Origin of the sequence: Sporosarcina beigongshangi, assembly GCF_033485195.1 — a bacterium.
GTDB classification, from domain to species: Bacteria; Bacillota; Bacilli; order Bacillales_A; family Planococcaceae; genus Sporosarcina; species Sporosarcina beigongshangi.
Window position 1 is genome coordinate 229,326 of record NZ_JAWLIR010000006.1, and the last position, 47,837, is coordinate 277,162.

38 protein-coding genes and 1 tRNA gene (1 of these 39 only partly in view) are annotated in these 47,837 nt (G+C 43.2%); 24 read left to right on the forward strand and 15 right to left on the reverse strand.

The window, feature by feature from the left end:
* Positions 1-1,072: the 5' portion of a sodium/glutamate symporter gene (gene gltS / locus R2B77_RS05580; RefSeq protein WP_203247533.1), read on the reverse strand. 119 nt of this gene lie to the left of the window's left edge; 1,072 of the gene's 1,191 nt are visible here — the first part of the coding sequence; its start codon is at positions 1,070-1,072; its stop codon lies beyond the left edge, outside the window.
* Positions 1,056-2,039, reverse strand: a complete 984-nt coding sequence (gene hutG / locus R2B77_RS05585) for a formimidoylglutamase (protein WP_212391462.1) — start codon at positions 2,037-2,039, stop codon at positions 1,056-1,058. Before hutG ends, gltS begins: the two co-directional genes overlap by 17 nt.
* Before the next feature lie 121 nt (positions 2,040-2,160).
* On the opposite strand from hutG, the gene R2B77_RS05590 reads away from it, so the two are divergent.
* Both R2B77_RS05590 and R2B77_RS05595 read left to right on the forward strand, forming a co-directional pair.
* Entirely contained in the window at positions 2,161-3,042 is an 882-nt protein-coding gene (locus R2B77_RS05590; RefSeq protein WP_203247535.1) for a LysR family transcriptional regulator, read from the forward strand.
* A 387-nt stretch (positions 3,043-3,429) separates the two neighbouring features.
* Positions 3,430-5,256 (forward strand): SEC-C metal-binding domain-containing protein, encoded by a 1,827-nt coding sequence (locus R2B77_RS05595; protein WP_203247536.1) that lies wholly within the window; start codon positions 3,430-3,432, stop codon positions 5,254-5,256.
* 148 nt (positions 5,257-5,404) lie between these two features.
* On the opposite strand, the gene R2B77_RS05600 is transcribed toward R2B77_RS05595, so the two are convergent.
* Together R2B77_RS05600 and R2B77_RS05605 are read right to left on the reverse strand one after the other, a co-directional pair.
* The gene (locus R2B77_RS05600; RefSeq protein WP_203247537.1) at positions 5,405-6,205 is read right to left on the reverse strand and encodes a TIGR00266 family protein; all 801 of its coding nucleotides are present in this window, start codon (positions 6,203-6,205) and stop codon (positions 5,405-5,407) included.
* A gap of 66 nt (positions 6,206-6,271) precedes the next feature.
* Positions 6,272-7,171 (reverse strand): TetR/AcrR family transcriptional regulator, encoded by a 900-nt coding sequence (locus R2B77_RS05605; protein WP_203247538.1) that lies wholly within the window; start codon positions 7,169-7,171, stop codon positions 6,272-6,274.
* A 213-nt stretch (positions 7,172-7,384) separates the two neighbouring features.
* Between R2B77_RS05605 and R2B77_RS05610 the strand changes: the two genes are divergently transcribed.
* From R2B77_RS05610 to R2B77_RS05635, 6 genes are all read left to right on the forward strand, one after another.
* Positions 7,385-8,893 (forward strand): DHA2 family efflux MFS transporter permease subunit, encoded by a 1,509-nt coding sequence (locus R2B77_RS05610; protein WP_203247539.1) that lies wholly within the window; start codon positions 7,385-7,387, stop codon positions 8,891-8,893.
* Positions 8,894-9,054: 161 nt separating this feature from the next.
* Positions 9,055-10,533 (forward strand): aldehyde dehydrogenase family protein, encoded by a 1,479-nt coding sequence (locus R2B77_RS05615; RefSeq protein ID WP_203247540.1) that lies wholly within the window; start codon positions 9,055-9,057, stop codon positions 10,531-10,533.
* A 24-nt stretch (positions 10,534-10,557) separates the two neighbouring features.
* Positions 10,558-11,724: a saccharopine dehydrogenase family protein gene (locus R2B77_RS05620; RefSeq protein WP_203247541.1), complete on the forward strand. Its 1,167-nt coding sequence runs from the start codon at positions 10,558-10,560 to the stop codon at positions 11,722-11,724.
* 12 nt (positions 11,725-11,736) lie between these two features.
* Entirely contained in the window at positions 11,737-12,927 is a 1,191-nt protein-coding gene (locus R2B77_RS05625; RefSeq protein ID WP_203247542.1) for an acyl-CoA dehydrogenase family protein, read from the forward strand.
* Between the two features lie 161 nt (positions 12,928-13,088).
* Entirely contained in the window at positions 13,089-13,787 is a 699-nt protein-coding gene (locus R2B77_RS05630; protein WP_203247543.1) for an AIM24 family protein, read from the forward strand.
* Positions 13,788-13,908: 121 nt separating this feature from the next.
* On the forward strand, positions 13,909-15,072 hold the full coding sequence (locus R2B77_RS05635; RefSeq protein ID WP_203247544.1) for an aminotransferase class I/II-fold pyridoxal phosphate-dependent enzyme: 1,164 nt from the start codon (positions 13,909-13,911) through the stop codon (positions 15,070-15,072).
* Positions 15,073-15,154: 82 nt separating this feature from the next.
* Here R2B77_RS05635 and R2B77_RS05640 read toward each other — a convergent pair whose 3' ends face one another.
* The gene (locus R2B77_RS05640; protein ID WP_203247545.1) at positions 15,155-15,853 is read right to left on the reverse strand and encodes a MerR family transcriptional regulator; all 699 of its coding nucleotides are present in this window, start codon (positions 15,851-15,853) and stop codon (positions 15,155-15,157) included.
* Between the two features lie 204 nt (positions 15,854-16,057).
* Here R2B77_RS05640 and R2B77_RS05645 point away from each other — a divergent pair, with 204 nt between their 5' ends.
* Positions 16,058-17,791: an ABC transporter ATP-binding protein gene (locus R2B77_RS05645; RefSeq protein WP_203247546.1), complete on the forward strand. Its 1,734-nt coding sequence runs from the start codon at positions 16,058-16,060 to the stop codon at positions 17,789-17,791.
* Positions 17,792-17,844: 53 nt separating this feature from the next.
* Here R2B77_RS05645 and uvrA read toward each other — a convergent pair whose 3' ends face one another.
* A complete protein-coding gene (uvrA, locus tag R2B77_RS05650) occupies positions 17,845-20,307 on the reverse strand; it encodes an excinuclease ABC subunit UvrA (protein WP_203247547.1) in 2,463 nt (820 codons plus the stop codon).
* Positions 20,308-20,520: 213 nt separating this feature from the next.
* On the opposite strand from uvrA, the gene R2B77_RS05655 reads away from it, so the two are divergent.
* The 8 genes from R2B77_RS05655 (at position 20,521) to R2B77_RS05690 (ending at position 29,985) form a co-directional block, all read left to right on the forward strand.
* Positions 20,521-20,658: an RAxF-45 family protein gene (locus R2B77_RS05655; RefSeq protein WP_322555659.1), complete on the forward strand. Its 138-nt coding sequence runs from the start codon at positions 20,521-20,523 to the stop codon at positions 20,656-20,658.
* Positions 20,659-20,790: 132 nt separating this feature from the next.
* Entirely contained in the window at positions 20,791-22,653 is a 1,863-nt protein-coding gene (gene abc-f, locus R2B77_RS05660; protein WP_203247548.1) for a ribosomal protection-like ABC-F family protein, read from the forward strand.
* Positions 22,654-22,943: 290 nt separating this feature from the next.
* On the forward strand, positions 22,944-23,258 hold the full coding sequence (locus R2B77_RS05665) for a hypothetical protein (protein WP_212391464.1): 315 nt from the start codon (positions 22,944-22,946) through the stop codon (positions 23,256-23,258).
* A gap of 160 nt (positions 23,259-23,418) precedes the next feature.
* Complete coding sequence (locus R2B77_RS05670) at positions 23,419-23,988, forward strand: TetR/AcrR family transcriptional regulator (protein ID WP_203247550.1); 570 nt, start codon at positions 23,419-23,421, stop codon at positions 23,986-23,988.
* A gap of 69 nt (positions 23,989-24,057) precedes the next feature.
* The gene (locus tag R2B77_RS05675) at positions 24,058-26,259 is read left to right on the forward strand and encodes a YhgE/Pip family protein (protein WP_203247551.1); all 2,202 of its coding nucleotides are present in this window, start codon (positions 24,058-24,060) and stop codon (positions 26,257-26,259) included.
* A gap of 144 nt (positions 26,260-26,403) precedes the next feature.
* Positions 26,404-28,545: a beta-propeller domain-containing protein gene (locus R2B77_RS05680; RefSeq protein WP_203247552.1), complete on the forward strand. Its 2,142-nt coding sequence runs from the start codon at positions 26,404-26,406 to the stop codon at positions 28,543-28,545.
* Between the two features lie 237 nt (positions 28,546-28,782).
* Entirely contained in the window at positions 28,783-29,508 is a 726-nt protein-coding gene (locus R2B77_RS05685) for a threonine/serine exporter family protein (protein ID WP_212391509.1), read from the forward strand.
* Positions 29,509-29,529: 21 nt separating this feature from the next.
* Positions 29,530-29,985 carry a threonine/serine exporter family protein gene (locus tag R2B77_RS05690; protein ID WP_203247554.1) on the forward strand — a complete coding sequence of 152 codons (456 nt, stop codon included), beginning with the start codon at positions 29,530-29,532 and terminating at the stop codon, positions 29,983-29,985.
* A 26-nt stretch (positions 29,986-30,011) separates the two neighbouring features.
* Here R2B77_RS05690 and R2B77_RS05695 read toward each other — a convergent pair whose 3' ends face one another.
* Positions 30,012-31,673, reverse strand: coding sequence for an EAL domain-containing protein (locus R2B77_RS05695; protein ID WP_203247555.1), 1,662 nt, complete (start codon positions 31,671-31,673; stop codon positions 30,012-30,014).
* A 133-nt stretch (positions 31,674-31,806) separates the two neighbouring features.
* Here R2B77_RS05695 and R2B77_RS05700 point away from each other — a divergent pair, with 133 nt between their 5' ends.
* Positions 31,807-32,706, forward strand: coding sequence for a DMT family transporter (locus R2B77_RS05700; protein ID WP_203247556.1), 900 nt, complete (start codon positions 31,807-31,809; stop codon positions 32,704-32,706).
* A gap of 42 nt (positions 32,707-32,748) precedes the next feature.
* On the opposite strand, the gene R2B77_RS05705 is transcribed toward R2B77_RS05700, so the two are convergent.
* The 4 genes from R2B77_RS05705 to R2B77_RS05720 are packed head-to-tail and all read right to left on the reverse strand — an operon-like array spanning position 32,749 to position 35,399.
* Positions 32,749-33,411 carry a hypothetical protein gene (locus R2B77_RS05705; RefSeq protein WP_203247557.1) on the reverse strand — a complete coding sequence of 221 codons (663 nt, stop codon included), beginning with the start codon at positions 33,409-33,411 and terminating at the stop codon, positions 32,749-32,751.
* Positions 33,408-34,139: a hypothetical protein gene (locus tag R2B77_RS05710; RefSeq protein WP_203247558.1), complete on the reverse strand. Its 732-nt coding sequence runs from the start codon at positions 34,137-34,139 to the stop codon at positions 33,408-33,410. Before R2B77_RS05710 ends, R2B77_RS05705 begins: the two co-directional genes overlap by 4 nt.
* Entirely contained in the window at positions 34,126-35,019 is an 894-nt protein-coding gene (locus R2B77_RS05715; RefSeq protein WP_203247559.1) for an ABC transporter ATP-binding protein, read from the reverse strand. Before R2B77_RS05715 ends, R2B77_RS05710 begins: the two co-directional genes overlap by 14 nt.
* Entirely contained in the window at positions 35,016-35,399 is a 384-nt protein-coding gene (locus tag R2B77_RS05720) for a GntR family transcriptional regulator (RefSeq protein WP_203247560.1), read from the reverse strand. The genes R2B77_RS05715 and R2B77_RS05720 overlap by 4 nt, the downstream gene beginning before the upstream one ends.
* A gap of 562 nt (positions 35,400-35,961) precedes the next feature.
* Here R2B77_RS05720 and R2B77_RS05725 point away from each other — a divergent pair.
* Positions 35,962-37,704 carry an ABC transporter ATP-binding protein gene (locus R2B77_RS05725; RefSeq protein WP_203247561.1) on the forward strand — a complete coding sequence of 581 codons (1,743 nt, stop codon included), beginning with the start codon at positions 35,962-35,964 and terminating at the stop codon, positions 37,702-37,704.
* A complete protein-coding gene (locus R2B77_RS05730) occupies positions 37,685-39,514 on the forward strand; it encodes an ABC transporter ATP-binding protein (RefSeq protein WP_203247562.1) in 1,830 nt (609 codons plus the stop codon). Before R2B77_RS05725 ends, R2B77_RS05730 begins: the two co-directional genes overlap by 20 nt.
* Positions 39,515-39,592: 78 nt before the next feature.
* On the opposite strand, the gene R2B77_RS05735 is transcribed toward R2B77_RS05730, so the two are convergent.
* The gene (locus tag R2B77_RS05735) at positions 39,593-40,063 is read right to left on the reverse strand and encodes a YusW family protein (protein WP_203247563.1); all 471 of its coding nucleotides are present in this window, start codon (positions 40,061-40,063) and stop codon (positions 39,593-39,595) included.
* A gap of 238 nt (positions 40,064-40,301) precedes the next feature.
* Positions 40,302-41,321, reverse strand: a complete 1,020-nt coding sequence (locus tag R2B77_RS05740) for a DUF2804 domain-containing protein (protein ID WP_203247564.1) — start codon at positions 41,319-41,321, stop codon at positions 40,302-40,304.
* A gap of 69 nt (positions 41,322-41,390) precedes the next feature.
* On the opposite strand from R2B77_RS05740, the gene R2B77_RS05745 reads away from it, so the two are divergent.
* The 3 genes from R2B77_RS05745 to R2B77_RS05755 all read left to right on the forward strand — a co-directional run bounded on the left by R2B77_RS05745 (position 41,391) and on the right by R2B77_RS05755 (position 43,539).
* Positions 41,391-41,463: transfer RNA gene (locus R2B77_RS05745), tRNA-Ala, on the forward strand.
* Positions 41,464-41,660: 197 nt separating this feature from the next.
* Positions 41,661-42,962, forward strand: coding sequence for a diguanylate cyclase domain-containing protein (locus R2B77_RS05750; RefSeq protein ID WP_203247565.1), 1,302 nt, complete (start codon positions 41,661-41,663; stop codon positions 42,960-42,962).
* Between the two features lie 91 nt (positions 42,963-43,053).
* A complete protein-coding gene (locus tag R2B77_RS05755) occupies positions 43,054-43,539 on the forward strand; it encodes an amidase domain-containing protein (protein WP_203247566.1) in 486 nt (161 codons plus the stop codon).
* A gap of 75 nt (positions 43,540-43,614) precedes the next feature.
* Here the strand turns inward: R2B77_RS05755 and R2B77_RS05760 are convergent, their stop codons facing one another.
* Both R2B77_RS05760 and R2B77_RS05765 read right to left on the reverse strand, forming a co-directional pair.
* Positions 43,615-44,460 (reverse strand): DegV family protein, encoded by an 846-nt coding sequence (locus R2B77_RS05760; RefSeq protein ID WP_203247567.1) that lies wholly within the window; start codon positions 44,458-44,460, stop codon positions 43,615-43,617.
* Positions 44,461-44,675: 215 nt separating this feature from the next.
* Positions 44,676-46,073 carry a dipeptidase gene (locus R2B77_RS05765; protein WP_203247568.1) on the reverse strand — a complete coding sequence of 466 codons (1,398 nt, stop codon included), beginning with the start codon at positions 46,071-46,073 and terminating at the stop codon, positions 44,676-44,678.
* 153 nt (positions 46,074-46,226) lie between these two features.
* Between R2B77_RS05765 and R2B77_RS05770 the strand changes: the two genes are divergently transcribed.
* Complete coding sequence (locus R2B77_RS05770; protein ID WP_203247569.1) at positions 46,227-47,459, forward strand: hemolysin family protein; 1,233 nt, start codon at positions 46,227-46,229, stop codon at positions 47,457-47,459.
* The last annotated feature ends 378 nt before the right edge of the window (positions 47,460-47,837 follow it).

The following is a 47,837-nucleotide window of genomic DNA, read 5'->3' on the forward strand; positions in this document are numbered from 1 at the left end:
CAGCTGCCATATTGGCCATAGCATTTGGAGTGGCACCCAAACCGTGTCCAGTGAAACCGGCAACCATGATGGCTGCGTCGTAGTCTTTCCCGAGTAGACGGAACAGGACAAAAATGCTGAATAGAACAATGAAAACAACTTGGATGAACACAATAACAAGTAATGGAAGGGCTAAGCCAGCAACTTCCCAAAGCTTAATACTCATCAATGCCATTGACAGGAAAATACCTAAAGACACATCACCGATTAGGCTAATGCCTTTCATGTCGATAAGATTAGGATTCATCCGATCGACAATATTTCTGACGAGGACAGCAACGAACATAGCGCCCACGTAACCGGGAAGAACGAATCCTGTTGCAGTTGAAAAGAGTTCACCTAAATACGTTCCGACGGCCATACAGAATGTGATGAGTAGGATTTGCATGAAGAAGGAATCGGTTTGAATTGCTTTTTTCTTTTCCTCAAAATGTCCTCCAACCCCATCGTCTTTTTCTGTTGGCTTCAGATTGTGTTTCGTAATAAGGTATTTGACAGTAGGACCTCCGACAAGACCGCCGGCTACAAGACCGAACGTGGCAGCTGCAACTCCGATAGAAAGTGCGGAATTGATGCCGAGGTCTTCAAGCGTCTGTCCGAAGGCAGTTGCAGCTCCGTGACCCCCTTCCATCGATACAGCTCCTCCCATCATTCCGATTAGCGGATGTAAATCGAATAAATAAGCCATGGAAACACCAATTGCGTTTTGCGCAAGTGCTAGGAATCCGCAGGCAAGCCAGTAAATGACAAGGAGTTTGCCTCCCAGTTTAATGAGTTTAAAGCTTGCTCCTAAACCGATTGTTGTAAAGAATGTTAGCATAAATAAGCTTTGTAGTGATGTATCAAGTGTAATTTCGAGCCATCCAAGTGACTTGAAAAGGGTCGCGAATAATGCAAATAATAAACCTCCGACGACAGGAGCAGGAATACAAAATTTCTGTAAAATCCCGACCTTTTTAACTAAGATCATTCCTAGAGCAAGTAGCGCGACGGAAAGAAAGATTGTTGTGACTTGATTAAGTTCGAGCGTCATGAATGTTCCCTCCTAAAAATGTTGTAATGGCTTCATTTACCAAATAAGCGCCGAGTTTGACGGTGCGGTTGTTTTCATCTAAAACTGGATTTACTTCGGATATATCAAACGATAGTGTTTTTTCATGTGACGTGACGGTTCGAATGATTGAACGGACGACGGAAGGATCTAAGCCGAATGGCGAAGGGGCGCTAACACCTGGCGCGAAGGCAGCGTTTAGAACGTCTGTGCATAATGTGAGAAAGATTACATCGTGTTGGCCGATAAACTTTTCAAGAGCTATCGTCAGTTTGTCCATATTGCCGATAGACATATTCTCTTCATACTCATAGGTAACGCCGAGCACATCGGCACGATCAAACAGTTCTTGTGTATTGCCATACCGCTGAATTCCTGCAACGAAATAACTGCAATTGGTATCTTGTTCAAGAATCTGCTTGAACATTGTACCGGATGAAGGCTGTTCGTCGTAAGGGCGCAGGTCGAAATGTGCATCAATGTTGATGATTCCGAGAGAAGCCGCTTTGCCTATATGTTTTCGGACACCAAGATAGTGTCCGAAAGCGGTTTCATGTCCGCCGCCAAGAATAATCGGTGTCATTTTATTGTGTAAGATGTTAGCAACAGTATCACCTAATTGCTGTTGAGCATTTTCAAGTTCATCGCTTTGGCATTCGACATTGCCTATATCGATAATTTTTTGCCCCGCTGTCATTTTCCAAGGTAGTTTCGCAAGTTCGCTTCGTAATGCGTCAGGAGCCTGCGCTGCACCAAGTCGTCCATTGTTGCGACGGACGCCTTCTTCGCATTCAAAGCCGACGATAGCACAAGTATTAGGGGAAATCGGTGCTTCATGTATCTCCGCTAATTTCACAACTTGGTGATAACGAAAACTTGCTCTATTTTCAAGATGATCCGTACGTCCAACCCATACGGCAGAATTAATTTTTTTTATCAATTTCCTCATCCTTTCCAAACTTTCAGAAAAAGTAATATTCGTCAATTATATATGGCTTGATTTATAAACTCTAATATATAATTAGTATAAATGAATAGCCTGTGGTTATAAATGTTGCGGAGGGATAACTTTGGAACTAAAAAAACTGAATTACTTCGTTACAATTGTTGATCAAATGAGTTTTTCAAAAGCAGCAGAGAAACTTCATATTTCTCAACCATCATTGAGTAAGATGATGAAAAATATGGAGAGTGAATTAGGATTTCAGCTGATTGAACGGAATACAAGGAATATTAAATTGACTGAAGCGGGAGAAATTTTATACAACAGGGCGCTCCATCTTTTATTAGAAATGGAGATTGTGAACAAAGAAATGCAGGAAGTGAAGCTTGTTGGTAAAGGGGAAATTCGACTAGGGATGATCGAGTCAGTGAAGCATTGGATTCCAAAAGTGCTTTCTCGGTACAATAAAAAATTTCCTGAAGTCAATATTACATTAACAGAAATATTGAGTGGCAACGATGTGAAAACGTCGTTGAGAAGGTATGAAACACATGCAATCATTACGAATCAGCTTGTTAAAGAAAGCGATATTGAAACCATTCCTTTGTATAATGAAAAGCTCGTTTTGGTACTTCACGAGAGTCATCCGTTAGTAGAAAGTGAAGTCATATCCCTAAACATGCTGGAGAAGGAGCCGTTTATTATTAGTACGAAGGGGTTTCAAACTAGAGAAGATATTTTTCAGGCGTTTGATTTAGAAGGAGCTACACCAACCATTAAATATGAAATTGAACGGTTTGAAACGGTCTTAAGCCTCGTGCGTGAAAACTTGGGAATAGCGATTATCCCAGAAAATTACTTGCAAGGGCCTCGTGATTATACAATTAGGAGTAGAACAATCACTTCATCCGCGCTAGAGAGGACTGTGTACTTAACATTTATGAAAAATCGTTATATATCACCGTCTATCCAAGCTTTTATAACAGAGACAAAGGGGTTTTTCAGTTGAAAAATAAAAAAGACAGCCATGCAAACTGTCTTTTTGGAAACTAAATCTCTAGTTGTTCGAAAATCAATTCTAAACGCCCAATGCATCCCAAAGCCAATAATAATCGCGAATGGTGTCAGGTATTTCGATAAATAATACGAGCAATTGAAAAAATGCCGATGCTAGCTAGACCTATGTTTTATTTCAGCAAGTAATTCTTTTTAGATAACTTTGATGGAATTCAAATGATGATTTCAATCCTTTCGATACAAACACCTAAATAGTAGCGCAAAATGGCAAGACTGTCACTCAAATGAGCGATGTATGAGACAACAGGGAGCCTCTTGTCTGCTATGATAGAGGTATAGATATAGCGATTATATAAGTTAACATAGGGAGGGAAATAACATGATTGGAAGAAATGATCCGTGTTCTTGCGGAAGCGGGAAGAAATATAAGAAGTGCTGCGGCTCAAAAGGAACAGACCTCGTTGAAATGCTTGTCAATGAAGAGCTAGATCGTGTGCTAAATGATTATTTTGCAGACTACCCAAAAGGTGACAATCGCAGTGAAATGATGCGTTTAATGCGCGAGTGGGTCATTCGTCTGAAAGATAGTTGGGAAGAAGAGCACATCGAAGAAGCGGCGAGTGAGTTTTATTTATTCATTCACAATAAAGAAGCTTGGCGTACATATGTAAGTGAGCAACTAAAGCAAGCGAAGCGTGAATCGGTGGCGGCAGTGTTGCAAGTATGGGATGAGCCGTTTATGTTGTTGGCGGAAATTACAGATGTCGAGCCGGACATGTTGAAGGTGCAGGAGCTATTCGGCGATAACACCTATCATGTGACGCGCAACGAAGGGATGCCGGCGGATGTCGGAACGTTGCTGTTTGGTACAGTGCTACGCGATCCGCGGAAAGTGGCGGATGCGATTGCACCAGTGTCGTCGATGATGTTTTTAGCGAAGTGGAGTAAGCAAACAAAGGCGTCGCTGATAGAACTAAGAGAAGCGGTAGCAGATAAGACGCAGGAGCAATTCATAGTGGACCATACGCTCGATATTTATGAGTTATTCATCAAACGAAGTATGGCATCGATGAATGAAATTGTGGAAGAGGTACTTGCGCCGACGCAATTAAGTGCATTACAAGCGATGGAAGCTGTGTTACGTGACTTGGAGCAGACGACGGAGTCACGCGAAATCATGCATAAATTAGCTGTTGCGTATTTCATGAATGAAAACAAGGATGTACCGGTAGAAGCAGATTTTCTTGCGGCGACGGTGAAGACAGGGATTTTAATTGGCATTGTCCATGGCACTGGCCTAGAAGATGAAGCTATTGTACAAAAGTATAGTGCTTCTTCTGAAGGAATGGCTGTCTATGTTAATGAACTTGAAGCGCTTTACGCAGAGATGATGAATAGCGGGGACGAGCCAATGGCAGCACAATTATACGACATTGGAACAGATCCGAAGCCAACAGAAAAAGCATTATGGGAAACGTCGATGACGACAGCGGGTGTTGTGCAACCTGAACGAAAACCGAGTGTCGCAGAAGGGCGTGCACAGCTGTTAGCGTATGAGGCTTATGCGGCAGAAACGGAAGAGGAGCGCCGGAAATTAGCAGCAAGTGCGTTAGAGATCGGGCCGAATAATCCAGATGCGTTATTACTGCAAGCGGAAGTGGAGCGAGATTCCGAAGTAGCAGCGGAGTTATACGAAAAAGCCATTCACTATGCGAGCAAGACATTTGAGCCAGGCGAGAATCCGTGGCAAAATATCCCGAATCGTCCATTCATGCGTGCGGCATTTGCTTATGGCGCTCATTTGTTTAGTGAAGGGGATTATCATGAGGCAGCAGGCGTATTTTTGGATCTTATCAAGCTGAATTGGAACGATAATCAAGGCGCGAGATATGAAGCGGTAGCCTCGCTAATTCACGCGGGACGTTATAATGAAGCAGCAGAAATTATGGTGCGCTATGAAAAAGGATCTCAGCATGATGCAACTTATTTGTATTTGGATTGGAAGCTTGATTTGGAAGCATCGAAGGGTGAATCGGCGGAAGCGGATGGTATGCTGAAGTTGGCGGCCAAAGCGAATAGTCATGTCATCAATCTACAAACGTTTAAGTCGAAAACGATTGCTTATCCAAGATACCAAGAGATTCATCCGGGCAGCGAGGCTGAAGCAAGGTATATTTGGTTGTTAGTGAATGGTTTGAATGTGTAAGTAAAAGCGTGTCATCAGTCGAAAAGTCGGCTGGTGGCATGTTTTTTTGTAAGACGGTGATAACTATACACTGACGGTGATAAACCACTAATTGAGTAAAATCGCATGAAAAAGGTGGCATTCTACTGAATAGAATGCCACCTGAATTTTATTTTCCACCGAGTAAATTAAACAGCCCACCCGCGATACTGCCTTCATCGCGCGAGCCTCCGCCAGGTGTTTGTGGTGCAGCAGCAAACACGCGACTAGCAAGTCTAGAGAATGGCAATGACTGAACCCAAACGGTTCCTGGTCCTTTTAGTGTAGCGAAAAAGAGTCCTTCACCGCCGAATAATGCTGTTTTTACGCCTTTGACCATTTCGATATCGTAATTGACATCTTGCGTCATCGCAACGAGACAGCCTGTATCGACGCGCAATATTTCACCGGGATCGAGTTTGTACTCAATGATGGTCCCGCCAGCATGGACAAATGCCATGCCATCGCCTTCAAGTTTCTGCATGATGAAGCCCTCTCCACCGAAAAAGCCAGCACCGAGCTTACGCTGAAATTCAATGCCAATGGAAACGCCCTTTGCAGCAGCAAGGAAAGCATCTTTCTGACAGATAATTTTGCCGTTGTATTGGCTTAAATCCATCGGAATGATCTTACCAGGGTAAGGTGATGCAAAATAGACATGCTTTTTCCCGACGCCATCGTTGGTGAATGTCGTCATGAATAAACTTTCTCCTGTTAACACCCGTTTTCCAGCACCCATTAATTTACCCATGAGTCCGCCGGCGCCAGATGATTTAGAACCATCGCCGAAAATCGTTTCCATCTTGATGCCGTCCTCCATCATCATGAGGGAGCCGGCTTCTGCTACAACTGTTTCCTGTGGATCGAGCTCGACTTCAACGAATTGCATGTCATCCCCATATAGCTTGTAATCAATTTCGTGATTGTTCATGGGACCTGATTCCTCCTAATCAATTTTTATTGATAAGTAACCATACGTTTGATAATCAAAAAAGTTTCAGCGGACCTCTTCTTTTTTTAACGTATCCACATAGCTCCATAAGTATGTAACGATTTCACGTACTTCCGATTCAAAGTGCGTATCGCTGAATGTCTCATGGAAAGAACGAGTGACGGTTTCTAAAATGAATACACGAGGTTGTGCTGAATGAATTTCATCCAATAAAAATTGTGTGTACTGAACATCACTTGGCTTGGAATCGTTTTTTAACTGTTCAAGAAATCGAGTCAATTGCATGATTAGTATAGTCTTTACATCTGGCTTTGTTTCATCAGCGGACTGTAAATTTTCGAACAAATTTTCCCCGAGTAATCTGTCATTTGTTGCCATCATATCACTAATAATGGCGTCAATGCGTCTTGTCGTAAATTGCGCAAGTTGTAGGATATCGATTTTCACTTTTGTACTAGCATTCCAAAAATGAATGAGGTGCTGCATCATGCCCATGAGGATCACGGCACAGTCGGGTGCATACGATTGTGCCCCTTCCCCGTAAACATCCACCAATCTTTCAGTCAACCAGGAAATCTCCATGAAATGATGCCTGATGATGAAGGATTTCAAATCTTTGTCGCCCGAGTTGAAAACGGACTCGTAAATCGGTAGCAGATTGTGCTCGCGATTGATATGCATGCGAACGACAATTTGTTCAGCTAAAATATTTTTATCCCGAATGTCTTGGCCAATTAACAGTTCTCTTCTTTTAATCGTCGCTTCTTCGTGAGCGTATTCTAACATTGCCATGAGACATTCATTTTTTGATGTGAAATAATTATAAAAAGTTCCCTTGGAAATTTGAGATTCGTCTAAAATATCTTGTACAGATGTAGCAGTAAATCCTTTTTCTGCAAAAAGACGTCGAGCAACTAATAACACTTGGCGTTTACGATTATTCATAAAATCACCTTTTCTTTATGATTGACTGTCTAAACTATACTGTCAGTATAGTTATATCGTAGCGTACAAAGGCGATTATATCAATGAAATAAAGTTTATTTAAATGAAAGCGATTACCAAGGTTGCTAATTTTGGACTGACGGTATAAACTGTTCAACAGGGTGTACCAAGAGTACAAATTCTATACGTTAAGTAATAAATGGGGGAAGTTAGATGGACATTAAAAAAATGCACGACAAACCGCCTTATGGCATGATAGCGATTTTGTTTATAGGGGCATTCGTCGCTTTATTAAATAACACATTGTTGAACATTGCGTTGCCAACAATTATGGTTGAGTTCGATGTCAAACCATCTGTCGTCCAATGGTTGACGACGGGGTATATGCTTATCAACGGAATCTTAATACCGGCAAGTGCGTTCTTCATTCAGAAATTTACGAATCGTAGCCTATTTTTAACGGCTATGATGTCGTTCACATTAGGAACACTACTTGCTATGCTTGCACCGTCATTTGGGGTGTTGGTGGTTGCACGAATGATTCAAGCTGCAGGATCGGCGATGATGATGCCGTTGCTTATGAACGTAATGCTGACGGCATTCCCAATTGAACGTCGAGGAACAGCAATGGGGATTTTTGGTCTGGTCATGATTACTGCACCGGCAATTGGACCGACATTGTCCGGTTGGATCATTGAACATTACACATGGCGTACGCTTTTCGGTATTGTTTTGCCGTTTGCTATCCTGACTCTCCTTTACGCATTCTTTAAATTACGTAATATTACACCAAATCGTGATGTGAAACTAGATGTCTTTTCACTTGTTTTGTCGAGTGTTGGTTTTGGTGGTCTCCTTTACGGATTCAGCTCAGCAGGGGATAAAGGATGGGATGCGCCGATAGTTTATGGAACAATTATTATTGGTACAATCGCACTTGTAACCTTTATTGTGCGTCAGCTACGGATGGATGACCCAATGTTGGATTTCAAAATTTACAAACATCCGATGTTTGCTCTATCTTCCGCGATTTCGATTGTTTTATCGATTGCGATGTTTTCAGGTATGATTCTGACTCCGCTTTATGTTCAGACGATACGTGGTATTTCACCATTCCACTCTGGTATTCTTATGCTTCCAGGCGCGGTTGTTATGGGGCTTATGTCACCGATTACGGGTCGCTTATTTGATAAATATGGACCGAAGATTTTAGCGGTTGTCGGTCTTGTCATTACAACTGTTTCAACATACTATTTAAGTAAACTGGGTATGGAATCGGGTTATTACTATCTTATGATGATTTACACAGTCCGCATGTTCGGGATTTCTATGGTTATGATGCCGATTATGACGAATGGATTGAATCAGCTACCTATGATTTCAAATCCACATGGAACAGCTATGAATAATACGTTACAGCAAGTGTCGGGCGCTATCGGATCCGCAATTTTGTTAACGATTATGACGAAGCGGATGGAGTCAACGGGAGCTGGACTATTTGCTGAAGCTCAAGCATCTGGAAATGCTCCAACTACTGCCGAAGGGCTTGCGCTATTAAAAGAACAGATTGAAGCACAAGCAATGTTGGATGGCATTAACTTCTCGTTCTTTATATCAACAATCGTTGCAATTATTGCCTTGGTTTTAACATTCTTTGTGAAACGGGTCACACCGCCGAAGAATGATATGTCATTAGATAAATCACATGAAAGTAAAGCGTAAGCAATAGATAAGTGAGTGTGAACTCCGCATGGGTATTTTTAACCCGATGCGGAGTTTTATTGTGCATAAAATAAAGGGATATCGTGGGATATGTCGAAGTGGTTAAGTGAGTTTGTAAGCGTTTTCAATTTAGATGCAGAGTAGAGAGGGGAAATGAAGTAATGCGATTGAACAATTATATCGGTGGGGCATGGCAAGGCGTAGAGGGGGCGGATTATACGGCCGTTACCAACCCGGCAAATGGTGTAGAATTGGCACAAGTAAGGCTGTCGACGAAGGAAGATGTGGATCAGGCGGTGAAGGCAGCGAAAGAGGCACAGAAAAAATGGGCGCTTGTTCCGGCACCGAAGCGAGCAGATTATTTATATGAAATTGGGCGTTTAATGAAAGGCAAGAAAGAGCATCTAGCGCAGGTATTAACGAAAGAAATGGGCAAGGTCATCGAAGAGGCGCGAGGCGAAGTTCAAGAGGGCATCGATATGGCGCTTTATATGGCTGGCGAAGGACGTCGCTTGTTCGGAGAAACTGTGCCGTCCGAGCTACAGGATAAGTTCGCAATGAGCGTGCGTGCACCGATTGGAGTTGTCGGACTGATTACACCATGGAATTTCCCAGTGGCCATTGCAACGTGGAAGTCATTCCCAGCAATCGTTGCAGGCAATACATTTGTTTGGAAGCCGGCGACAGAAACGCCGATGATGGCGTATGAAATGGCCCTTATTTTTGAACAAGCGGGGCTGCCTGCTGGCGTTGCGAATATTGTCTTCGGTGCAGGTTCGACAGTGGGGACTGCAATGATTGAACACCCTGATGTGCGTGTGATTTCATTCACGGGGTCAACGGAAACGGGACGTCATGTGGCTGAAACAGGTGGACGTCATTTGAAAAAGGTATCGCTTGAAATGGGTGGGAAAAATGCAGTAATCGTGATGGATGATGCGGATATCGATTTGGCAGTGGAAGGAATTTTATGGAGTGCATTTGGGACTGCGGGCCAGCGTTGTACGGCATGTAGCCGCGTCATTGTGCATAAAGATGTTAAGAAGGAACTAGAGGAAAAACTTGTGGCTGCGATGCAAGGCTTGTCGATTGGTGATGGACTAGACGAATCGGTGAAGATTGGTCCGGTTATTAATCACAAGGCACTTGAGAAAATTCATAGTTATGTAGGCATTGGTCAACAAGAAGGTGCAAGGCTACTTGCGGGAGGCAATGTACTGATAGATGGAGTACTTGCTGCGGGGCATTATTATGAGCCAACATTATTTACGGATGTGAAATGGGATAGTCGATTAGCGCAGGAAGAGATTTTTGGACCTGTCGTGTCGTTGATTGAGATTAGTAGTTTAGATGAAGCGATAGAAGTGAATAACAGCGTAAAATATGGACTTTCAAGCTCGATTTTTTCGCGGGATGTCAATCAGGTGTTTCGGGCACAGCGTGATTTAGATACGGGGATAGTCTACGTTAATGCAGGAACGACGGGGGCTGAAATCCATTTGCCTTTTGGCGGAACGAAAGGGACGGGAAATGGTCATCGGGATTCGGGCGTAGCTGCACTCGACGTTTTTACAGAGTGGAAGAGTATTTATGTAGACTTCAGTGGAAAGTTGCAACGGGCGCAGATTGACACGGAATAATATCCTAGGTAGGGAGATGGGTGCATGAAAGTCGTTATACTTGGTGCGGGTTTGATGGGGAAAGAGGCGGCGCGTGATCTGGTGAAAAGTGATGAGGTGACGAAGGTCTATTTAGCAGACTTGAATGTCAGGACGGCAGAGGATTTTGCAGAAGAACTAATGTCCGACAAGCTCGATATTCTTCTTTTGGATGCGACAAATGATGTGCAATTGCGTGACGTTATGGCACTTGGCGATGTCGTTATCAATGCACTGTTTTATACATTCAATGAAAAAGTAGCGCGACTGGCAGTGGATATAGGTGTCCATTCCATTGATCTTGGCGGTCATATTGGTGGCGCAACGGACGCAGTACTAGGTCTTGCGGAGCAGGCGGCAGCGAAGGGTGTAACAATCATCCCCGATTTAGGGGTAGCGCCAGGAATGATCAATATTCTAACGGGTTATGGGGCTGAAAAGCTCGATAAAGTCGAGTCGATTAAATTATATGTGGGTGGCATTCCAGTGAAACCGGAGCCCCCTCTTAATTATAATGTTGTTTTTTCATTGGAGGGCGTGTTTGATCATTATACGGATTCCTCTCATGTTATTCGTGGCGGTCAGCTGTTGGAGGTCCCTTCCTTGTCCGAAATTGAACCAATTTTTTTTGATAAATATGGTGAGCTGGAGGCGTTCCATACATCAGGCGGTACTTCGACATTAACGAAATCCTTCCCGGATGTGGAGACGCTCGAATATAAGACGATTCGTTATAAAGGACACGCAGAAAAGTTTCAGTTGCTTGTCGATCTTGGATTATTGGCGCGTGATAGTGAGGTTGTTATTGCGGGGCAAACGGTCAAAGTGCGTGATGTGATGCGAGAGCATTTGTCGCCACAGCTACGACTTGGCGATAAGTCGGATGCTGTGCTACTGCGAGTCGTTGTCAGTGGTCAGAAGGGGGGCTCCCCTGTGACGTATGAATACGATTTAATTACGGAAAAAGATACGACTGTCAATGAAACCGCGATGGCACGTGCGACAGCAAATACGGTTTCAATCGTTGCACAGATGATTGGAAACGGTGTGATTACAAAGCGTGGGGTTCATCCGCCAGAAAGTATTGTACCAGGTGCGTTATATATGGAAGAATTGAAAAAGCGTGGCGTAGTCATTGTAGAAAAAGTGGAAACGAATAATGTCTCTGCTTGAGGGGGGAAAACAATGGAGTTCGGATTCACAGAAGAACAGATCATGCTGAGGAAAACAGCCCGTCAGTTTGTAGATGAAGAAATTATGCCGCATATTCAGAGATGGGATGCGGAAGGTGGGTTTGACCCTGCCATTTGGAAAAAGCTTGCGGATCTTGGTTTCATGGGTGTTTGTGTACCTGAACAATACGGTGGTAGTGGCATGGATTATAATTCGCTGGCCATTTTATGTGAGGAGTTAGAGCGTGGAGATACGGCGTTTCGGACTGCGGTATCCGTTCATATCGGGCTAAATTCGATGACGCTTATGCAGTGGGGGTCAGAAGCACAGAAACAGAAATACTTAATTCCACAGGCAAAGGGCGAGAAAATTGGCGCCTTTGGATTAACGGAACCGGGCGCAGGATCGGACGTTGCGGCGATGGCAACGACTGCTGTACGCGACGGAGATGAGTATGTGTTGAATGGTCAAAAAACATGGATTTCTCTTTGTGATGTGGCCGATCATTTTCTTGTTTTTGCCTATACGGATAAAACGAAAAAACATCATGGCATTAGTGCATTCATTGTGGAGCGAACGATGCCGGGCTTTTCATCAAAAGCGATTAAGGGCAAGTATGGCATTCGTGCGGGCAACACGGGCGAGCTGTTTTTTGAAGATATGCGTGTGCCGGCTGCGAATTTGTTAGGTGCAGAAGGGGAAGGCTTTAAAATTGCGATGGCGGCACTTGATAACGGTCGCTTCACGGTTGCTGCGGGTGCAGTCGGACTCATTATGGGCTGTCTTGAAGAAAGTGTGAAATACTGTCATGCACGCGAAACATTCGGTAAATCGATTGGTAGACATCAGCTTGTTCAGCAAATGATTGCTAACATGGAAGCTGGTTATCAAATGAGCCGTTTGCTTGTCTACAGGGCTGGCGACATGAAAAATAAAGGATTGCGCAATACGCGCGAGACGTCACTGGCCAAATGGCAGGCTTGTGACTTTGCTAATAAAGCAGCAGACGATGCCTTCCAAATTCACGGTGCTTACGGTTATTCTGATGACTATCCAGTTGCCAGGTTTTTGCGCAATTCGAAAGCACCCGTTATTTACGAAGGAACGCGTGAGATTCATACGATTATGCAGGCGGAGTATGTGCTTGGGTATCGAGAGGATAAGAAGTTGAGTAATATGTTGCCGGAATGGCCGTTTGAGTGAGTATGATGCCCTGATGGATGCTTCTATCGGGGTTTTTCTTTGTGAAAGGATGTAACAAAGGTTCTGATTCACCAATGGTTTTTAGAAACATCCAATTGAATCTTTCTTTACATGCCAACGTATGTATAGTCAGTATGATTTAACTGAAAGGGGAGAGTTAGATGGGCAAGTATACGATTAGTGAATTCATTAAACAGACAAAACAGGATGAGCAGGTGAGGGAGAATTTTGATCTTGAAACACCGCGTATTTTGGAGGTCAATTTAACGGACCTTGTGTGGGCTAAAACGGGCTCTATGATTTCCTATACAGGGCAAATTAAATTTGAGCGTGAGAAAATGCTGGAGCATGGCGTGGGGATGATGTTCAAAAAAGCCTTTACAGGTGAAGGCACTTCATTGATGAAGGCAACGGGAAATGGGCGTCTGTACTTGGCGGATCAGGGTAAAAAGATCACTATTTTTGACTTGAATAATGAGTCAATTACAGTCAATGGAAATGACCTTCTGGCATTCGAACCAAGTATTGATTGGGATATTAAACTCATGCGTAAAGTAGCGGGAATGATGTCAGGTGGATTATTTAACGTGACGTTACAGGGCAAAGGGAAGGTTGCTATTACGACTCATTTTGAGCCATTAACATTACTTGTTCGTCCGGGAGAGTCTGTCATTACTGATCCCAATGCAACAGTTGCTTGGTCAGGTCATTTGACACCGGAATTCCGCACAGATGTTAGTTTTCGGACATTCATTGGCCGAGGGAGTGGGGAATCGATTCAAATGGAATTTAAAGGTGAAGGTTTCGTCATTATTCAACCGTTTGAAGAAGTGTATATGACTGGCAATAGTTCTTCCTAAGAGGAGCAAGGGCGGCTTCAATGGAATCATTCTGGATGCCCTATACTTTTTAACATTAATCAATCAATTTGTGATAAACTATTCCATAAAACAATTTTCCACACACAAGGAGTGTTTTTCATTGAAGATTGAACCATCGTTAAAAATGTCCATCTTTGAACCGGCTATTTTTGGTGATTTAAAAGCGGCTGCTGAAGCGAAAAAAGCGACTGGCGCTGAAGTGGTTGATTTAAGCTTGGGAAGTCCAGATCTTCCACCGGATGAAAAGGTGAGGCAGGCTTTATCCGAACAAAGCGCCTTGGCGACTACATATGGCTATACACTCAGCGGCACAAAACGTTTTAATGAGGCTGTGGCGAATTATTATCAACGGCGCTCAGGTGTTACACTCAACCCAGATACTGAAATCATTCAAACAATGGGGTCGCAAGAAGGACTTGTCCATTTACCTTTTGCTCTTTGTAATGAAGGAGATATCGTACTGACAACAAATCCAGCCTACGTCGCATACGATGCAGGCATTAAACTCGCAGGTGCTGTTCCTTATTATATGCCGTTGCGTGCGGAAAACGGATTTTTACCTAATTTAGATGACATACCGGAAGACATTGCACGAAAAGCGAAATTGCTCATTTTGAATTTGCCGGGCAATCCTGTTCCCGCTTTACCGGATGCAACGTTTTTTGATAAAGTCGTTGCATTTGCGAAGGAGTATAATGTTCCTGTCCTCCATGACGCAGCTTATTCGGAATATTACTTTACAGGTGATTCTCCAAGTAGTTTCCTTTCGACACCGGGGGCAATGGAAGTCGGCATGGAAATCAATTCTTTGTCAAAAAGCTTTAGCCTAGCGGGTGCTCGCATCGCTTATATTGTTGGGAATGCAGAGATGATTAGTATTATTAGGCAGCTGAAATCGAATTTGGATTACGGTATATTTGGACCGATTCAAGAAGCGGCGGCAACTGCGTTAGACCATGCAGAAGAAATTACAGATCGTTTGCGCAAGGAGTTTTCTCAGCGTCATAAGGTATTGATGAACGGGTTAGCCGAAATTGGCTGGTCCGTAACGCCTTCGAATGGGGGCATGTTCGTCTGGGCAAAATATCCGTTTGAGTTGGATGATAAAGAATTTGTTTTCAAAGCTATCGAACAATGTGGTGTTGTCATGGTTCCGGGAAGTATCTTTGGCACGGAAGGTGCTGGATTCGTGCGTTTAGCGCTTGTGCAAAAAGTTGAAGAACTGGAAAAAGCAGTTGCTCAATTGAGCACGCTAGATATGTAAGTAATGAAGTGAAAAAAGGCAGAAAGGATAGTCTTAACAGTCCTTTCTGCCCTTTTTATTCGTCAATAGCAACAAATATCTGTCAGTCGAGTAACCCAGATAATTTGCACACGGTGTATAAGTGATGAACACCCCGAAATTGATTGCTATTGAGCTGGTTCAAATAATGAAGGGAATCCTGTGCAACTTTTCTCGCATTTTCAACGTTATGATGATCTAATTCTATCAGTACTTCTTTAATGGTATCGAGAGAATAATCTGCTGAACGAAGTGTACGTATCATCAAAACTTTACGGACAAGGGAGCGGTTAAATTTTCGATAGCCGTTATCTGAATCTCGTTCAGGCGACAGTAACCCCATCATCTCCCAGTGGCGAATAGCAGAGCTTGGAATATCTGTTTCGATGGATACTTCGCCGATTGTCATCCACTTTCTTTTGCGGCTATTGTCCAACTCCTCAAGCTCTTCTGTCTCAAGAATTCGAATGGTTTTCTCAGCGGTCTTTTTGTCATAGTGAAGGGAAGATTGAGCTTCGTTTACGAGCCAAAGTGCATCGTCCACTTCCTTCACGAGAACCTTTTTCAATGCCTTTGAGGTTAATTCGAAGCCAAACCCGGGCGCCATAGCACGAATACATTCGAAATACGCCAAATGTAGCTCTGTGTACATTCGATAACCATTCTGCGCGCGCTCAACGGGTGGGATGATTCCCCAACTTTCATAATGTCGTAATGCACTTGTACTAATATTGAGTTTTCTTGCGATTTCGATAGGCTTCATTTTGCAGGCTCCTTTGGATGAAAAGCTTGTAGAAAAAGCTTAAACTACCATGACGGATTAATCCAATAAAATGGTGCTTTAATGAATTGAACCTTGCTGTTTGCATCTATGTTGTAAGATGGGGATATAGGTTGATTGGTGAAAGGGTTGTATTGTATACTTACCTCCCACTAAAAAAGAGTCAATAGACTGGAGTTGTACATAATGGACAAGAAACAAGTCAGCTTAAAGCCGTTTTTCTCTCTTATTTTATCCACAGGGATCCCGAAGCTTGCTCTAGCTGTCGGTTTAACAGCAGGTGTACTGACAACGTTAGCAGGTCTGGTCGTACCGTTGTTAACGAAAAATCTAGTAGATGGTTTTTCGGTAGCATCACTAAGTGTACCGATTATGATTGCGATTGGGGTAGCATTTATTCTCCAGGCAGTGATAGACGGGGTATCTATTTATTTACTCAGCTATGTAGGGCAAAAAGTAGTAGCTAGTTTGCGTGAAAAAATGTGGACGAAGCTCATTCGTTTGCCTGTTAGCCATTTCGATAAAGAATCGAGCGGTGAAACGGTGAGTCGTGTTGTCAATGACACGGGAATCGTTAAAGAATTAATTACGCAACATTTTCCGCAATTCATTACCGGTATCATCTCAATCATTGGTGCAGTCATTATTTTACTCGTGATGGACTGGAAGATGACACTTATTATGTTAATTTCGGTGCCGATTACAGTTGCCATCATGGTTCCATTGGGCGCTAGAATGGCAAAAATCTCTCGCGGCTTGCAGGATGAAACAGCTGTATTTACAGGTCACATTCAACAAACACTTGGTGAAATTCGTTTAATGAAAGCTTCTAATGCGGAATTGAATGAAGAGGCGAGTGGCAAAGCCGGAATTCAAAAATTATTCAAATTTGGTTTGAAGGAAGCACGTATTTTTGCATTGATTGCTCCTTTTATGTATTTGGTTGTCATGGTCGTGATTGTCATGATTATCGGCTACGGGGGGATGCGTGTGGCAAGTGGCACGATGTCAACAGGTGAACTTGTTGCCTTCCTACTCTATCTATTCCAAATTATTTTCCCGATTACATCCTTTGCGATGTTCTTTACCCAGCTACAAAAAGCGAAAGGTGCAACAGAGCGTATTATCGACATTTTAGAGCTGCCATTGGAAGAAGGGCAGGATGGTTTGGCGATGGATATTGCGGGCAAACCCGTTCAAGTTGTGGATGTATCATTTGCTTATGAGGAAGATGAGCCGGTTATCGGTAATGTGTCCTTCGAAGCACAGCCTGGCGAAATGATTGCTTTTGCTGGGCCGAGTGGCGGAGGGAAAACGACGATGTTCGGCTTGCTTGAGCGTTTCTATGAACCAACAGCTGGTGAAATCCGGATTGGCGATACACCTATCAAAGAATTGTCGATGGCATCATGGCGTAGTCAAATCGGTTATGTTTCACAAGAAAGTGCCATGATGGCTGGGACGATTCGTGAAAACTTATGCTACGGTTTAGAGGACGGCGCAAGTATTTCGGATGAACGGCTGTGGGAAGTGACTGAAATGGCCTATGCTGATGAATTTATTAAGAGCTTTACGAAAGGTTTGGACACTGAAGTTGGCGAGCGTGGTGTAAAACTTTCGGGTGGGCAAAGGCAACGTATCGCTATTGCACGAGCTTTTTTACGGGACCCGAAAATATTAATGATGGACGAAGCAACCGCCAGTCTCGACAGCCAATCAGAGGGCGTTGTCCAAGATGCGCTGACACGCTTAATGGAAGGGCGCACTACATTTGTCATTGCCCATAGGCTATCAACAATTGTCGATGCGGATAAAATTATTTTCATCGAGAACGGGCAAGTGACAGGTAGTGGAACACATCAGGAATTGACACAATCACATGCGTTGTATCGCGAGTTTGCAGAGCAGCAATTGGCGTAGGAATTGAAAAGAGTGCTGAATCATTACGATTCGGCACTCTTTTTTTGATTATATCAAACCTGCAAATAAGCCCCTGTGAAGGAGTTTTCATTTGCTGCAATTTCTTCCGGTGTCCCTTCAGCAACAACCGTCCCGCCAGCTGCTCCACCCTCAGGCCCAATATCAATGACCCAATCGGAATCTAGGATAATATCACTGTTATGCTCGACGACAATGACGGTATTGCCAGCATCGACGAGTTTATTTAATAGGACTAAAAGTTTTTTCACGTCAATTGGATGCAACCCGGTGGATGGCTCGTCCAATATGTAAAGCGTGTGCCCTGTCGCAGGCTTACTTAATTCACGAGCTAATTTCAGCCGTTGTCCTTCGCCACCAGATAGTGTTGTAACGGATTGTCCCCATTGCAAGTAGCCAAGCCCGACATCGGACAATAGCTCGATAATCGTTGCAATCTTTTTATTCTCTTGGAATAAAGGTAAGCTTTCCTCGATGCTTAAGTCAAGAATACTCGAGATGGTATAGCCTTTGTACGTCACTTCTAACACTTCGTCTTTGAAGCGTTTACCATGACAAACAGGGCAGGGGACTTCTAGGTCGGGCAGGAAATGCATATTGACTAGCACATGTCCGAGTCCCTCGCATGTTTCACAGCGTCCACCGGCCGTGTTGAAGGAGAAGTGTTTGGATGTTAATTTATTGTTCTTCGCTTGCGGTAACTTGGCAAATAAGTTGCGTAGCAGCGTAAAGACTTCGGTGTACGTTCCGATATTGGAGCGCTTCATGCGTCCCATTGGAGATTGTCCCACTGTAATCATTTTCGTAATGGCTTCAAATCCTGTAATGCTATCACAGCCTTCAATATGTTTTACATCTGCTTCACCAGAAGATAGTACGTCGAATAGCAGCGTAGATTTACCAGATCCCGACACACCTGTTACGGTAATAAAACACCCGAGTGGAAATGACACAGTAATATTTTTCAGATTATGTTTGTGAGCATTATGAACGGTTAACTGTTGTCCCGTCCCTCTCCTACGATTTTTAATGATTGCTGAATCTTCACGTAAAAATGCGCCTGTTATAGAATCAGACTGCTCTTTTAATTCATCTAGTAGACCTTGCCCGACAACTTGTCCACCTAATCGGCCCGCACCTGGCCCCATATCAATAACGTGGTCGGCCTCTTGCATAACGGCAACATCATGTTCAATCACGAGCACGGTATTATCTAAATCACGAAGTTGTTTCATTACTTTAATCAAACCTTGCGTATCTTTTGGATGTAAGCCTGTCGTAGGTTCGTCGAGAATATAGAGAACACCCGTCAGTCCGGAGCCAAGAATCGAAGCTAATCGTAGGCGTTGGGATTCACCGCCAGATAATGTAATCGCTTGTCGATCGAGTGACAAATAGCCAAGACCCACGTCGATGATACGCTGCAATTTGATCGTTAAATCATGGAGGAAAGTTTCGACGAGTGGTCTACTATCAGCTGTCAGCTCGTGGTCCACCTTGTGAAGCCATGTCAGCATGTCTTCAAGGGCATACTGTGACACATCAGAAATGGAAACACCGGATACTAAAACTTGTCGGCTTACGGTTTTTAATCGTTTACCAAGGCAATCGGGGCAAGTGTGCTCGTAGAAAAACTCGGCTTCTCCTGAATTACCCTCTTTCTCCTTATATCTTCTCCACATGCCCGTAATAACGCCCTCGAATTTTCCTTTACTGACGCTTTTAGGTGGTTTGACATCTGGGAAGTGTGCAGCGAAGACGTCGCTTTCAGCTCCGTAATACAACAAATCACGCTGGATGGCTGTGTACTCTTTTAAAGGAGTTTGAATGTCGTAGTTAAAGCCATAATGCTTAGCGGCAGCCTCTAGTATATTACCTTGGTACGTGTTGTACGCCTCGAACCAAAATGTCACAGCGCCATCCATGATGCTAAGTTCTTCATTAAAGACCGCTTCCATGTTGATATCCGCAACCGTCCCCATACCATCGCATGTCCCGCAAGCTCCTTCAGGTGTATTGAATGAAAAATGTGAGCGCATTAGTTTCAGTTGTCGATGTCCACAGCTTGGGCAATCGATAAACTGATCATAGCTTCCCTCATTCGTGATCACTTCGTTGGTTGGCGGAATGATGGCTAAACAGTGCTCACATGGACGCTCACCTATTTTTTCATAGACAAGTCGCAAAAAGGTATACATATCAGTGACGGTTCCAACTGTTGAACGAGGATTGCGATTCGTGACGTGTTGTCCAATACTAATAGATGGGGAAAGTCCGATGATGGAATCTACGTTGGGTTTGCTGATGGCATCTGTCACTAAGCCGCTCGATTCCATGTATTGGCGCTGGCATTCCCGTTGTAAAATGTCCATTGCAAGTGTAGATTTACCCGAGCCTGACGGACCCGTTAATACTACAAATTGATGCTTCGGAATAGCTAGTGAGATATTTTTTAGGTTATGCTCGCGTGCGCCGTTAATAAGAATATGATTGTTCAAAATAAAAATCACTCCAATTCTTTTGATACCATTAGTATAATACATGAATGCAAATGATAAGGTTGTGCAAATGGTATACGACATTACTGCGTTCGTTGACGAAAAGTCCGTCAAGGGGCTTGAATGTTTTCTTGTAGGATATCTAGTGAAAAGTTGTTGCGACAATCATTTTGTGTTAAACTATTCTCACTAGTAGTGAAACGGAGGTGAGGAATGATGTTAGATACTGTGTATGCACGTGAAAGCTTATTGGAATACTTAGCCACTTCATGTGCGATTACGCATGAAATTTCGCCTAACGGGATAAGTCTGTCCTTTTTAGCCAATTTCAGTAATCACACAGCTGTTTAGCATTGATTCCTTACAAGAATTTTTAAGGGGAAAAGATCGCTTACACAGGGTCTTTTTTGCGTTGTCTAGGTACCCTGCGCTTTTCGTAAGTTGCTTCCAGCTGTGACCATAGAACGAGGGGAAGCGGAAAATATGATCTGTACAATTCAACAAATTAGCAAAATGCTTGGTGGCAATACGATATTTGAAAATCTTTCATTGGACATAAAAACAGGAGATAAGTTAGGTGTTGTCGGACGCAATGGTAGTGGGAAAACAACATTATTTAAGCACATTGCAGGAGTGGAGCGTCCGGATAGCGGCGCACTACATTTTAAAAAAGGGACTAAAATTGGCTATTTAGCGCAAATCCCTTCATTTGATAAAGAAATTACTGGACACGACGTACTAAATAGCGCATTTGAAGAGTTAAAGGCTATGCAGGCGAAGATGGCGCAATTGGAAGTGGAGCTTGCCGATCCTCAGCAGGATGACATGGAAAAGTATCTTCAACTCTACGGAAATTTGCAGGAAGAGTTTGCCCGTCGTGACGGCTATACGATCGATTCAGAAATTGATAAGGTCATTAATGGCTTGCAATTACAAGCATTTGTAGGACGCTCTTTTTCACAATTAAGTGGCGGCGAACAAACGAAGATTATGCTCGGCAAGCTGTTATTGACGAAGCCCGATTTACTGCTATTGGATGAACCGACGAATCACTTGGATTTATTTGCAGTGGAGTGGCTGGAAGGCTATTTAACAGATTATCAGGGAACAATTGTTATCGTTTCGCATGATCGTTACTTTTTAGATTGTGTCGTGACAAAGGTTGCGGATTTGGAAGAGGGAGAGCTCCATCTATATTACGGAAACTATTCTTCCTTTATTCACGAAAAAGAACAGCGTCTGATGCGAGAATTCCAAGATTACGAAGAGCAGCAAAAGAAGATTAAGAAGATGAGGGAAGCCATTAAGCGGCTGCGTCTGTGGGCGAATGAGGCGAATCCGCCGAATGCGGCATTGCACCGGCGAGCGCGTAATATGGAGCGGGCGTTGGAACGAATGGAAAAGGTTCGAAAACCGCTTATTGATCCGAAGAAAATGGCACTGTCGTTTGAAGCTGCACCGCGTAGTGGCAAGGAAGTGGTTGTTATGGAAGGGATCACCAAATCGTTCGGGCAGCAGCCATTGCTGAGGGCAGCAGATTTTCATGTGTACTGGAAGGATCGGACGGCGATTGTTGGTCGCAATGGTAGTGGTAAATCGACAATCTTGAAGATTTTATTAGGAGAATTAGCAGTAGATAGTGGACTCAGCAAATTGGGGAGCAATGTGAAAGTTGGCTTCTTGTCGCAGCATTTTGAAATTGCCGATCCGAAAGCTCGTCTTATCGATGTTTTTCGGGCAGACGTCCAAGTAGAAGAAGGAGCGTCACGTCATTTATTAGCAAAATTCATGTTTTACGGACCGGATGTGTTTAAGCGCATAGGTGATTTAAGTGGTGGGGAGCGGATGCGGCTTCGTTTGGCCCAGCTCATGCACCAGGATATCAATTGCCTTGTGTTGGATGAACCGACAAACCATCTAGACATTGAATCACGCGAGGTGCTTGAAGAAGCGTTGGAGGATTTTACAGGTACGATCATTGCGGTTTCGCATGATCGTTACTTTTTGAATAAATTATTCACACGCACGGCGTGGTTGGAAGACGGCGCCATTATGACGTTTGACGGGCCGTATAATTGGGCGCGTGACAAATGGCAGGAGCTTCAAAGTCGGAAGATAGTTGAAGAAGTGGCACCTGTAGCGGTGGCGAAGCTTGTGAAAGAAGTGAAGGCTGTTGTTAATGTAGAAGAAGAAATTGCAAGGCTAGAACTAGCCATCACTTCATTAGAAACAGATATGGAATGTGAAACGGATTGGGAGAAATATGAATCGTTAACAGCGGAAGTGGCTAGTTTGAAAGAGCAATTGTCGTCTTATTATGAGCAGTGGATGAGTGAAGTAGAGTAAATGTAGTGCCTGGTGAGGAAGAGATTCCTTGCTGGGCATTTTTAACGAGTCAAAGGTCCTGGAATGACGATAACTCTACCCAATTGATCGATAACCCTTCGCAATTGAACGATAACTTTGTTGAATTGATCGATAACGCCTTCGAATTGATTGATAACTTGCCGCAATTGAACGATAACTTTTTTCTGGCTAGCCTTTGTGAAGCTGTTTCCAATTAATGAAACTTATACCCCATGCATAACGTTTCAATAGTAGGACTGTTTAATGGAAAGCATAAAGGGGGAGTAAATATGATGGGGTGGCTGAATGTCGGTAGTCTCGTGCTCGGACTAATTGCGTGGATACTTCCTATTGTAAGCCTCATGCGATATAAACAAGGTAGGCATAAGAAGTGGGCTGCATTTTCTATTATGAGCGTCGGCGCTTGTGCAGTTTCGTTATATTTCCAGATTGTTTATAACCACCACCTAGTCACGATTAATGATTGGAGCGCACTTATGGATACAACGGGCGCCCTGGTGAAAGTCGGTGCAGTTCTTCTTATTGTTACGCTTGTATTAAATACAGCGACGCTGATTGTGTATCGTGATAGAACAGTAAAGTAATTTTACTACCGTTCAACGAAATTTATAGCATTTTCGTCTATAATATTTCATTCCAAAGAAAAAAACTTGCATAATTCCACCTCCAGGAGTAATATAATGACTGGATGACTGAAAAGGTATTTCGGTCACTTTTCTAATCCCTTCAAAGTGAGGTGGAGAAATGGATCGCAGGCAGGAAATTTTAGAGGCGGCAGCTAAATCATTTTCGCTTTTCGGCTACAAGGCGACAACGATGGATCAAGTGGCCAAAATTGCGAACGTTGGTAAAGGAACCATCTATACGTTTTTTGCCAACAAGGAAGAGTTATTCAATGCGATTGTGGTGAAAATGATCCATGAGATGAGGGCGGAAGCAGATTCAGTTTCTGTCGAGGGCGCACCTTTTGAACAAAATGCCCATGCGAGGCTGATGCGCATGCTCAAATTCCGTGAAACACACCAATTGTATGCCATGCTTGTCGATGAAGAGAAAGAACTTCGAACACCAGCAGTCATTGAAGTGTTGGAAACGATCGAAAAAGAAATCGTTTCTTATATAAAAACGAAGATTGAAAAAGCGGTTGCTAAGGGCGAGCTGAAGCCTTGCGATAGCGAGCTTGTCGCTTATTTATTATTCAAAGCGTATATGGCACTTGTTGCTGACTGGGGGAAAACCCATGATATGGAGCTCGAAGAACAGCGCATTGTTGCGTTGTTGAGTGGGACAATATTTAAAAGTCTCTTAGTCTGAGACTTGTTTTTTTATTCTAAATTGACCATTTGAGGAAAACGGTCAATTAGTTCTGAAGGAGTGTGTATCATGAAGAAAACGATGACTTGGGCGGAGTGGAAACAACTGCTGCGCACACGAAAAATGCTTGTCCCGATGATTGCAATTTTATTCATCCCTGTGTTGTATGCAGGAATGTTTCTGTGGGCGTTTTGGAATCCTTATGCCAATATGGATGATTTGCCCGTCGCGATTGTCGATTTAGATAAAGGGGCGGAAATGGATGGTGAGCAGCTGGCCTTAGGTCAGGAGCTAGCCGATCAATTAATAGATAGTAAGCAGTTTGATTTCCAAAGGGTTGAGAAAGCAGATGCAGAAAAAGGACTCAAAAATCAGGATTATTACGTAGTCATTGAAATACCGGAAAACTTTTCGGAGCATGCAACAACGCTACTGGATGATGAACCGGAAAAATTGACAATTATTTATAAACCAAACGAAGGATTCAACTTCTTATCTGGACAAATTGGTGAGACAGCAATGGACCGGATTCGTGCGGAAGTGAATGAGAAAGTTGCTTCGACGTATGCAGAAAAGTTATTTGATTCTATCATGGAATTGGGTGATGGTTTTGGCGAAGCAGCAGACGGTGCAGGTGAATTGCATAACGGAGCTACAAAATTAGTAAACGGCGCCGACGACTTGAAAGGTTATCTTGAAACATTGGCTGGTAGCACCATTACACTGGCAGATGGGTCCGATAAAATCGCTAAAGGAGCGAGTGATGCGGCTACAGGTGCGGCTGAGTTGGATAAAGGACTTGGTACTTTATCGCAAGGTTCACAGGAACTGTTGGCTGGAGCGCAAAAAGCTTCAGCCGGTGCAGGTGGATTGAAAGAAGGTCTCACAAACTATACAGCTGGTGTTGGTCAGTTGGCAGCAAGTTACGGACAAATTGGTCAGAAGGAACAGGAATTTAACACCGCTATAGGCACGTTGAATGAAAAATCGCAGCAACTTAATGGAGCCGTAGGTCAACTAACAGGAGCAGCGGCTAATGTAGCAACTGGAATTGAGGGGTTATCAAAACAGCTAGGCCATGTTTTAGAAGGACTTCCCGCGGAGCAACAAAAAGCCATAGGAGAAGTACTTGGTCAATTGAAGCAAGGGAGTGCTCAGCTGTCAGGTGGTATGCAGGAGCTATCTACTGGGACTTCATCGCTAACAGAAGGTACTGCTAATCTAAACGATGCTGCTGGGCAACTCGCTGGCGCACATAGTGAAGCACTTGCAGGACTCGTTAAATTGAACGGCTCTTCTGCACAACTGCTTGAAGGAGCGAACGCTCTTGCTATAGGGAATAAAGACCTAGCGTCTGGCGTTACAAAATTTGCAGAAGGTGTGACAGCGGCGCAGCAGGGTTCATCAGATTTGGCATCCGGTCTTGCTGCATTGACACAAGGAACTGGTACGCTAAAAGAGGGAACTGATACACTCGCGTCAAAATCACAGGAACTCGCTGAAGGCTCTGTTACACTGGCAGATGGGCTGGTGGAGTTGGAGGAAGGAACAGTAACACTGCAAGAAAAACTAGCGGAAGCGAATGAAACCGCAAGTGAAGTGAACCCAACGGACAAAACGTATGGCATGGTAGGAGCCCCCGTGAATGTCGAGAAGGAGGGGATTAACCTTGTGCCGAACTATGGTACAGGATTTGCACCCTACTTCTTGTCGATGGGATTATTTATCGGAGCATTATTGCTGTCTATCGTCTTCCCACTTGTCGAACCGGCAATGAAACCAACAGGTGCATTCAGATGGTTCACGAGTAAAGTGTCTGTGCTCACCATTGTGGGCTTATTGCAGGCACTTATTGCGGTGGGGGTCGTGAAATTCGTCCTTAGAATGGAAATAATCAACACGCCGCTGTTCGTTCTAACGGCAATTATTACAAGCTATACATTCATCGCGATTGTTCAAATGTGCGTATCCATCTTAGGTGATACAGGGCGTTTTGTTGCGATAATCATCCTCATTTTGCAGTTAACAACGAGTGCAGGGACATTCCCACTTGAGTTGATCCCGGCACCACTGCAAATCTTCAACAAATTCTTGCCGATGACGTATTCCGTCCAGGCGTTCAAAGGAGCTATTTCCACTGGTGATTTTTCGGCTCTTTGGATGAACAACGGAATTCTCGTAGGGTTCACAGTTGCATGTTTGGCCGTCACATTCGGTTACTTTGCACTGTTGTATACGAAAAGATATTCGAAGAAGATAGTGGAAGCTTAACAGAAAGATCCTCCAACAGTACGCTATTGGGGGATTTTTTAAATGAAATCAAACCTTTCAGAAAATAATTCCTTATTTCGTGTAACCAAATCGATCGAGTACAGTCTAATGAGGTGACAAGCGAAAAGGAAAGGGGTGGTCAATTTGAAAAAATCGACAATAGGGTTCATTGTGGCTATTTTGATTGTCGCATGTGCGATTACTTCTTCTACCTTCATTCAACAAGGGGAAGTAGTAGCGGCGAATGACACGGCTACGAATCCAGGATGGAGCAAGGTATTTTTCAAGAATGTTAAGAAGAGCGATCTTTTCGTCACCAATGATCAAGGGAAGAGAGTGACGGCGGAAATCACGCTGAGTAACAAAGGAAAGACGGCTCATATAAAAGGAATAGAACCAGGTTTTTACACACTTAACGTCAAGCCTAGGGCGGTAGATGGTAAACAGTACGGAGCGCATACGTTCAAGTTTACAATCGATGAAGTACTGCCGAGGGTTGCGACAGAGAAGGAGTTAGTCGCCTATTTTGAGCGTGTGAAAAAACAGCAGTCTACTTTGTTTAGTGCACCGCAGGAAGCGGTTAAAGAGGAATCGGAAATGGCGGATTCTGCAACAGAAAACGCTGCAGGCTCTTCTGACCATTCGACGACGAACAACCAAGTCGCTGGTGTCGATGAAGCTGACATAGTCAAAACGGATGGAGACTATATTTACGCTGTTGTTGGGGATGGAAAGGTGTCAATTACAGATATCCGCGATTCGAAAAAAATCCAACAGGCTGCCGTTATTAAAATGGAGGAAGGCTTTTACCCTTCTCAATTATTTCTTCATGACAAAACGCTAGTCGTTCTTGGAGAGAGATATGAGCCTTATCGAGAGGAGAAACAGGCAGCCTCAAGTGACAGAATAATGCCAGTCAATAGTATGACGACAGTACGTTTGTATGATGTGTCGAATCCAAAAAGTCCATCGTTACTCCGAGAATTTGGGGCGGAAGGTTATATGAACGGCGCACGGAAATCAGGAGATATGTTGTACTTTGTCACAAATGTGCATCCGTATTTCTGGGCGTTGGACCATTTTGATGGCGATGTATTGCGTCCAAGTATGTATGATTCTAAAGAAAGCTCGGATATCCAGCTAGTTGATTATAAAAATATTACGATTTTGCCAGGTGCAACGGATCCTTCCTATTCCGTCATCACAGCCATAGATCTATCCTCACCGACTACGAACAAAGTCGTGACAAAAGGCTATTTAGGTAGTAGCGAACAACTGTATATGTCAAAAGACAATCTTTATCTGACTGCCACAACTTACGATCAACAGCAGACTTCGAATGCGGGTACTTCGAATATGACGATGATGTGGAATCCAGGTGTGGCGAATACTGAGCTATTCAAGTTTGCGCTGAAAGGAACGGATGTGACATTCCACAGTTCGACTGAGCTCAAGGGGCGATTGCTCAATCAGTTTTCAATGGATGAGTATAAAGGGAATTTCCGGGTTGTTATGACGGAAGGAACTATGTGGGATGACAAAAATCCGTCTAAAAATCATCTATTCATTTTGGATCAAAACATGAAATTGACGGGCTCTGTTGAAGGGCTTGCGAAGGGGGAGCGCATCTATTCCGCACGTTTCATGGGGGATAAGGCATACATGGTGACGTTCCGTGAAACGGATCCACTGTTTGTCATTGATGTGGAGAACCCGAAGGCACCAAAAGTACTTGGAGAGCTGAAAATTCCAGGCTTCAGTAATTACTTGCATCCACTGGATGAGAATCATCTCATCGGATTTGGTTATGAAACAGTTGCGGAGAAGAATCCAAACGGTGGTGAGCCATTCATTTTGACGATGGGCATGAAAATTTCACTATTTGACATCACTGATTTTGCCAATCCAAAAGAACAGGACACCGAAATTATTGGTGGCCGTGGAACGTATTCGCCTATCCAATATGACCATAAGGCGTTATTCCAGCATAAGGATCGTAACCTGTATGGTTTCCCGGTTATGGTGTACGATGAAATTGGAAAAGAACATTATGTTGAACTCCAAAGTATGGGAGCGCTCGTTTATGAAATTACACCTGAAAATGGAATTGTGTTGAAGGGGGATCTATTAACCAAAAATACACGCGGTGAACAGTATACGGAGTGGGATGAACAAATTCACCGCATGCTTTACAGCAAAGATGATTTGTATACGATTTCGATGAAGGAAATTAACAATTATTCATTGGATACATTTGCTCCAATTGGTAGCATGAAAATTGATTGAGTTGAAAAGGTAGTTTGTCTGCAGCCTAGCGTAAATGCTAGGCTGTTTTTAATGTCTTACCCTATGGTTTTGTACCTTTGAAATATGGCATTTTGGTGATAACTACGTTGTTATGCATATTGACATTGTCATTTGTGGTTTGCTTCGTTAAGATTATTCAAAAGGACTAAAGAGGAATTGATCTTCATTCCTCTCTGTATCAAGGGGGGACAGGGGTTGTCGATAGTAGATAAAGAAATGGCAATAGATTGCTGCCTACTTGCGGGTCGATTGATGATGGAGGCCGGGGCTGAAACGTATCGTGTAGAGGATACGATGGAGCGGATAGCCGTTACACAGAAACTATCTGCAACGCATAGTTTTGTAACGCCGACGGGCATTATTTTTACGCCAGGTAGTCCGTATCATACAAAACTAATTCGTATCAAGAGCCGATCGACGGATCTTGAAAAAGTCGCGCTTGTCAATGATGTTTCGCGCAAGTTATCTGCGGATGAATATACACTCGAAGAGGCTTATGCCAAGCTACAAGAAATCGAACAAGCAAATGTCATGTTCCCATTGTGGCTACAGATCATTGCAGCGGCCGTTGCGAGCGGCTGTTTTCTTATTTTATATGAAGGTGTTTGGTCAGATGTGCCTGCGGCCGTTTTCGCAGGTGGGGTTGGATTCATCATTGCTACAAAAATCCAAGAGCTAACGAAAGTTAGTTTTTTCGCAGAATTTGTTGCAGCATTGTTTATCGGTCTCATTGGTTTCGGCGCTATTTCTGTTGGGCTTGGTACAGAGTTGGATAAAATCATTATTGGGTCAGTCATGCCGCTCGTTCCTGGTCTGCTCATTACAAACGCAGTGCGGGATTTGATGGCTGGTCATTTTGTATCTGGATTATCGAAAGGTGCAGAGGCATTTCTGACGGCTTTTGCAATTGGTGCTGGTGTAGCACTTGTGTTATCTTTTTGAACGGAAATGAGGTGAAGAAAGTTGACGTGGATTATACAGGCGGTATTTAGTTTTCTGGCAGCGGCGGGGTTCGGAATAATCTTTAATGCGCCACGTAGGATGTTATTCTATTGTGGTTTTGTAGGGATGACGGGATGGCTCATTTACAGTGTATTTAATGCGTACTCGGGAGATCCGATGCAAGCATCCTTTCTGGGTGCCTTTGCTGTAGCTATCGTTGCACATCTTTTCGCAAAACGCTTCAAAATGCCGATGATTATCTTTAGTGTGGCTGGCATCATTCCACTTGTACCAGGAGGGTCTGCGTATAACGCAATGCGCCATATTGTTGAAAATGATTTTTTAACATCCATTTCTTTTGCTTCACGTGCTTTCATGGTTTCGGGTGCGATTGCAATGGGGCTTGTATTTGCGGAAGTCATTATTCAGTTGTTTTTCCAATCAATGACGAAAAGGAAGAAAGGGAGTGCCCTTTGAATTTCAAGGCACTCCCTCTTTCTTGATTAATCCAATACAATCATATCTGCGCTAATCGGGGCACTTATATAGTAGCCCTGGACAGCATCTATACCCATTGCTTTGAGCAGCTCGAATTGTTCTGCGGTTTCGACACCTTCTGCCACAACATATAAGCCCAATGATTTTCCTAGTTTAATCATTCCTTCGACAAGTTGCTGCGTCTTGGAATGTGTCAGCAAAGAACGGATGAATAGCTTATCGATTTTAATCTTTGAAATTGGTAAACTTTGAAGGAAACGGAATGATGCATAGCCCGTTCCAAAATCATCCAGTGCAAACTGGATACCTTCGTCCTGTAATTCCTTCATCTGAAGAATGATGGACTGCTCCTCTTCGGCTTGGAGCGCGAATTTCTCAGTAATTTCAAGCTGAATGCTACTTGCAGGGCAGCCTGTTTCTTCAAGGATTTTGGTGATTTTTTCTTTCATATGAGAGTTGTTAAACTCACGCACAGATGAGTTGACTGCGATGCTTATCGTTTGTCCTTCGGCTTTCCATTTGGTTGCTAAATTAGCAGATTCCTCAAGTACAAACGCTCCGATTTCATTGATCAGCCCGTTTTCCTCCGCGATGGGAATGAGTTCGTCCGGTGAAATGTAGCCGAGTTCAGCATCTTCCCATCTGACAAGTGCTTCGTACATAGTTACTTTGTTTGTAGCAATATCAAATTGGGGCTGATAGACAACTTGTATATTATTATGGTTAAGTGCAGTGAGTAATTTCCGGTCAATGATAGCTCGTCTATTCAAACCTTGGTGTGACGCTGCGGATAGTGAAGCGATTTTCTTCCCGCCATGGTCTAGTACCTCTTTCGTTGCGACGAGCGCCGCTTTCATCAAATGATTGTACGTCGATTGGTCTTCAGGATAACGAACGATACCTCCGCTAACAGACAGTGGCAATGCGCTATTTTCGATATAAATCGGTTGTTGCTCTAAAAATTGTAGGAACCCTTGTACATACCAATCACCAAACGGTGTAAGAACAACAAATTCATTGACGCCAATTCGAGCAATCGGGTTATCTTGAAAAAATCGTTTCAGTCGATTGGTAAATGATTTGATAAGCTCTTTCTCCGATTCGGAGGATTGCAAATCTTTTAATGTGTAAAAGTGATCAATCATTATGTAAACGAATGAGAAATGCTTATCTTCTGCAATTGCTTCATTGACAGCTGTTTCAAGCTTATAGCGACTCATCAATCCCGTTTCGTAGTCAATAAACGCAATTTGCTGAAGCTGCTCACGTAAATGAACTTCGTCTGTATTGTCTAATTCAAGAAAGGTGACAGAAATCAGTTTCCCATCCGATTGCATAGACGGGATGGCTATTAGCGTGACAAAATAAGGTTCAGCTAAGCGTGTTATTTTTTCAGCAGTTCCGAACCACGTTTTGCCGTTTGTGACGGTGTTCCAAATAGCATGAGCCTGATTTTGACCGGCGTCCGTTTCAGGGAACATTTGCCATAATGTCTTTCCGAGGATACGCTTAGGTGTCCATTTGCTTGTGTCTAAAAAATTTTTGTTTGTATAAGTGATGGAGCCTTCACTATCCGTTCGGTTCACCATATAAAATTGTTCAAGACTCTTCATGATGTCCGGTAATTCGGGGGAGTCCGGTACGAGTTGCTCATTTTGTGGTTTCATAATAATGTCTCCTCCTGGATGTACTATACTCCTATTATAGAGAAGTTTTTCCGTCTGTACATCATAAAATGAAGAAACGGATGACATTTTACTTATATTGATAATAAATTGCTGCTGTAGAGGGGGTAAAAAGGTGGAGAGGCTAAAAGGGATTATCATGATTATTTCGGGTGCAATGCTGTGGGGTGCCACAGGACCTATGATGGAGTGGATTCTGTTAAACAGCGACATGACGGTCTCTTACATGCTGACAGTCCGCCTACTTATTGCGGGATCATGTCTGCTTGCGATGTTGAAAATACAAGGCAAACAAATAAGTCTTCCGTGGAAGCATAAGGTTTGGGCACGGCAGTTATTGATTTTTGGTGTTTTCGGTATGCTCGGTGTCCAATACACGTTTGTAGCCTCTATTGAATCAAGTAATGCAGTCATTGCAACATTATTTCAATTTCTTGCACCGATTTTTATTATTGTTTTTGTAACGTTTAGGCAAAAAACATGGCCGCCTGTCGTACAGGTCTTAGGTATGTTCGTCACATTGATTGGTCTATTTCTACTACTGACAAACGGCTCGTTTTCTGGATTTGCTTTAAGCAAAGTAGCGGTGGTTTGGGGAATTGCACTTGGGTTCGCTTTTTCATTTTACACATTGCACCCAGTTCGGCTCATGCAAGAATGGGGTGTTTTACTAGTCGTTGGTTGGGCAATGATTATTGGCGGCGCGACACTTTTTCTAACGAACCCTTTGCAAATCATCAGGCATCTCGACTATCTGAAAGATTGGAATATAACAGCGATGCTCTTTCTCGTCATTATCGTTGGGACTCTTGCATTCGTCTTATTCTTGAGTAGTATGAAATACATAACTCCAGTCGAAACGAGTATATTATCGAGCTTTGAGCCACTGACAGCAATGGTTATTTCGGTGTTGTGGTTTGGCCAAGTGCTCGGTGTGTGGCAATTAACGGGAGGGATCGTCATGCTAATTGGCGTGACGTGGTTGTCGATTGCGGGGAGTAAGGTGAAGACGTAAAAATAGAGAAGGACCGACTCCCATTGGGGCTCGGTCCTTTTGTTATTCTTCAATGTATTGGATAGAACTTTTGGAAGACACTTCGATTTCAACATCTTCTGGAACGATTAAATAGATAATGAAATGTCCCGCGGTGTAGCTACCACTACCACTCGATGAATATCGCGAACTGGTCAGCTGATTAAGGAAAACAGTGTCATAGGAATGAGCGTATTGGATTTTAGTCATCGGCTGTTGAGGGATAGTGATGAGACTATCCTGCCAAACGGGTTTCTTCACATTGATTTTATCGGAGAAATCACGTTTATTGATCAGTAGCATCGGCTTAAAAATGAATTCCTCAATAATGCCCTCCAAATTACTTCTGCGCTCAACAAAGAGTGAGGCACCGTCATACTCATTTTGAATGGTAAGTGTGTCATCTGCTTGATGTGTTCTTTTTTCTAAGAACTGTGAAGAATGGACGGCTTCCTCGATATCACCAATGCTTAGATCATAATTGAACTCGTTAGGATCGGCTATTGATGCATGTGGTTGATAGAGTCGTTCAACGATTTCAGTAGTCACTAGCACAGCGAACAGAAATACAATATAGCCAATGATGAGGGCGAAATGTCTTCTGCTATTAAAGCTAGTCGGTTTATATTTCTGAAAGAGGACGTAAAACGCGATGGCGATAAGGACCATGAGTAATAAAGAAATCATTTTTTTACCTCCAAGCGATTGGTAATAGCGGTGGCGATAGCAAACAACCCAAGGATAGTACCACTTACTTTCAATAAAAAGATAGTGATGGAATGTTCATTCCAAAAAAAATCAAAAATAGGTTGAATAATAGAGAAACCACCTATAATAGATAGGGTGATCCATCCTACGATGAAAAGTAAAAGGAAAGCTTTATTCCGTTGGATAAACATACCGATAGCATAGCTCACCATAAAGAACAGCATCGTATAGGCGATGGCTGTCATCAGTTGTATGAAGAAGTCAGCTGGAGCTGCGAAAAGTCCTTTGGAACTAATAATGATGTTTTCAAATTGTAGAAGGTTATATAATTTCAAAACAGATCCCATCAAAACAGCTGTTAGTCCACCGATGATGGAAGCACAGAGCATGAATAAGAAATTGGATCCGTGATAACTAAAACGATTCGTCACGAATGTAAAGGATTCATTGCGCTGCGAGGCAATAGTTAGTAGGAGTCCTACAAAGAAAGCCCATAACCAGGTAGCGACGACAATGGCTGTATTTGAGAAAAGTTGCTCAGAAACTTCAATTGAATTATATCCAGGTGCAGCCTGACGATAATTGCTTATAAAGAGACAGGCAAGTTGTAAAAAAATTAGTTTTGTGAACGCTGACGCATTGGCATTCATCTTAAACCGAAACTGCTGCCGAACGATATCCAAGAATTTTGGCTCAGTTAAATACATGATCAATGCCTCCTTGCGCTTTGGTCGTTAAAGCGATATATGCATCATTCGCCGAAACGGGTGATAGACTAATACCGGATGCTTGTAGGTGCTTGATTTGATCGTCAGTAAATGTGTTTTCAACGAGCCATTCAGAATAAGGGCCAAGTGTATGTTGGCTGATGATGTTTTTATCTTGTGTATGGATCGCCAGTAGCTCAGCTGTTCCTTGTAATGTGACAAACATTTCCTGAAGGTCAGTGATAGGACCATGGAATTGAACTTTTCCCTCATGGACAAGTAGAATATCCTCCAGTAAATCCTCGATTTCTTCTATATGGTGACTCGACACTAAAATCGTCCGTGGGTGAGCCGAATAATCTTTTAGCAGCGCACGGTAAAAGTCTTTGCGTACCGCAGCATCCATGCCAGTCGTCGGCTCGTCAAAAATAGTGAGTGCGCAATGTGCCGCAAGTCCAATGATGGCATTGAACGTGCTTTTTTTCCCTTTTGATAAAAGGCGGTGTTTGCCTCCTAAATGAAAGACAAAATAACTAATGAGACGACTAGCAAGTTCCCCATCCCAATTTGGATAGAAGCGTTGACATTCTGTCAAAATATCTTGCAAGGTCATCGAGTCTGGGAAGTGCATGGCATCGTCAATGAAAATCGTGTTGGCTGATACTTTTAAATTATTAAAAGGCTGTTCACCGAAAACTTGAATGGACCCTGAAGATTCTCTTAGAAAGCCGACAATCATTTTCATTAGTGTCGTTTTACCGACCCCGTTTCTACCGATAATGCCGGTTAGCACACCTTCCTCGATGGAAAAGTTAATATTACTTAGCACTTGATGAGCCCCGTACGTTTTTGTCACACCGTTACATTTAATGACAGTCATGATTCATTCCCCCTTTTTTGCGCGCGTTCTGCTGCAATCATTGCGAGTAGGTGTTGTTCATCGACGCCGAGAAGTGTCGCTTCAGTGAGCAACTCTTGAATGAGCCGCCGTAGCGTCTCTTCTTTCCGTTTTACAAGGAGTTTGTCGCGTGCATTTGGCGCCACAAACGTACCGAGACCACGCCGCTTATAGATGATTTCTGCTTCCAGCAATAGCGTCAGCCCCTTTCCTGCCGTTGCCGGATTAATGTTGAAAAGCTCGGCAAGCTGGTATTGTGAATAGACTTTTTCATCTGCAGGCAGCGTTTCGTCAATAATAGCCTTCTCGATCCACTCCGCAATTTGTACGTAAATCGGCTTCGAGCCATCTACGTCGAGCATTCGAGTCACCTCCTAAAAGTTAGTACATTACTGTTGTAATGTACTATATGTCATTTCGAAATAAAATGCAACTGGTAGGAAACTTGAAACCTGATATACAAACTAAGCGAAGGCGCCTTAACGGGGGTAGCCGAAGCTATAAGACTGACGGCGAAGCTGTCTGGCTTGTGGTGGGAGGCAACAGGGAAGGATGCAGTTCAACCCTTCCTCCCCCAGCGCCGAAGCGGCTTCAATGGGATCCACTGTATTACATGTCGAAAATATCCCTCAATTCAGTTTTATTGGCTATACACAACCCGACAGCTATGGGATAATAGGGTCTACTAAATCAAACACGGCTCGGCGTGTTTGCGTCCAGATTTTGAATTAAGCTTGAGGCCTACAGGATGTAGGTCATGCAACCGTTGCCGCAGGACGCGGCGAACTTAGGTTGCCTTAACTCCTTTCAAAATCTGTGACATCCGCCGGAGGCTTTAACCAACAGGAGGAAGGATGTAGTTTAATCCTTCCTTCTGTTGGTCAAATAATTCGTAAAACGAAAGAGTTTTCTGGGGGTCAAAAAATGAGAACAGTTTTTTTTTATGCGAAGCCATATAAATGGTCGATTGTCATTGCGCTAATTCTGATGTTATTTGAGCTAGCTGTTGAGCTCATTCAGCCACTACTCATTAAAAAAATTATTGACGATGGGATTCTCGCTGGCGATGAGACAGTCATTTGGACATGGGGAAGCGCCATGATGGCACTCGCCTTCGTAGCTTTATTTTCCGGAGTTATCAATTCCTACTTCGCCGCACATGTGGCGCAAGGCTTTGGGTATGATTTACGTCAGGCACTTTTTCGTCAAGTCCAAGCCTTTTCGATGGCGACATTCTTACGCTTTCCAACGGCTGGTCTCATTACTCGCCTCACAAGTGATGTAACGATGACACAAAACGTTTTGTTCATGGGATTACGCATTATGCTGCGCGCACCGTTACTTGTAGTGGGAAGTTTAATCATGGCCTTTTTCGTCAATGTCAAACTGGCCTTCTTATTAGTCATTGGAGCACCGTTTCTACTCGTATTTCTGTATTTCATGTCGAAAAAAGGGGTCGGCTATTTTGCAGGAGTACAGAAACGCTTAGATCGAGTCAACCGCGTTATTCAGGAGAATTTACAGGCGGTTAGGTTGATTAAAGCCTATTTACGTGGGATGTATGAGGCCAGTCGTTTTTCAAAAGTATCTGATTTACTTAGGAAAGACACGGTCAAGGCAATGCGCATGATGGAGCTCATCTTACCTGTTTTGTTACTTGTCATGAACGGCAGTCTAATGGCTGTACTATGGTTTGGTGCTGTGGAAGTAAGTAATGATGGAGCGCAAGTAGGGGAACTTGTGGCGATTGTTAACTACGCAATGCGGATGACAGGGGCGTTCTCGATGTTTGCATTCATTATTATTGCCTTTTCGCGTGCCAAGGCTTCAGCAGAGCGGATGGAAGAAGTCCTCCTTGCGAATGAAGACCTGGAAATTCACACGACGGAAAGTTCAGGATTGAGGCAGTTGGAAGGCGACCTACGATTTGACAATGTGTCGTTTAATTATCCTGGGAAGCCTGAACCGATACTTGATGGCGTATCATTTCATGTGTCTGTTGGAGAGAAACTCGCCATAATGGGCGCAACTGGTTCGGGGAAATCGACCTTACTGCACTTAATTCCGCGCATATTTGAAGTAACAAGTGGAAAGATTTTTGTCAGTGGGATTGAAGTAAAGGATTGGGCATTAAAAGACTTGCGCGATACGATTGGACTTGTGCCGCAGCAGTCGATTTTATTCACAGGATCCATTTTGGAAAACCTGTCGTGGGGCGATACCGAAGCGCATGTGGATGAACTGGAACTGGCAGCAAAAAAGGCACAAATCCATGAATCCATTGATCTCTTCCCGCAAAAGTACAGTACGCGAGTCGGACAAAAAGGTGTGAACTTATCAGGCGGGCAAAAGCAACGGCTATCTATTGCGCGGGCGCTTGTCCGCAAACCGTCCATTCTTATATTAGATGACAGTACAAGTGCGCTGGACGTTAAAACAGAAACAGCGTTATGGGATGCCCTTGAGGGGGAAGATGCAACAATGCTCGTCGTGACACAGAAAATACGCACAGCACAAGGTGCAGACAAAATCCTTCTCCTCGATGAAGGAAAGGTTGTCGGCTATGGTACACATGACGACTTGATGGAACAATCTATGCTCTATCAACAAATAGCACAATCCCAATCGGAAGGGGAGGTGAAATCCGATGCTACGCATAATTCGTAAACCCTTTGGCTATGAACCAATCATTACAAAAGCTGATTTAAAAGACCCCAAAAAGAAAAAGGGGGAGCGTGCAAGCAATTGGAAATCAGTACTCTACCGAATTTGGCGGCTTGTCGATGAACAGCGTGGCTTGCTTGTTACAGTACTGGCCCTTGTTTTCGTTAGCTCTGTATTGACGCTATTGGGTCCGCTGATGATTGGGAAAATCATCGATGATTACATCATTCGCATGCAATTTGATGGTCTTGCTACTCAAATTGGTCTGCTTATTGCTATTTATATTGGCCTATCATTTGCGACTTATTTCCAAAGTTTCTGGATGGTAGGGATTGCACAGCAAACTATTTTTCGATTACGCACAAGTTTGTTTGCCCATCTTCAAAAATTGCCAGTTACATTTTTTGATAAACGACAACACGGAGAATTGATGAGTCGAGTGACGAATGATATTGAAAACGTCAGTCAAACACTGAACTCTTCTTTCATCCAAGTGTTTTCAAGTGTTTTAACGCTAACGGGGACGTTGGCAGTTATGTTGTATTTAAGTCCATTGCTGACGCTACTGACGATGATTATTGTCCCTATTATGTTTGTGGCCATGCGCTGGATTACGCGTCGTACGGGTTTATTGTTTAAAGAACAGCAGCAGGCGGTCGGTGAATTGAACGGCATGATTGAAGAAACGATTTCCGGCCAGCGTATTGTTAAAGCCTTCTCGCAGGAACAGCGTGTCATGGAAGAGTTTGCGGAGAAAAGCAATCGACTTCGTCAGACCGGGTTCTGGGCGTTGACGTATTCTGGCTTTATTCCCAAGGTGATGAATATGTTGAATAATGCTGCTTTTGCAGTTGTTGCAGGTGTGGGTGGATTGCTGGCACTGAGAGGCGATGGAGTTGTGACGATTGGGACAATTGTTGTTTTCTCGGAGTTTGCACGCCAGTTTACACGTCCGCTCAATGACCTAGCGAACCAATTTAACACGGTGCTGTCCGCGATTGCCGGAGCGGAAAGAGTATTTAAGATTATGGATGAGCCAGTTGAAGAGGATGAAGCGACAGCACATACAGAGACAATTCTGCGCGGGGAAGTTGAATTTCGCAATGTGTCATTTGGTTATGCAGTAGAGACTGATGGCTATACAGTGGACGAGGTTTCGTTCCACGTACAAGCAGGAGAGACAGTAGCTTTTGTAGGGGCAACGGGTGCAGGGAAAACGACGATTATGCAATTGCTCGCTAGGTTCTATGAGGCTGATACAGGTGAAATCTATATTGATGGTATCCCAATTAGTGAGCTCCCACGAAAAACATTGCGTAGTCAGACGGCATTTGTGTTACAAGATCCGTTTCTATTTGAAGCGACCGTTCTTGAAAACATTCGCTATGGCAAGCTCGATGCGACAGATGAGGAAGTTATGGCGGCAGCCAAACAGGCCAATGCGCATAGCTTCATTAATCGGCTGGAAAATGGCTATGATACGCTGTTGACCGCGGATGGCGGCGAAATTTCACAGGGGCAGAAGCAATTGTTGTCCATTGCAAGGGCACTCGTCGCAGACCCTGTTCTCCTTTTGTTGGATGAAGCCACGAGCAGCATCGATACGGTGACTGAACTGGAAATTCAAGAGGCGCTAGATCGTCTGATGGAAGGTAGGACGAGTTTTGTTATCGCGCATAGATTGAATACGGTACGAAAAGCCGATACCGTCTATGTCATGGAGCAGGGGAAATTGATTGAGTCTGGTAGCCAACAGCAATTGATCGAACGACAAGGCGTTTACTTTAACATGTTGGCGGAATCGAAAGTATAAGTTGAAAAGGCTACCAGGATATAATATCCTTGTAGCCTTTTCAACTTGAACCCACGATTATGACCTTGACCTGACTGGCTATTGTATCTCTTCAATATCGAGCCTAGTGCCATCATCAAAGTCGACTTCTAAATCGAACTTTGAGTAGCTGTCCAGCTGATACCATTTTAAAATTTTATCGATTACTTCTTGTGGTGGTGTATCCTTGGTGATAAGAATATGCATAAAAAGCTTATCGATTTCATTCATAGCCTTGCTGTCTGTCAGTTTGGTGTTGGTTAGCTTATTTTCATAATTTACATCTAACTTTTTATCTATCTTATATTCGGTTTCAATTGCATCTTTGCCGTCGACCTCGATATCAAGATCAAAGGATGTAAATCCGTAGCCGTCCCCAGTTTCAAGGGAACCTCCAGCTTTCTCATCCTCATGAATAATTGTTGCATCTTCCCTATTTGGTTTATCGGCATTTTTTCCGAAGTTACCGCATCCGCCGAGTATTAGAGCGCCTAATAATATTGTGGCGCCGAGTACTGTAAGTTTATGCATCTCTATCAAACCCTCCAAATATATTTCTTACTCTTAGGTTACCTAAAATAAGGGTGAATTAAACCAAAGAATGTTTTGACCGATGAAAAAAGCCGGCTCTTTGGCCGGCATTAAAAGATAATATATATTTCCGATTTATAATCTCTGCCTCATCGCTAGTGGAGGCATTCTCAAGCGACTAGCATTGTAGGCAGGATTTTTTCGTTTAATTTAGATAAGAGCAAAATCCGTTCGTGGATTACCATTTTGCGATATGTTCTTCCGAGCAACCAAGCATATTACGAATGTGTAGTGTGGAGCCATCCGTGAGTTGAACAGTGCCGTTGAAGTAGCCGACGAGCTGGTGAACTGTAGTCTGTACAACTTTGACATTGGTCGTAGCTATACGCTCAAAAAAGGGTGAAAAAGTGATGTTGACTGTATTGGAAAACTTTGTTTGGATTTTCCAAGGCTTCATAAAATTATTTGGATCATAGCTAAAAAGAACATCCTCATGAATTTTAGTCATCCGTCCATCTATAAAAACCGCATTCTCTGTCATTCCGGTGCCATCCGTCCACTTTCCACCGAAATTCAGTCCAATTCGACGATTGCCGAGGCGTTGTGATGCCATTGCCCAATTCCATTCTGCCTTACGCGGCCAAACGCCTCGCCCGTAATCGAGTACAGCGAAACTGTACTCAGGGTTGAAATCATATCGTTTATCGCCAATCTTAACAAAGCCTGAAGTTGGCAATGAATGATGTTTCGCAGTGAATTGAAAAATATCACGGCTTTTAGGTATGACAACATTCAATGATTCATCACCCGGTGGATGAGTGATATGTAGATCGGCATGGAGTACTTCATTATCAAAATCCTGGATGGTGACGGAAAGATGTGTTTCACCTTGAATATTGACGATTTGGACAGTCAAGCTATCATTGCCAAATTTAACGCTACCGAGAACATCCTCTGGCATTTTGACACTACGCCCGATTGGAATGGTAATTTGCTTTTCAAAAAATCGTTGTGTCTCATAATCCAAAATATAGACAAAACAGACGGCGGCATAATCGATATGGCTAATTGTTGCAGAAAATAATAGATCCTCTCCGTATACACACCAATAATTCCATTTTTTCTTTCGCATGAAGTGGCCCGTCAAATTGCTCTGGATGACAGGCTGTCGTGCGAATCCGATTGCTTCCGGATTCAATAGCCCTTTGCCGTCACAAAGCGCGACGGGTTCGATGATTTCTCTTTCTGCATGCTGCATGAAGATGCCCCTCCTGCCTATTGTCTTTTATGAACCTTATTGCTATAATTCTTATTGTATCAAATTTCGGGGGCATTAGCTCAGCTGGGAGAGTGCTTCGCTGGCAGTGAAGAGGTCAGGGGTTCGAGCCCCCTATGCTCCATATGAAATAATTAAAAGTGTCCATTAGGATGCTTTTTTTTGATTGGAAAGCAGAAGTGAATCTTGTTCGGTTTTCAGACTAATGTTCAAGTCTGAAATTGCATGATTCAGGTTGAAATTTCACTCATTAATGGTATATTTAATTGATGTGAAATTTTCGAAAAACTCATAACTGCTCGTTAAGAAAGGAGAATAGGGATGCTCGGTGATAAGATATTACCTTTTGATACTACTTTAATGGAAGTACTCGCGGATATGGTATTTATCGCGAAGGTTGAAAAGAATTCAACGTTTACCTATGCTTATTTCAATCACCTGGCGCTTAGTCACGCCAATGTAGATCAAACAGCAATTGGTAAAACCTTTGGCGAAGTACATGATGCAGAGCTTAGTACATGCTTGGACTATCAATATGGCAAAGTACTACAAACTAAAAAAGTAGTATCCTATGAAGATTCCTATTTATCGTCATCCGGGGTACGGCAATATTCCCATACTCGCTTGACGCCTTTATTTGACGAAGCAGGTAAACTCACCTACATTATGGGCGTTGTACAAAATATTACGAGCGAAAAAATTGCGCAAATAGAAAGTGAGAACTCTTGGAGTGAGCTCGTTCAAAGCGAAAAACAATTTCGGATTATTGCAGAAAATGCACAGGATGTCATTGTATTAATCAATGATCAATATGAGTATACTTACGTCTCTCCTTCAAGTCGAGAGGTTTTTGGATTTGAATCTTCTGCATATATTGGAGAACCACCACTATGGCCTGTGCACCCTGATGATGTGGCTAGATTAACGAAAAAATTTACAAAAGCGCAGCGAAATGCCAAAACCTACAGCTTGCGTGTAAGGATCAAACATAATGTCGACGGATGGCTTTGGTCAGAGCTGAAGGCGAGCCCCGTTTACGATAAATGGAACAACTTTAAGCATATGGTAATAATTATTCGTGATGTAACGATGCAAAAAAAGAACGAGGACAAGCTAGAGTACTTTGCCAATCATGATTTTTTGACAGACTTGCCCAATCGTCGCCTGCTTACCGATCAATTATCAGTTGAATTGAATCAATTTCGGGAAGAAGGGAACGGGTTTGCAGTATACTTACTCGATATTGACTATTTTAAAAACATTAACGATCAATTTGGTCATGATGTTGGTGATTCTGTTATTCAGGAGTTTGGCAGAAGATTATCCGACAGCACCAGTCCAGATGCGCTAGTAGCACGGCTTGGTGGCGATGAGTTTGTTGTATTATTGCCGCATGTTGAGACGGAAGTACTTGCGAAGGAAACCGCAATGGTCATTCAATCTGCCATGAAAGCATCATGGCCGGTGAAGCACGCCATGCTGGATGTGACGACTAGTATTGGAATTGTGCTCGTCGCATCTACAAAAGCAACAGTGACCTCCGTTTTGAAAGATGCAGATGATGCAATGTATGAAGCGAAAAAGTCAGGGAAGAACTGTTTCCATATCATCCGTTCTAAGTGAGTACCTAGTCTAATCGGGTACTTTTTTTGAAGAAAAACATCTATGTATGCCTTTCTTCTTCTATTCATAGCATGATAGGAGGAGGGATTTTATGTACGATAGGGAGGCGGCTGTTCGCTATGCGAACGAATGGTGGAACGGACGTAATCCGGCATTTCCGTCATTTGATGTAGATTGTACCAATTTTATATCTCAATGCTTGCTGGCAGGTGGTGCACCTATGCATGGTTATCCACATCGTGAACGAGGGTGGTGGCTGCAAAGTGGGACATGGAGTTTTAGCTGGTCGGTATCACATTCGCTGCGTTGGTATTTAGCTACCTCGAAAAAAGGCTTGACAGCCACACAAGTATCTTCAGCCGAACAGTTGGGGTTAGGAGATGTCATTTCCTACGACTTTGAAGGCGACGGTCGCTTCGACCACACAACGATTGTCACTGCCAAAGTGGGCTCCGTCCCGTACGTCAATGCCCATACATTCGACGCGCAACATCGCCTATGGGACTATAAAGATTCTTATATGTTCTCACCCAACGCCAAGTACGTCTTTTTTAAAATCAACGATGAATTTTCATAAAGAAAAGCATTTGGCGCCCGGAGTCTAGACACGATAAAAGCAGTCCGCCTTTAGTAGACGGACTGCTTTTATCAATTAATCAAACCACAAGGCAGCAAGCGTACCTTCGCCTGCATGAACCGCGAGAACAGAACTGATGTCACCAATTTTAACCTCTAGATCGGGTACTTGCTCTGTAATCAGGTTTTTCAAATGAACGGCCTGATCCAAGACGTTGCCATGCATGAGATGGATACTCTTTCTGCCTGGATGATGGCTAGCGACTACTTTATCGACCAAATATTGTAGTGCCTTTTTCTCGGAACGTACTTTATCAATCGCCAGCAATTCGCCCTCACTCGAAATTTGAACAATCGGTTTCACCTTTAACAAGCTGCCAAGGAAAAATTGCACACCACTCATCCTGCCGCCTTTATATAATTGGTCTAGCTGGCCAATCAAAATGAAGTTCTGCAACGTCCCTGCCATTTTTTCGAGCTCAACTTTAATGTCTGAGACGCTCGCTCCGTTGTCATACAGTTCCATACCTCTTTCGATTAACCCTGTAATTCCATAAGACAGGGCTATGGAGTCGATAAAGGTCACGGGAAATTCAGCAAGTTCAGCTCCAGCAGTCGAAGAAGCGAGTGTACCACTTAATTTGCTCGATACATGAATGGCAATGGCTTGTTCATACTGCTCCGCAATTACTTTAAAACGCTCTGCAAACTCGCCAGCGGAAGGCTGAGATGTTTTTGGAAAATCTTCTGCATTTTTTATTTTAGCGTATAATTGTTCAGGATTTAGGTCGACACCATCGACAAACTGTTTTTCACCGAAATGTATATTCAGAGGAACTGAAAAAAAGTCAGGATGTTGTTTGAGTTCTTCAGAAACATAGGCAGTGCTGTCTACAATCCATGCAAGCGGTTTTTTATTCATAAAATAAATCAATCCTTATCACTATTTTTTTGATTATTATTACTATACCATGAAAAGTAATTGAATTGCATTCTGATAGTTGACAGTAGAGTGACACTCGGAGGATGTAGCAGCAAAGGAAAGATGGAGTACATATGAATTCTCTCGGTTATCATAGCATGAATACAAAATACAACAAAAAACCGGACTCTCTTAACGAGAATCCGGCATAGCGTTTATTTCTTTAACTCATCCTTTGAAAAGTTAGCAATTTCATAATAATAATCACCGATGACGCGTAGTCCTTGATCGAAGTTTTCTAAATGGAAATGCTCATTAGGTGCATGGAAGTTTTCTGATGCAAGCCCAAAGCCCATTAAGACAACAGGTAGCTGTAAGATTTCATCAAATGCTGCAACAATCGGAATCGATCCGCCACCTCGAATATAAGCAGTCGGTACGTGATACACTTTTTCATATGAGCGACCTGCTGCCTGAATAGCGGGGTGGTCAAACGGTGTAATGAACGGCTTTCCTTTGTCGAACTCACTCACTGTCACCGTTACACCTGCCGGTTTATGCTGCTCAATATGCGCTTTTAACTTATCAATGATATCGTCTGGATCTTGGTCTGGAACGAGGCGGCACGTAATTTTAGCGCCGGCTTCTGCAGGCAGAACAGTTTTAATGCCTTCACCTGAAAATCCACCAAATACGCCATTCACTTCAAGCGTTGGGCGAGTCCATGTGCGTTCCAAATACGAAAATCCTTTTTCTCCGAACAGTTCTGTCACGCCAACTTCCTTTTTCAACTCTTCTTCATCGAAACCAAGTGCCTTGTAAGCTTCGCGCTCCTCATCAGCCAATGGACGAACTTGGTCGTAAAACCCTTCAATGGCAATCGTCCCTTCCTGATCGCGGAACGAAGCCAATACCTCCGCTAGTGCATGAATCGGATTTGCCACGCCACCTCCGTACAAGCCAGAATGCAAATCGCTTTTCGCGCCAAGTACATCGATTTGTACGCCGCATAATCCACGTAAGCCATAACAAACCGCCGGGTGTCCTGGACCTTGCATACCTGTATCCGAAATAACAATGATATCAGCCGCCAGCTTGTCTTTGTTCGCTTTAATATATTTCTCTAAATTGGGACTGCCGACTTCTTCTTCTCCCTCAATGAAAAACTTGACGTTAACCGGTAGGCTACCTGTTTTCTTCATCAGTGCCTCAACCGCTTTCACGTGCATGAACACTTGCCCTTTATCATCGCTCGCGCCGCGTGCAAATAATTTATTATCCCGAATCTCGGGTTCAAATGGCGCACTTTCCCATAGATGCAGGGGGTCAACAGGCTGGACGTCGTAATGACCGTAGACTAAAATTGTTGGTTTGCCCTCTGCATGGAGCCAATCACCGTACACAACCGGGTGCCCATCCGTTTCATCAATTGCCAAATTTTCGAGACCCGCCTTTTGGAATGAATCCTTTAGCCACTCTGCTGCCTTTTGCATATCCCCCTTATGTTCAGATAAAGAGCTAATGCTAGGAATACGAAGAAAATCCTTTAATTGTTCAAGATGTTCGTCACGTTGTTCTGTGAAATATCCGTCTAATGTCTCCAAATGTGTCAATGCAATCCCTCTTTTCGAAATAATTTCGTTAATAGAAACAGTATAGCAGAACAGATGAAAATGGAGTAAGTAAGTCATACGTAAATATGAATAATATGGTATGCTAACTTAAATAACTACTTGAACGGAAACCAATATTGGGAGGAAGCGCTTTTGTTTATCGCACTTGGATTTTTTTTATTTCTGTCGTTCTTCCTGTCGGGAAGTGAAACGGCACTAACCGCAGTAAATAGGATGAAGGTCCAGTTTCGTGCGGATCAGGGAGACGGGCAGGCAATTAGGCTGCAGCAACTGATTTCGAAACCGGACCGTATGATTACAGCTATTTTGATTGGCAATAATATTGCCAATATTATGATGCCGACAATTGTAACAATGATTGCTATCGATAAGGGTTTGAGTATCGGTATTTGGACAGGGATTTTGACGGTTGTGATTATCGTTTTTGGTGAGGTGTTGCCGAAGACGATTGCCGCGACGTTTGCTGATCGTGTTGCGTATATCGTTGCACCCGTGATTATTCTTTTTGTGAAAATTTTGACGCCGCTTACAGCAATTTTATCTTTGTTTACGAACATTTTCATTCGGATTATTTCGAAAGGGACTGTGACGGAAGCGAAGTTAACGAAAGATGATTTGAGGTCGATGGTTGACATTGCTTCAATAGAAGGAACGTTTAAGCAAGAGGAATCAGATCGGTTGAAGGAAGTGCTTGATTTTCCGGACAAGGATGTGTCTGATGTCCTTGAAACGCACCGGACAGACATCGTTGGTTTGCCGATTGAAGCGACCTATGAAGAAGTGCGTGAAACGATATTGGAATACTTTTATACACGCTATCCTGTTTATAAAGACAATATGGATACGATTGTTGGCATGTTTTATTCGAAAATGTTTATTGCATGGTCGATGAACCCTGAGAAAACACTCGCTGAAATAATTGATCGTAATCCACTGTATGTCGTGCAATCTGCTAGTGTTGAGAAAGTATTCAAGATGATGCTTGCGAAGAAGAAGCATCTGGCGATTGTGTTAGATGAATATGGTGGAACGCTTGGCATTGTGACGCATGAAGATATTATCGAAGAGATGATTGGTCAGGATATTGAGGATGAGACGGATATCGATGAAGAGGTATTTGTCTATCAGCACACAACTAATAAGCTTACGTGTCATGGGCGGCTTGAGATTGTAGAAGCGATGGAGCTACTTGGTATCGAATTACCGACGGATCACGACACGCTAGGCGGGTTCGTTTTACAAGAGTTAGATCATGTTCCTGAGCCGGGAGAACGATTTACATATGATCATCTACTTTTTGAAATTGAGAAAATGGAACGAAGTCGGATTGTCCGGATGACGATTACAATTCGCGAAGATGAATAAAAATATGAATCCTTAAAACTAGGTGGACTAGTTTTAAGGATTTTTCACTTGAATCAGCAAATACATTGGCTGATTCAAGTGAAAAAACCTTAAAAATAGTCCAACTAGTTTTAAGGATTCTTCACTTGAATCAGCCAATGTATTTGCTGATTCAAGTCAAACCTCCGGCGGATGTTAGGGATGTTGAGGGGAGTTAATGGTGCTGTGCACAATTCAAAATCCCAATCCAATTACGCCGAGGCGCAATTGATTGGTTAAGAAATGTTCATGCTCCCTTACAAGTTTGTAAGTAAACTGAAAGAGAATACAATGGTTTGAAATGTTGAGATTGGTGATAATAGGTACAACAGATAGAAGACGGAGGCGTTACCCTATGAA

Coding starts and splice junctions, on each gene's coding strand:
- hutG (WP_212391462.1), bottom strand. CDS start 2,039: ATGAGGAAATTGATAAAAAAAATTAATTCTGCCGTATGGGTTGGACGT.
- R2B77_RS05595 (WP_203247536.1), top strand. CDS start 3,430: ATGATTGGAAGAAATGATCCGTGTTCTTGCGGAAGCGGGAAGAAATAT.
- R2B77_RS05600 (WP_203247537.1), bottom strand. CDS start 6,205: ATGAACAATCACGAAATTGATTACAAGCTATATGGGGATGACATGCAA.
- R2B77_RS05605 (WP_203247538.1), bottom strand. CDS start 7,171: ATGAATAATCGTAAACGCCAAGTGTTATTAGTTGCTCGACGTCTTTTT.
- R2B77_RS05610 (WP_203247539.1), top strand. CDS start 7,385: ATGGACATTAAAAAAATGCACGACAAACCGCCTTATGGCATGATAGCG.
- R2B77_RS05615 (WP_203247540.1), top strand. CDS start 9,055: ATGCGATTGAACAATTATATCGGTGGGGCATGGCAAGGCGTAGAGGGG.
- R2B77_RS05620 (WP_203247541.1), top strand. CDS start 10,558: ATGAAAGTCGTTATACTTGGTGCGGGTTTGATGGGGAAAGAGGCGGCG.
- R2B77_RS05625 (WP_203247542.1), top strand. CDS start 11,737: ATGGAGTTCGGATTCACAGAAGAACAGATCATGCTGAGGAAAACAGCC.
- R2B77_RS05630 (WP_203247543.1), top strand. CDS start 13,089: ATGGGCAAGTATACGATTAGTGAATTCATTAAACAGACAAAACAGGAT.
- R2B77_RS05640 (WP_203247545.1), bottom strand. CDS start 15,853: ATGAAGCCTATCGAAATCGCAAGAAAACTCAATATTAGTACAAGTGCA.
- R2B77_RS05645 (WP_203247546.1), top strand. CDS start 16,058: ATGGACAAGAAACAAGTCAGCTTAAAGCCGTTTTTCTCTCTTATTTTA.
- R2B77_RS05655 (WP_322555659.1), top strand. CDS start 20,521: ATGATGTTAGATACTGTGTATGCACGTGAAAGCTTATTGGAATACTTA.
- abc-f (WP_203247548.1), top strand. CDS start 20,791: ATGATCTGTACAATTCAACAAATTAGCAAAATGCTTGGTGGCAATACG.
- R2B77_RS05665 (WP_212391464.1), top strand. CDS start 22,944: ATGATGGGGTGGCTGAATGTCGGTAGTCTCGTGCTCGGACTAATTGCG.
- R2B77_RS05670 (WP_203247550.1), top strand. CDS start 23,419: ATGGATCGCAGGCAGGAAATTTTAGAGGCGGCAGCTAAATCATTTTCG.
- R2B77_RS05675 (WP_203247551.1), top strand. CDS start 24,058: ATGAAGAAAACGATGACTTGGGCGGAGTGGAAACAACTGCTGCGCACA.
- R2B77_RS05685 (WP_212391509.1), top strand. CDS start 28,783: ATGGCAATAGATTGCTGCCTACTTGCGGGTCGATTGATGATGGAGGCC.
- R2B77_RS05695 (WP_203247555.1), bottom strand. CDS start 31,673: ATGAAACCACAAAATGAGCAACTCGTACCGGACTCCCCCGAATTACCG.
- R2B77_RS05705 (WP_203247557.1), bottom strand. CDS start 33,411: ATGATTTCTTTATTACTCATGGTCCTTATCGCCATCGCGTTTTACGTC.
- R2B77_RS05710 (WP_203247558.1), bottom strand. CDS start 34,139: ATGTATTTAACTGAGCCAAAATTCTTGGATATCGTTCGGCAGCAGTTT.
- R2B77_RS05715 (WP_203247559.1), bottom strand. CDS start 35,019: ATGACTGTCATTAAATGTAACGGTGTGACAAAAACGTACGGGGCTCAT.
- R2B77_RS05720 (WP_203247560.1), bottom strand. CDS start 35,399: ATGCTCGACGTAGATGGCTCGAAGCCGATTTACGTACAAATTGCGGAG.
- R2B77_RS05725 (WP_203247561.1), top strand. CDS start 35,962: ATGAGAACAGTTTTTTTTTATGCGAAGCCATATAAATGGTCGATTGTC.
- R2B77_RS05730 (WP_203247562.1), top strand. CDS start 37,685: ATGCTACGCATAATTCGTAAACCCTTTGGCTATGAACCAATCATTACA.
- R2B77_RS05735 (WP_203247563.1), bottom strand. CDS start 40,063: ATGCATAAACTTACAGTACTCGGCGCCACAATATTATTAGGCGCTCTA.
- R2B77_RS05740 (WP_203247564.1), bottom strand. CDS start 41,321: ATGCAGCATGCAGAAAGAGAAATCATCGAACCCGTCGCGCTTTGTGAC.
- R2B77_RS05750 (WP_203247565.1), top strand. CDS start 41,661: ATGCTCGGTGATAAGATATTACCTTTTGATACTACTTTAATGGAAGTA.
- R2B77_RS05755 (WP_203247566.1), top strand. CDS start 43,054: ATGTACGATAGGGAGGCGGCTGTTCGCTATGCGAACGAATGGTGGAAC.
- R2B77_RS05760 (WP_203247567.1), bottom strand. CDS start 44,460: ATGAATAAAAAACCGCTTGCATGGATTGTAGACAGCACTGCCTATGTT.